At 72.7% G+C, this 55,216-nt stretch carries 50 protein-coding genes, 3 pseudogenes and 1 riboswitch (2 of these 54 cut by a window edge); of the genes and pseudogenes, 18 read left to right on the forward strand and 35 right to left on the reverse strand.

Annotated features, from left to right (window positions below; translation table 11 throughout):
- The 3 genes from ACWCPY_RS05355 to ACWCPY_RS05365 all read left to right on the forward strand — a co-directional run.
- A protein-coding gene (locus tag ACWCPY_RS05355; RefSeq protein WP_451262980.1) for an extracellular solute-binding protein crosses the window boundary here: on the forward strand, positions 1-22 show its 3' end. 1,235 nt of this gene lie to the left of the window's left edge; 22 of the gene's 1,257 nt are visible here — the last part of the coding sequence; the start codon falls outside the window, past its left edge; it ends in the stop codon at positions 20-22.
- Positions 23-218: 196 nt separating this feature from the next.
- Entirely contained in the window at positions 219-1,025 is an 807-nt protein-coding gene (locus ACWCPY_RS05360; protein WP_451262982.1) for a GNAT family N-acetyltransferase, read from the forward strand.
- A complete protein-coding gene (locus ACWCPY_RS05365) occupies positions 1,022-1,894 on the forward strand; it encodes a lysophospholipid acyltransferase family protein (protein ID WP_451262983.1) in 873 nt (290 codons plus the stop codon). Before ACWCPY_RS05360 ends, ACWCPY_RS05365 begins: the two co-directional genes overlap by 4 nt.
- Here the strand turns inward: ACWCPY_RS05365 and egtD are convergent.
- From egtD to egtA, 4 genes are read right to left on the reverse strand one after another with little or no spacing between them, the layout of a single operon-like run.
- Positions 1,837-2,799, reverse strand: a complete 963-nt coding sequence (gene egtD / locus ACWCPY_RS05370; protein WP_451262984.1) for an L-histidine N(alpha)-methyltransferase — start codon at positions 2,797-2,799, stop codon at positions 1,837-1,839. The two genes, ACWCPY_RS05365 and egtD, sit on opposite strands and share 58 nt — an antisense overlap.
- Complete coding sequence (gene egtC / locus ACWCPY_RS05375) at positions 2,796-3,551, reverse strand: ergothioneine biosynthesis protein EgtC (protein ID WP_451262985.1); 756 nt, start codon at positions 3,549-3,551, stop codon at positions 2,796-2,798. The genes egtD and egtC overlap by 4 nt, the downstream gene beginning before the upstream one ends.
- Positions 3,551-4,894 carry an ergothioneine biosynthesis protein EgtB gene (gene egtB / locus ACWCPY_RS05380; protein WP_451262986.1) on the reverse strand — a complete coding sequence of 448 codons (1,344 nt, stop codon included), beginning with the start codon at positions 4,892-4,894 and terminating at the stop codon, positions 3,551-3,553. Before egtB ends, egtC begins: the two co-directional genes overlap by 1 nt.
- 14 nt (positions 4,895-4,908) lie before the next feature.
- Complete coding sequence (egtA, locus tag ACWCPY_RS05385; RefSeq protein ID WP_451262987.1) at positions 4,909-6,210, reverse strand: ergothioneine biosynthesis glutamate--cysteine ligase EgtA; 1,302 nt, start codon at positions 6,208-6,210, stop codon at positions 4,909-4,911.
- Between the two features lie 148 nt (positions 6,211-6,358).
- On the opposite strand from egtA, the gene ACWCPY_RS05390 reads away from it, so the two are divergent.
- Both ACWCPY_RS05390 and ACWCPY_RS05395 read left to right on the forward strand, forming a co-directional pair.
- The gene (locus tag ACWCPY_RS05390) at positions 6,359-7,180 is read left to right on the forward strand and encodes a TIGR02452 family protein (protein WP_451262988.1); all 822 of its coding nucleotides are present in this window, start codon (positions 6,359-6,361) and stop codon (positions 7,178-7,180) included.
- A 44-nt stretch (positions 7,181-7,224) separates the two neighbouring features.
- Entirely contained in the window at positions 7,225-7,494 is a 270-nt protein-coding gene (locus tag ACWCPY_RS05395) for a hypothetical protein (RefSeq protein WP_451262989.1), read from the forward strand.
- On the opposite strand, the gene ACWCPY_RS05400 is transcribed toward ACWCPY_RS05395, so the two are convergent.
- The 3 genes from ACWCPY_RS05400 to ACWCPY_RS05410 all read right to left on the reverse strand — a co-directional run bounded on the left by ACWCPY_RS05400 (position 7,479) and on the right by ACWCPY_RS05410 (position 9,912).
- Positions 7,479-7,946: a type II toxin-antitoxin system PemK/MazF family toxin gene (locus ACWCPY_RS05400; protein ID WP_451262990.1), complete on the reverse strand. Its 468-nt coding sequence runs from the start codon at positions 7,944-7,946 to the stop codon at positions 7,479-7,481. The genes ACWCPY_RS05395 and ACWCPY_RS05400 overlap by 16 nt on opposite strands.
- A 93-nt stretch (positions 7,947-8,039) precedes the next feature.
- Entirely contained in the window at positions 8,040-9,554 is a 1,515-nt protein-coding gene (locus ACWCPY_RS05405) for a flotillin family protein (protein ID WP_451262991.1), read from the reverse strand.
- A gap of 139 nt (positions 9,555-9,693) precedes the next feature.
- Positions 9,694-9,912 carry a hypothetical protein gene (locus tag ACWCPY_RS05410; protein WP_451262992.1) on the reverse strand — a complete coding sequence of 73 codons (219 nt, stop codon included), beginning with the start codon at positions 9,910-9,912 and terminating at the stop codon, positions 9,694-9,696.
- Between the two features lie 49 nt (positions 9,913-9,961).
- Between ACWCPY_RS05410 and ACWCPY_RS05415 the strand changes: the two genes are divergently transcribed.
- Positions 9,962-10,984 (forward strand): LacI family DNA-binding transcriptional regulator, encoded by a 1,023-nt coding sequence (locus tag ACWCPY_RS05415; RefSeq protein ID WP_451262993.1) that lies wholly within the window; start codon positions 9,962-9,964, stop codon positions 10,982-10,984.
- Positions 10,985-11,073: 89 nt separating this feature from the next.
- Positions 11,074-11,415 (forward strand): hypothetical protein, encoded by a 342-nt coding sequence (locus ACWCPY_RS05420; protein WP_451262994.1) that lies wholly within the window; start codon positions 11,074-11,076, stop codon positions 11,413-11,415.
- Positions 11,416-11,493: 78 nt separating this feature from the next.
- On the opposite strand, the gene trxA is transcribed toward ACWCPY_RS05420, so the two are convergent.
- Positions 11,494-11,865, reverse strand: a complete 372-nt coding sequence (trxA, locus tag ACWCPY_RS05425) for a thioredoxin (RefSeq protein WP_451262995.1) — start codon at positions 11,863-11,865, stop codon at positions 11,494-11,496.
- A gap of 114 nt (positions 11,866-11,979) precedes the next feature.
- On the opposite strand from trxA, the gene ACWCPY_RS05430 reads away from it, so the two are divergent.
- Complete coding sequence (locus ACWCPY_RS05430) at positions 11,980-13,422, forward strand: dihydrolipoyl dehydrogenase family protein (RefSeq protein ID WP_451262996.1); 1,443 nt, start codon at positions 11,980-11,982, stop codon at positions 13,420-13,422.
- Here ACWCPY_RS05430 and ACWCPY_RS05435 read toward each other — a convergent pair.
- The 9 genes from ACWCPY_RS05435 to ACWCPY_RS05475 are packed head-to-tail and all read right to left on the reverse strand — an operon-like array spanning position 13,376 to position 23,812.
- The gene (locus ACWCPY_RS05435) at positions 13,376-14,992 is read right to left on the reverse strand and encodes a dipeptide ABC transporter ATP-binding protein (RefSeq protein WP_451262997.1); all 1,617 of its coding nucleotides are present in this window, start codon (positions 14,990-14,992) and stop codon (positions 13,376-13,378) included. The two genes, ACWCPY_RS05430 and ACWCPY_RS05435, sit on opposite strands and share 47 nt — an antisense overlap.
- Positions 14,989-15,843 carry an ABC transporter permease gene (locus ACWCPY_RS05440; protein ID WP_451262998.1) on the reverse strand — a complete coding sequence of 285 codons (855 nt, stop codon included), beginning with the start codon at positions 15,841-15,843 and terminating at the stop codon, positions 14,989-14,991. Before ACWCPY_RS05440 ends, ACWCPY_RS05435 begins: the two co-directional genes overlap by 4 nt.
- Positions 15,840-16,793 carry an ABC transporter permease gene (locus tag ACWCPY_RS05445; protein WP_451262999.1) on the reverse strand — a complete coding sequence of 318 codons (954 nt, stop codon included), beginning with the start codon at positions 16,791-16,793 and terminating at the stop codon, positions 15,840-15,842. The genes ACWCPY_RS05440 and ACWCPY_RS05445 overlap by 4 nt, the downstream gene beginning before the upstream one ends.
- Positions 16,793-18,445: an ABC transporter substrate-binding protein gene (locus tag ACWCPY_RS05450; protein ID WP_451263001.1), complete on the reverse strand. Its 1,653-nt coding sequence runs from the start codon at positions 18,443-18,445 to the stop codon at positions 16,793-16,795. Before ACWCPY_RS05450 ends, ACWCPY_RS05445 begins: the two co-directional genes overlap by 1 nt.
- 54 nt (positions 18,446-18,499) lie before the next feature.
- The gene (locus ACWCPY_RS05455; RefSeq protein WP_451263002.1) at positions 18,500-19,315 is read right to left on the reverse strand and encodes a class I SAM-dependent methyltransferase; all 816 of its coding nucleotides are present in this window, start codon (positions 19,313-19,315) and stop codon (positions 18,500-18,502) included.
- A gap of 15 nt (positions 19,316-19,330) precedes the next feature.
- Positions 19,331-20,794, reverse strand: a complete 1,464-nt coding sequence (locus ACWCPY_RS05460; RefSeq protein WP_451263004.1) for a 4-hydroxyphenylacetate 3-hydroxylase family protein — start codon at positions 20,792-20,794, stop codon at positions 19,331-19,333.
- Entirely contained in the window at positions 20,791-21,360 is a 570-nt protein-coding gene (locus ACWCPY_RS05465; protein ID WP_451263005.1) for a flavin reductase family protein, read from the reverse strand. Before ACWCPY_RS05465 ends, ACWCPY_RS05460 begins: the two co-directional genes overlap by 4 nt.
- Entirely contained in the window at positions 21,357-23,180 is a 1,824-nt protein-coding gene (asnB, locus tag ACWCPY_RS05470; RefSeq protein ID WP_451263006.1) for an asparagine synthase (glutamine-hydrolyzing), read from the reverse strand. Before asnB ends, ACWCPY_RS05465 begins: the two co-directional genes overlap by 4 nt.
- The gene (locus ACWCPY_RS05475) at positions 23,168-23,812 is read right to left on the reverse strand and encodes a hypothetical protein (protein ID WP_451263007.1); all 645 of its coding nucleotides are present in this window, start codon (positions 23,810-23,812) and stop codon (positions 23,168-23,170) included. Before ACWCPY_RS05475 ends, asnB begins: the two co-directional genes overlap by 13 nt.
- Before the next feature lie 190 nt (positions 23,813-24,002).
- Here ACWCPY_RS05475 and ACWCPY_RS05480 point away from each other — a divergent pair, with 190 nt between their 5' ends.
- On the forward strand, positions 24,003-24,887 hold the full coding sequence (locus ACWCPY_RS05480; RefSeq protein WP_451263008.1) for an alpha/beta fold hydrolase: 885 nt from the start codon (positions 24,003-24,005) through the stop codon (positions 24,885-24,887).
- Here ACWCPY_RS05480 and ACWCPY_RS05485 read toward each other — a convergent pair.
- The 8 genes and pseudogenes from ACWCPY_RS05485 to ACWCPY_RS05520 form a co-directional block, all read right to left on the reverse strand.
- Positions 24,842-25,819: a helix-turn-helix domain-containing protein gene (locus tag ACWCPY_RS05485; protein ID WP_451263009.1), complete on the reverse strand. Its 978-nt coding sequence runs from the start codon at positions 25,817-25,819 to the stop codon at positions 24,842-24,844. The two genes, ACWCPY_RS05480 and ACWCPY_RS05485, sit on opposite strands and share 46 nt — an antisense overlap.
- A gap of 263 nt (positions 25,820-26,082) precedes the next feature.
- Complete coding sequence (locus ACWCPY_RS05490; protein ID WP_451263010.1) at positions 26,083-26,850, reverse strand: alpha/beta hydrolase; 768 nt, start codon at positions 26,848-26,850, stop codon at positions 26,083-26,085.
- Positions 26,847-27,857, reverse strand: a complete 1,011-nt coding sequence (locus ACWCPY_RS05495) for an LLM class F420-dependent oxidoreductase (RefSeq protein WP_451263012.1) — start codon at positions 27,855-27,857, stop codon at positions 26,847-26,849. Before ACWCPY_RS05495 ends, ACWCPY_RS05490 begins: the two co-directional genes overlap by 4 nt.
- 30 nt (positions 27,858-27,887) lie before the next feature.
- A complete protein-coding gene (locus ACWCPY_RS05500; RefSeq protein WP_451263013.1) occupies positions 27,888-29,072 on the reverse strand; it encodes an acyltransferase family protein in 1,185 nt (394 codons plus the stop codon).
- Positions 29,059-30,366 carry an MFS transporter gene (locus tag ACWCPY_RS05505; RefSeq protein ID WP_451263014.1) on the reverse strand — a complete coding sequence of 436 codons (1,308 nt, stop codon included), beginning with the start codon at positions 30,364-30,366 and terminating at the stop codon, positions 29,059-29,061. Before ACWCPY_RS05505 ends, ACWCPY_RS05500 begins: the two co-directional genes overlap by 14 nt.
- Before the next feature lie 73 nt (positions 30,367-30,439).
- The gene (locus ACWCPY_RS05510) at positions 30,440-31,501 is read right to left on the reverse strand and encodes a GDSL-type esterase/lipase family protein (RefSeq protein ID WP_451263015.1); all 1,062 of its coding nucleotides are present in this window, start codon (positions 31,499-31,501) and stop codon (positions 30,440-30,442) included.
- A 138-nt stretch (positions 31,502-31,639) separates the two neighbouring features.
- Positions 31,640-32,515: pseudogene (locus ACWCPY_RS05515) on the reverse strand (glycoside hydrolase family 16 protein); the annotation flags it as partial.
- A 190-nt stretch (positions 32,516-32,705) separates the two neighbouring features.
- On the reverse strand, positions 32,706-33,308 hold the full coding sequence (locus tag ACWCPY_RS05520) for a histidine phosphatase family protein (RefSeq protein ID WP_451263016.1): 603 nt from the start codon (positions 33,306-33,308) through the stop codon (positions 32,706-32,708).
- A gap of 107 nt (positions 33,309-33,415) precedes the next feature.
- A riboswitch (adenosylcobalamin (AdoCbl) riboswitch) is annotated at positions 33,416-33,564 on the forward strand.
- 3 nt (positions 33,565-33,567) lie between these two features.
- Between ACWCPY_RS05520 and ACWCPY_RS05525 the strand changes: the two genes are divergently transcribed.
- Positions 33,568-33,786 carry a CbtB domain-containing protein gene (locus ACWCPY_RS05525; protein WP_072488467.1) on the forward strand — a complete coding sequence of 73 codons (219 nt, stop codon included), beginning with the start codon at positions 33,568-33,570 and terminating at the stop codon, positions 33,784-33,786.
- A 27-nt stretch (positions 33,787-33,813) separates the two neighbouring features.
- Positions 33,814-34,587 (forward strand): CbtA family protein, encoded by a 774-nt coding sequence (locus ACWCPY_RS05530; RefSeq protein ID WP_451263017.1) that lies wholly within the window; start codon positions 33,814-33,816, stop codon positions 34,585-34,587.
- 82 nt (positions 34,588-34,669) lie between these two features.
- Here the strand turns inward: ACWCPY_RS05530 and ACWCPY_RS05535 are convergent, their stop codons facing one another.
- Both ACWCPY_RS05535 and ACWCPY_RS05540 read right to left on the reverse strand, forming a co-directional pair.
- Positions 34,670-35,176, reverse strand: coding sequence for a GNAT family N-acetyltransferase (locus ACWCPY_RS05535; protein WP_451263019.1), 507 nt, complete (start codon positions 35,174-35,176; stop codon positions 34,670-34,672).
- Positions 35,177-35,359: 183 nt separating this feature from the next.
- Positions 35,360-35,707 (reverse strand): annotated as a pseudogene (locus tag ACWCPY_RS05540) (tetratricopeptide repeat protein); the annotation flags it as partial.
- Positions 35,708-35,885: 178 nt separating this feature from the next.
- Between ACWCPY_RS05540 and ACWCPY_RS05545 the strand changes: the two are divergent.
- Together ACWCPY_RS05545 and ACWCPY_RS05550 are read left to right on the forward strand one after the other, a co-directional pair.
- Positions 35,886-36,851 (forward strand): pirin family protein, encoded by a 966-nt coding sequence (locus tag ACWCPY_RS05545; protein ID WP_451263021.1) that lies wholly within the window; start codon positions 35,886-35,888, stop codon positions 36,849-36,851.
- 105 nt (positions 36,852-36,956) lie between these two features.
- On the forward strand, positions 36,957-37,469 hold the full coding sequence (locus ACWCPY_RS05550; protein WP_451263022.1) for an NUDIX hydrolase: 513 nt from the start codon (positions 36,957-36,959) through the stop codon (positions 37,467-37,469).
- A 22-nt stretch (positions 37,470-37,491) separates the two neighbouring features.
- On the opposite strand, the gene ACWCPY_RS05555 is transcribed toward ACWCPY_RS05550, so the two are convergent.
- From ACWCPY_RS05555 to ACWCPY_RS05565, 3 genes are all read right to left on the reverse strand, one after another.
- Entirely contained in the window at positions 37,492-38,769 is a 1,278-nt protein-coding gene (locus ACWCPY_RS05555; RefSeq protein ID WP_451263023.1) for an MFS transporter, read from the reverse strand.
- Positions 38,766-39,869 (reverse strand): PLP-dependent cysteine synthase family protein, encoded by a 1,104-nt coding sequence (locus ACWCPY_RS05560; RefSeq protein ID WP_451263024.1) that lies wholly within the window; start codon positions 39,867-39,869, stop codon positions 38,766-38,768. Before ACWCPY_RS05560 ends, ACWCPY_RS05555 begins: the two co-directional genes overlap by 4 nt.
- A 143-nt stretch (positions 39,870-40,012) precedes the next feature.
- Complete coding sequence (locus ACWCPY_RS05565; protein ID WP_451263025.1) at positions 40,013-40,435, reverse strand: hypothetical protein; 423 nt, start codon at positions 40,433-40,435, stop codon at positions 40,013-40,015.
- Positions 40,436-40,661: 226 nt separating this feature from the next.
- On the opposite strand from ACWCPY_RS05565, the gene ACWCPY_RS05570 reads away from it, so the two are divergent.
- Both ACWCPY_RS05570 and lysA read left to right on the forward strand, forming a co-directional pair.
- Positions 40,662-41,006: an SAV_915 family protein gene (locus ACWCPY_RS05570; RefSeq protein WP_451263026.1), complete on the forward strand. Its 345-nt coding sequence runs from the start codon at positions 40,662-40,664 to the stop codon at positions 41,004-41,006.
- A gap of 18 nt (positions 41,007-41,024) precedes the next feature.
- Positions 41,025-42,404, forward strand: a complete 1,380-nt coding sequence (lysA, locus tag ACWCPY_RS05575) for a diaminopimelate decarboxylase (RefSeq protein WP_451263027.1) — start codon at positions 41,025-41,027, stop codon at positions 42,402-42,404.
- A gap of 70 nt (positions 42,405-42,474) precedes the next feature.
- On the opposite strand, the gene ACWCPY_RS05580 is transcribed toward lysA, so the two are convergent.
- Together ACWCPY_RS05580 and ACWCPY_RS05585 are read right to left on the reverse strand one after the other, a co-directional pair.
- On the reverse strand, positions 42,475-43,227 hold the full coding sequence (locus ACWCPY_RS05580; protein WP_451263028.1) for a DUF4118 domain-containing protein: 753 nt from the start codon (positions 43,225-43,227) through the stop codon (positions 42,475-42,477).
- 138 nt (positions 43,228-43,365) lie between these two features.
- On the reverse strand, positions 43,366-47,595 hold the full coding sequence (locus ACWCPY_RS05585; RefSeq protein WP_451263029.1) for a S8 family serine peptidase: 4,230 nt from the start codon (positions 47,593-47,595) through the stop codon (positions 43,366-43,368).
- 91 nt (positions 47,596-47,686) lie between these two features.
- Between ACWCPY_RS05585 and ACWCPY_RS05590 the strand changes: the two genes are divergently transcribed.
- Both ACWCPY_RS05590 and ACWCPY_RS05595 read left to right on the forward strand, forming a co-directional pair.
- The gene (locus ACWCPY_RS05590) at positions 47,687-48,649 is read left to right on the forward strand and encodes a helix-turn-helix transcriptional regulator (protein ID WP_451263030.1); all 963 of its coding nucleotides are present in this window, start codon (positions 47,687-47,689) and stop codon (positions 48,647-48,649) included.
- A gap of 61 nt (positions 48,650-48,710) precedes the next feature.
- Positions 48,711-50,753 carry a prolyl oligopeptidase family serine peptidase gene (locus ACWCPY_RS05595; RefSeq protein ID WP_451263031.1) on the forward strand — a complete coding sequence of 681 codons (2,043 nt, stop codon included), beginning with the start codon at positions 48,711-48,713 and terminating at the stop codon, positions 50,751-50,753.
- 39 nt (positions 50,754-50,792) lie between these two features.
- Here the strand turns inward: ACWCPY_RS05595 and ACWCPY_RS05600 are convergent, their stop codons facing one another.
- Positions 50,793-51,782, reverse strand: a complete 990-nt coding sequence (locus ACWCPY_RS05600; RefSeq protein WP_451263032.1) for a CehA/McbA family metallohydrolase — start codon at positions 51,780-51,782, stop codon at positions 50,793-50,795.
- 195 nt (positions 51,783-51,977) lie between these two features.
- On the opposite strand from ACWCPY_RS05600, the gene ACWCPY_RS05605 reads away from it, so the two are divergent.
- Complete coding sequence (locus ACWCPY_RS05605) at positions 51,978-53,486, forward strand: MFS transporter (protein WP_451263033.1); 1,509 nt, start codon at positions 51,978-51,980, stop codon at positions 53,484-53,486.
- A 9-nt stretch (positions 53,487-53,495) separates the two neighbouring features.
- Here ACWCPY_RS05605 and ACWCPY_RS05610 read toward each other — a convergent pair whose 3' ends face one another.
- Together ACWCPY_RS05610 and ACWCPY_RS05615 are read right to left on the reverse strand one after the other, a co-directional pair.
- Entirely contained in the window at positions 53,496-54,218 is a 723-nt protein-coding gene (locus ACWCPY_RS05610; protein ID WP_451263034.1) for an aspartate/glutamate racemase family protein, read from the reverse strand.
- A gap of 23 nt (positions 54,219-54,241) precedes the next feature.
- A pseudogene (locus tag ACWCPY_RS05615) lies at positions 54,242-55,216 on the reverse strand (NCS1 family nucleobase:cation symporter-1); it runs 507 nt beyond the window's last position.

Consider the following 55,216-nt stretch of genomic DNA (forward strand, 5'->3'; position numbering starts at 1 on the left):
CTCCAAGCTGGCCGGGGGCTGACCCGCGCGATCCACCGGCAGGTGGCCGGGCGGGGGCCGTTGTCGGCCACCCTCGGGATTCAGCCTTCGCACATGTCGGGGCTCCCGAGCGGTCATGTCGAATAAAGCCGGTCACGGAAGAAGTTAAGGGGCCGGGCCTTCGCACCCAGTGCGGTGGCCCGGCGGCCGCCCTTGCCGATCCGTCCCCGGAGATTGTCATGAACGCGCTGCCCATCACCCCGCTCCCCGTCGCCCCCGCCGTTCCCGCGCAGCCCGTCGCCCCCGTCCCACCGCGCTACCGGGTGTCCCTCGCCGCCGACCAGGACGAGGTCCGCGCCGCCCAGCGGCTGCGTCATCTGGTCTTCGCCGGTGAGCTCGGTGCCCGGCTGGAAGGGCCCGAACCCGGCCTGGACAGCGACGAGTTCGATGCCTACTGCGACCACCTGCTGGTACGGGAGGAGTCCACCGGCGATGTCGTCGCCACCTACCGCGTGCTGCCGCCGGACCGGGCGCGGATCGCCGGGCGCCTCTACGCGGAGAGCGAGTTCGACCTCGGGCGGCTCGGCCCGATCCGTGACGACCTGGTCGAGGTCGGACGTTCCTGCGTCCACCCGGCCCACCGCGACGGCGCCGTCATAGCGCTGATCTGGGCCGGTCTCGCCCGTTACATGGAACGCACCGGGCACAACTGGCTGGCCGGCTGCTGCTCGATCCCCCTCGCCGACGGCGGCGCCGCGGCGGCCGGCGCGTGGGAGACCGTACGGACCAAGCACCTGGCTCCCGAGGACCACTGGGTCACCCCGCACCGCCTCTGGCAGCCCACCGGGGGAGGGGCTCCCGTACCCACCGGGCTCGCCACGCTCCCTCCGCTGCTCCGCGGCTATCTGCGCCTCGGCGCCTGGGTGTGCGGGGCGCCCGCCCACGACCCCGACTTCAACGTCGCCGACCTGTACGTACTGCTGTCGCTGCGCCGCACCGACCCCCGCTACCTGCGCCACTTCCTCGCCCTCGCCCCGCTGCGATGAACCCCTGGCTGCCCACCGCCCCCTGCACCCCGCGCGACTGCGCCGGGCACGAGGGGCGGGTGCGGGGCCGCCCGGCCGCCGTGGCCCTGCTGCTCGCCGGATGCGCCTGCATCCTGGCCGGCGCGCTGGGCGCCCCGTTCGCGGCGATGCTCGGCGCGCCCCGGCGGGAACGGCTGATCCGGCGCTGGGCGTACGGCGTCGTGCGCGCCTTCGGGGTGCGGGTGCGGATCGTCGGCACACCCGCGGTGCCCGACGGAACGACCGGGGCAGCGGGCGCGCTCGTGGTCGCGAACCACATCTCCTGGCTGGACATCCCGCTCGTCGCGGCCGTGTTCCCCGGCCGGATGCTGGCCAAGAGCGAGATCCGCGACTGGCCGCTGCTCGGCCCGCTCGCCGCACGGGGCGGCACGCTCTTCGTCGAACGCGACCGCCTGCGCGCGCTGCCGGCGACCGTGCGCACCATCGGGGCGGCGCTGCGCGGCGGTTCACACGTGGTCGTCTTCCCGGAAGGAACCACCTGGTGCGGGCGCGGCCCCGGTGGCCGGTTCGGGCCCGCGGTCTTCCAGGCGGCCATGGACGCGGACGCCACGGTCCTGCCGGTGCGCATCAGCTACCGCGTCGCACCGGCGGAAGACACCGCACCGGCGGAACACGAGGCCCCGGCCGGTGCGGCCGCGTTCGTCGGCGACGATCCGCTCATCGCCTCGCTGTGGCGGGTGGTGACGGCGGCCGGCCTGACCGCCGAGATCCGCGTCCTGCCGCCGATCCCGGCGCGCGGCCCGGCCGACCGCCGCGCCCTGGCCCGCCGCGCTCAGACCGCCGTCGCCAACGAGAGCGCGAACCGGCCGCCGGAATCCGTCCACCACTGATCCAGCCGCAGACCGGCCGAGTCGAGTTCCGCCCGGACCCCCTCCTGGCGGAACTTGGCCGACACCTCCGTACGCAACTCCTCACCGGCCTCGAAGGACACCACCAGGTCCAGGTCCGGGATCTTCACGGCGTGCGCCCGACGGGCCCGCAGCCGCATCTCGATCCATTCGTGCTCCGGGTCCCACACCGCCACATGGTCGAAACCGGCCGGGTCGAAGTCCGCGCCCAGCTCCCGGTTCACGACCCGCAGTACGTTCCTGTTGAACTCCGCGGTCACCCCGGCCGCGTCGTCGTACGCGGCGACCAGCACCTTCTCCTCCTTGACCAGATCGGTGCCGAGCAGCAGCGCGTCGCCCGGGGAGAGCAGCGACCGTACGGACTTCAGGAACATCGCCCGCTCGTCGGGCAGCAGATTGCCGATCGTGCCGCCCAGGAACGCGATCAGTCGGGGCCCCGGCGTTCCCGGCAGCGCGAGTCCGCCGGTGAAATCGGCGATCAGCGCGTGCACGGAAAGTTCGGGCCGCTGAGCGAGAAGGGCCTCGGCGGCACCGCGCAGCGCGCTCTCGCTCACGTCGACCGGTACATAACTGTGCAGTGCGGGCAGCGCGTCCAGCAGGTGCCGGGTCTTCTCGGACGATCCGGACCCCAGCTCGATCAGGGTCCGCGCCCCGGACACCCGGGCGATCTCGTCGGCGCGGTCGATCAGGATCTCGCGCTCGGCGCGGGTCGGATAGTACTCGGGCAGGCGGGTGATCTCCTCGAACAGCTCACTGCCGTGCGCGTCGTAGAACCACTTGGGCGGCAGTGTCTTCGGGTACCGGGTCAGACCGTGCAGGACATCGGCGCGCAGCGCCGCGTCCGTGGCGTCCTCCGGCAGGGTACGGGTCAGCAGAAAGGGACTCACTCGGCGGGCTCCTTGAGCGGGGTCAGCAGAACGTCGGTGCGGGTCGCCGTCACCAGGGTGCGGTCGGGGACCGCGCGCCAGCGCGGATCGTCGTCGTACGGTTCCGAGGCCACGACCGTGCGCAGGCCCGGCTCGGCGAGATACGACAGGGTGTCGCCCCAGGCCGTCGCGACGATCGTCGTACCGTCGGTCAGCAGCAGATTCAGCCGGGACTCCGGCGCCGCGGCCGCCACGTCGAGCACGGTGTCGGCGACGGCCTGCGGCAGTGCGTCGCCGTCGGCCAGGCGGTGCCGGACGAGGGCCCAGAGCAGGGCCGAGTCGCTGCGCGCGGTGAGGGCAAGCAGCTCGGCCGGCGGCAGCGCCGAGGCGAGCGGGGCCACGGAATGCGGCCAGCCCCTCACCGCACCGTTGTGGCTGAACAGCAGCGGCCCGGCGGCGAACGGCGCGGCCGCCGCCTCACCGTCGGCGCCCGCCTCGGTGGCGTCACGGACGGCGGCGAGCAGTGCCGTGCTGCGCACCACCCTGGCCAGGTCGGCGAAGGTCTCGTCGCCCCAGACCGGGCCCCGGCGCCGGTAACGTCCGGGCACCGGATCGCCGTCCGCGTACCAGCCGACGCCGAAGCCGTCCGCGTTGACCGTCCCGTACCGCTGGTGTCTGGGCGCCCAGGACTGGCGCACCAGCGAGTACGGCGGCCGCGTCAGCAGTTCGCCGAGCGGCACCGGCGGCCCCAGGTAGGCGAGGTGACGGCACATCAGGCATCCCTCGCGGTGCGGAAACCGGAGAAGATCTGGCGCCGTACCGGCAGGTCCCAGTTGCGGAACGTCCCCCGGCACGCCACCGGGTCCACGGCGAACGAACCACCGCGCAGCACCTTGTGGGCCGGCCCGAAGAACACCTCGGAGTACTCGCGGTACGGGAACGCCGAGAAGCCGGGATAGGGAAGGAAGTCGCTCGACGTCCACTCCCACACGTCACCGATCAACTGTCGTGCGCCGTAAGGGGACCGGCCCTGAGCATAGGCCCCCGCGGGCGCGGGCCGCAGATGACGCTGGCCCAGGTTGGCCAGCTCGGGCGCCGGGTCCTCGTCGCCCCAGGGATGGCGCCGGGAACGTCCCGACACCGGGTCGTGGCGCGCCGCCTTCTCCCACTCCGCCTCGGTGGGCAGCCGGCGCCCGGCCCAGCGGGCGAAAGCGTCCGCCTCGTACCAGCTGACGTGGAGCACCGGCTCGTCGGCGGGCACCACCTCGGTGACCCCGAAGCGACGGCGCAGCCACTGTCCGTCGTCCCGGTGCCAGAACAGCGGAGCGGTCAGTTCGTGCTCACGGACCATCGCCCATCCCGCCGGTGCCCACCAGCGCTGCTCGGTGTAGCCGCCGTCCTCGATGAACTCCTGGTACGCGCCGCAGGTGACCGGGGTCGTGTCGATGAGGAACGCCGGTACGTCACGCACATGCGCCGGGCGTTCGTTGTCCAGGGCCCACGGCTCGGTGGACGTCCCCATGGTGAACGGGCCGCCCGGGACCAGGACCTCCGCGGGCAGGTCCGCCGCGTCGGTGGCGGCGGGCGGCAGGGGCGCGGCCAGCACGGCCGGCCCCGACCGGAGCTGATGGGTGATCAGCATCGTTTCGTCGTGCTGCTGTTCGTGCTGGGCGATCATGCCGAAGGCGAATCCGGCCCGCACCAGCGGACGGCCGCCGTCGAGCGCGGTGCCGTCGAGCACGTCCAACGCCCGGCCGCGTACCTCCGAGGCGTACGCGCGTGCCTCGGCCGGTGCCAGCAGCGGCAGCGAGGGGCGGGTCGCCCGGGGATGCTCGAAGGCGTCGTACAGTCCGTCGATCTCCGGGCGCATCGCCTCCCGCCCGGCCACCCCGCGCAGCAGCCACAGCTCCTCCTGGTTGCCGATGTGCGCGAGGTCCCAGACCAGTGGGGACATCAACGGCGAGTGCTGGGCGGTCAGTTCGTGGTCGTCCACGCTGTCGGTGAGCAGTGCGGTGCGTTCGCGGGCGGTGAGCAGCGCGGCGAGGGCGCGCTGCCGGAGCGCCTCGGCGTCCGCGCCCTGGGGCGCGGATCCGCAGGGAGTGGGGGAGTGGGTCATGAGCGGTGCCCCTCTCAGTGGTGGCCCGGACCGCCGGGCACAACCGGTGCCAGCAGTTCGGGAAGATCGTCGGCCGGACATCGGCCCCGGGCCACGAAGCGGTCGTTGAAGCCGGCCACGGCATCCTGCACGGCCGTCGAGGCCCCCATCCGGGGCAGCGCCTCCAGCGCGGCCCGGAAGCAGGTGGCCGCGGCCGCCCGCAGCTCGGGGTCGGCCAGCCCGTCGCGGGCGGCGCCGACCCAGAGCGGATTGCGTGGCGCCGGCTGGGCCCCGGCCGTCTCGGCCAGGGGCTTCACGGTGCGGTACACGGTCTCGGCGGCCTCCGGGTCGTCGAACAGGGCGGTGGTGACGGCGAGCGGCACCAGCCACCCGTCCGCACCGTGCTGTGCGTCGATCATGCGCAGCTCCAGATGACCGCGCGGGCGCACGGGCGGGAACAGCGTGCTGATGTGGTAGTCGAGATCGGCCCGCACCGGTGGTCTGGGCGCGCCGGTGCGGATCCAGTCGCGGAACGTCAGTCCCCGCGGCACGGTCCATGGGCCCGTGTCGTCCCGGATGCACAGCACCGGGGTGTCCAGCACATGAGCGGTCCAGGCCTCGCGCGGCGGCAGAGCGCCGGACGGTGCCAGGGGCCGCCACGGGTCGAGGTCGGCCCAGAGCGACTGCCGGGTGGAGCGCCACGGTGTCGGACGGCCGAGCCGCAGGGGCGAGTTCGCGAACGCCGCCACCAGGACCGCGCCCAGCAGATGGCACAGCTGCCAGCGCCGCCCGTACCCGAGCGGACCGGGCTCCTCCTCTCCGGCGTCCAGACAGACCTGGACGGACGCGGTGGTGCACATCATGGCGCGGCCGGCCGGGCCCGACCGGTCGAACGAGGCCTCCATGGCGTCGTATCGGGGCTCGCGCAGCAGCCGGCGCGGCGCGTGCCACGGGTCGACTCCGATACCGACGGGCGCGAGCCCCACCCGGTGCAGGGCGTCACGTACCGCGGTGAGATCTGCGGCGGTGGTTTCGGCACACGCCATGAGGGAGTCGGCGGGGCGCGAGCTGAGCTCCAGCTGGCCGCCGGGTTCGAAGGTGAGCGCCGCGCTCAGGGGCAGGGCCCGCAGGATGCCGGCGGCCGCTTCGAGACGGTGGTGCGGGACGGGAACGCGGGGATGATCCCGGTCGTGGATGAGCCATTCGAGTTCGACGCCGACCTTGCGGGGCGGTCCCGTCTTGAAACAGATGCAGCGCAGTAAATCCTCGGCCTCGCCCTCGCCCAGGGGCGGGTACTGGCCGGGCGGACCGTGGCCGCCGGGTGTGTCGTACGACATGCCGGGCCTCCTTCTCCGGGTGCCTTCCCACCACCCAAACCCCTGCGGATGGATCGCACAAGGGCGCCCCTCCGCGACGGAAATCCGGTTGCGTCCATGCCGCCGGAGCGCCGAGCATCCCCCGTATGCACCACACGGGGGAGTACCGATGAGCGCACGACTGCGCGGCATCGCGCGTGAGACCGAGGCCGTCGTCGAGGCCGGCCGCTACCGTACGGATGACGGACGCGAGGTGAGCATCGAGCGTGCGCTGACCACCGCACTCTCGGGGACCAGGCTGTACGGCCCGGAGCCGGTGCCGGTCGCGGTGCTCGACTCCGACCGCACACCGGTGGTCGAGGTCACGGGCGAGAGCAGCCTGCAGGCGGCGCGCCGGATGACCGGCGAGGACCCCGGCAAGGTAGCCGTGCTGAACTACGCATCCGCCCGCAATCCCGGCGGCGGCTACCTCAACGGCGCACAGGCCCAGGAAGAGGCCCTGTGCCGGGGCTCCGCCCTCTACGCCACGCTGCTGCGCGCCCCCGGCTACTACGCCCATCACCGCGCGGAACGCAGCGCCTTCTACACCGACCGGGTGATTCACTCGCCGGGCGTACCGGTGTTCCGCGACGACCGGGGGCGGCTGCTCGACACCCCGTACACCGTGGGCTTCCTGACCTCCCCGGCGCCCAACGCCGGGGTCATCCGCGACCGCGCCCCCGAGGAGGCCCAGCGTATCCCCGCAGCGCTCGCCTCCCGGGCGGAGCGGGTGCTGGAGGTCGCCGCGGTGCGCGGCTACCGCAGGCTGGTGCTGGGCGCCTGGGGCTGCGGGGTGTTCCGCAACGATCCGGCGCAGGTGGCCGGTGCGTTCCGGGCGCTGCTCCTGGACGGCGGCAGGTTCGCCGGCCACTTCGAGCAGATCGTCTTCGGCATACTCGACCGCAGCCCCGAATCCGCCACCCGGTCCGCCTTCGACCGGACGTTCGGCTGAACGAGTTCGTCAGCGCGATGCGTGTGCGGCGCGAGCGGCCTGCGATGGGTACAGCTGCCGTTGTCGCCTCATCGGGCCGGTCCCGCGACGTCTGCCTCGACATGAGGGACGGCAAGGACGCCGCGACGGTGCGGCGCCAGGAGAAATCGCGGTTCGAGGGCGGGACCGTGCCGAGCCTCACGGACGACCGGGACGCCGACATCGTGGCCGCCGTGGGGTCGTCGTTCTGCGGCCGACCGCCGCCGACGCGGCCGTCGCAGCGGTCCCCGTGCAAGGCCGCCGCGCACGGCCCCGGCCTCTACTGCCAGCCGTAGCGCTCCCGCAGCCGGCCGGCGACCAGGTCGAACCGGTCCCGGTCCAGCGCACACGCCTCACGCCGCATCCCGTCCTCGTGCACCCGCAGGACCCGGTCCAGGTCGACCCACGACTGCCGGCCGGAGCTGTCCCAGGGGCCGGCCCCGAGCGCCACCCACTCGCGGTCCCGGTCGTGCTGCTTGCTGGAGAGCTGTACGGCGAGCAGCGTGCCCGCCGCCTCACGGGCCACCACCAGGACCGGACGGTCCTTGCCGCGCCCGTCGTTCTCCTCGAACGGCACGAACGTCCAGACGATCTCGCCGGGGTCGGGGTCGCCGTCCCGGTCGGGGGCGTACGAGGTGCGGACCGGTCCCACGTCACGCGGGTCGGCCTCGGTGGTGGCGGCCGGGCCGCTGCGGCCCGGGAAGTCCGTCGAGCTGTCGATGCTGTCGTCACGGTGCTGGATGGTCATCCCCACACCGTAGGACCTGGGCGGCCGACTTCATGGAGCGGGTCCGGTGCGCGCCGTGGACCGAGGAGCGCGCACCGGCCACCGCCGGACCGGTCAGGCGGCCGGGCCGTCCTCCTGATCACCCGTCACGGGAATCCGCTGCTTGCGCGGCGACGGCGGGGCGGCCGGGGCCATCCCGTTCACCTGCGGCGCCGGTTCCGCCCGGTCGCCCTGACTCATCGTGGCCAGCAACTGCCGGGCCAGCCCCAGGCCCGTGCCGCCCATGGTCAGCGCCTTCGCGAACATGTCCGACATGCCGTCGGCCCCGTTCAGCAGCACCATGTGATCGACGCTGCCGAAGGCGCCCGCGCCCGCCTGGACGATCTCGGGCCACTTCTCGGCCAACTGCTGTGCGACGACGGCCTCCTGATTCTCCGCCAGGGCAGCTGCCCGTGCCTTGATCGCCTCCGCCTCGGCAAGGCCCTTGGCACGGGCCGCCTCCGCCAGAGCCAGCCCCTTGGCCTGGGCGGCGGCGGCCTCCGCCTCACCCGTCGCCCTGGTCGCGGTCGCGGACGCGGCGCCACGCGCCTTCGTCGCCTCGGCCTCGGCGAGCGCCGCCGTCTTCACCCGGTTGGCCTCCGCGACCGCGGCGAGCTCCGTCTCCCGCGCCTTCGCCTCGGCGGCCGAGATCCGGGCGTCGCGCTCACCCTCGGCCAGGGTGCGCTTCTCGTACGCCTGGGCGTCCGCGGGCTTGCGCACATCGGCCTGGAGCTGCTGCTCACGCCGCTGTGCCTCCAGTTCGGCGACCCTGGTCTCCTGGACCACGACCTCCTGCCGGGCCGCCGCGTCGGCCAGCGGGCCCGCCTGCCGGGAGCTGGCCGCCGCCTTGTCGCGCTCGGCCTGATACCCGGCCTGCAGGATCTCGCTGTCCCGGGTCGCCTCCGACATCCGGGCCGCGGCCTGCTGCTCCGCCTCGGTGGCCAGGCGGTTGGCCTCCGCCTGCGCGATCCGGGCGTCCCGCTGCACGGCCGCCGCGTGCGGCATCGCCAGGTTCTTGATGTAGCCGGTCGGGTCCTCGATCTCATGGATCTGGAGCGAGTCGACGATGAGCCCGAGCTTCTCCATCTCCGTCCCGCACGCGGCCCGGGTCTGCCCGGTGAGCTTCTCCCGGTCCCGGATCATGTCCTCGACCGTCAACCCGCCCACGATGGAACGGAGATGACCGGCGAAGACGTTGTGCACCCGTTCCGACATCAGCTTCTGCTGATCGAGGAAGCGGCGGGCGGCGTTGGCGATCGACACGAAGTCGTCGCCCACCTTGAAGATGACGACGCCCCGCACCCGCAGGGGAATCCCCTGGTGCGTGACGCAGTCCACCGACAGCTCGGTCTCGTTGAGGTCCAGGGACATCTTCCGCACCGCCTGGACCCCGGGCAGGACGAGAGTGCCGTGACCGGTGACGATCCGGAACCCCATGCCCTGCCCCAGGCCCTCGGTCCTGTGCTTGGAACCCGAGATGACCAGTGCCTCGTTGGGTTCGGCGACCCGCCACATCATCTTGAACAGGCCGAACAACACCATGATGGCGGCGAGTACGAGACCCGCCGTGACGCCGATGACCATCGGCATGCGCCCCCTTATCGCGGTACCCCGTCGGCACCGCTGAACACGGGGGAGTCTTCTCCTGCTCGCGACCGGGCAGAAGACGCGTGCGGATCCTTGCCGAATTCTTGACGACGAAATCCGTCAAGAACCCCCCGCGCGTCCCTCAACTCCCGTAAGCGGAAGCCACATAGACCGTTCGCGGCGGCAGATGCTCGATCACCGTCACCACCGTGCCCACCTCGATGCGTTCCCCCGCCTGGGCCGGATGCGCGAGAAAGTGTTCGGCGCCGCCCCGGATCCGGACCATCACCTCGCCGACCAGTCCCGGCCCCACCGTCCCGGTCACCCGGCCGAGCAGTCCCACCATCGAGGATTCATCCATGCCCCGGAGCGTACCCACGCACCGCGGGTCTGGAAGACTGCCCGACGCCATGAGCCAGTTACCGAACCAGCCCACCGAACCCCCCGTCCCCACCAGCGCGGATGTCGCACGGCTCGCCGGGGTCTCCAGGGCCACCGTGTCGTACGTGCTGAACAACAACGTCTCCGTACGGATCAGCGAGACCACCCGCCGCCGGGTCAGGGAAGCCGCCACCGAACTGGGCTACGTACCGCACGCCGCGGCCCGCAGCCTGCGCGCCGGACACACCCGCATGGTGCTGCTGCCCACCGTGAACTTCCCGACCGGCCCGCTCCACCACCGTTTCTTCCACGAACTGGAATCGGGGCTGCGCCGGCTCGACTACACCGTCGTCCAGTACGGCAGCACCGGACTCGACCCCGACGACGCGCCCCGCGCCTGGGCCGAACTCCGCCCGGTCGCCGTGATCGCCCCCAGCACGATCGACCTCACCCCGCGCGGGATATCCGTACTCAGGCGCTCCGGGGCCAGGGCGGTGATCACCCTCGGCCCGCGGCCGGTGCCCGGCGCCCACGCGCTGGTCATGGACCAGCGGGAGGTCGGCGGCTGCGCGGTCGGACACCTGCTGGAGAGCGGCCGGCGCCGTATCGGCGTGGTCATGCCCGAGGAATGCGGACTCGGCCCGTTCGCCGAACCCCGGCTGACCGGGGCCCGGCAGGCCGCCCGGCTCCACGGCGCCCGGGTGGAACCGCTGCCGCTGCGGTACGACGAGGAGTCGGCCGCCCGGCTGGCCGCCCGCTGGCGCGCCCTGGACCTCGACGCGGTGTTCGCCTACAACGACGAATACGCGATGCTCCTGATGCGGGCCCTCCAGGACGCGGGCATCGACGTGCCGCGCGAGACCGCCGTGGTCGGTGCCGACGACCTGATGCTGGGCAGGCTGCTGCGGCCCCGGCTCACCACCGTACGGATGGAGCTGGCCACCGCGCAGCCGCTGGCGGACCTGGTGGACCGGCTGGTTCGGGACCCCGGCGGGGCACCCGAACACCACGACCTGCTGCGGGCCGGGGTGATCCGCCGCGAATCCGGCTGAGGCGGCGGGGGCGGGCGCACCGCCCGTACCGCACCGCGCGGCAGCGCGGCGAGGTGCGTACCGGGTGCCGCTTGCCTAGCGTCATGACCATGAGCCATCCGCAGAGTTACGAGATCCTGCTGGTCCCCCGGTTCGCCGAGGAGACCGCCGAAGCCGAGGACACCGCAGCGGCCGAGGGCACCGCCGGAACTGCCGATGCCGCCGAGTCCGATGCCGCCGAGCCCGGCGGCGCCGTCCGCTCCGCGGTCGTGTCGGCGACCGGGGAGACCGGGGCGTCCGGCTACCCCCGGTACTCCGGCGAAGGCGTCGTCGCGGACATCGACCCCGCGACGCACGCGGTCGAGGCCCTGCTGGTCGACGGCGCCGAACTGGCCTTCGGCCTCTCGGCCCGGGTCAAGGAGAGGGACGCCGGAAGCGACGCCGACCGCTGAGGCCGCACCGCCCGGCCCCGGACACGGGTGAGGGGTCCGGCCACGCCCGGGCCGGACCCCTCACCCACGGGACAGGCCCTACTGCTGCCCCTTCTTCTGCTCCTCGATGGACTTGCGGACCTCGTCCATGTCCAGCTTCCGCGCCTGTCCGATCACGTCCTCCAGCGCCGCCTCCGGCAGCGCCCCGGGCTCCGCGAACACCGCCACGTTCTCCCGGACGATCATCAGCGTGGGAATGGAGCGGATCTCGAAGGCCGCCGCCAGCTCCTGCTGCGCCTCCGTGTCGACCTTGGCGAAGACCAGGTCGTCGTGGCGCTCCGACGCCGCGTCGTAGACCGGGGCGAACTGTCGGCACGGGCCGCACCAGGAAGCCCAGAAGTCGATCAGGACGAAGTCGTTGTCGCTGACGACCTGATCGAAGTTTTCCTTGGTGAGCTCAACGGTGCTCATTCTCTGTTACCTCTTCCTGTGCCCGTTCGGACCTGTCCGCACAACGGTGCCTGCTTCTGCACTATTCCGCCTGCCCATGTGGCCGCCGCGCACACCCGCGACCAGACTGTCCCCATGACTGATGCTTCCCTGAACGCCGAGTACGACGTCGTGGTGGTCGGAGCGGGGCCGGTGGGCGAGAACGTCGCCGACCGGGTCCGTGCAGCCGGGCTCAGCGCCGCGGTCGTCGAGGCGGAACTCATCGGCGGCGAGTGCTCCTACTGGGCCTGCATGCCCAGCAAGGCCCTGCTGCGCCCGGTGGTCGCCCGCGCCGACGCCCGCCGCGTCCCTGGCCTCAGCGACGCCGTACAGGGGCCGCTGGACACCGCGGCGGTCCTCGCCCACCGTGACACCTACGCATCGCACTGGAAGGACGACGGACAGGCCGCCTGGGTGGAGGGCATCGGCGCGGACATCTACCGGGGCCAGGGCAGGCTCACCGGCGAGAAGACGGTGGCCGTGACAGCGCCCGACGGCACCGAGCACCGGCTCACCGCCCGCCGGGCCGTCGCCGTCTGCACCGGCAGCCGCGCCGTCGTCCCCGACCTGCCCGGCATCGACGGGGCCCGCCCCTGGACCAGCCGGGAGGCCACCAGCGCGCAGAAGGTGCCCGGCCGCCTCGTGATCGTCGGCGGCGGCGTGGTCGGCGTGGAGATGGCCACCGTCTGGCAGGCCCTCGGCGCCCGGGTGACGATGCTGGTCCGGGGCGAGGGCCTCCTGCCGAAGATGGAGCCCTTCGCCGGCGAACTGGTCGGCCGGGCCCTCACCGAGGCGGGCGCCGACATCCGCACCGGGACCTCGGTCGCCGCCGTGCGGCGCGCGGTCCCGGACGGTCCGGTCACCGTGGAACTCGCGGAAGGTGAGGAGATCGAGGCCGACGAGATCCTCTTCGCCACCGGCCGGGCCCCGCGCACCGACGACCTCGGACTGGAGACGGTGGGCCTGGAGCCCGGATCCTGGCTCACCGTCGACGACAGCTGCCTGGTGGAGGGCACCACCTGGCTCTACGCGGTCGGTGACGTCAACCACCGGGCGCTCCTCACCCACCAGGGCAAGTACCAGGCACGCATCGCGGGCGCCGCGATCACCGCCCGCGCCGCCGGCGTACCGCAGCTGAAGACCGGCCGCTGGGGCGCCCACGCCGCCACCGCCGACCACGCGGCCGTCCCCCAGGTCGTCTTCACCGACCCGGAGGCCGCCTCGGTCGGCCTCACCCTCGCCGGGGCGGAGCGGGCCGGCCACCGGGTACGCGCCGTCGACCAGGACTTCGCCGCGGTGGCCGGCTCCGGCCTGTACGCGGACGGCTACCGGGGCCGCGCCCGCATGGTCGTGGACCTGGACCGGGAGATCCTGCTCGGGGTCACCTTCGTCGGACCGGGCATCGGCGAGCTGCTGCACTCGGCGACGGTCGCGGTCGCCGGCGAGGTCCCGATCGACCGGCTGTGGCACGCCGTACCCGCGTACCCGACGATCAGCGAGGTCTGGCTGCGGCTGCTGGAGGCGTACCGGGACGCGTAGCCCCCGGGGGCGGGCCGGCCGTGAGGACGGCCGCGAGCAGCGACTTCGTGTACGGGTGCCGGGGCCGGTCGAAGACCTCCTCGGCCGTGCCCTCCTCCACCACCTCCGCGTCCTTCATCACCAGCACCCGGTCACTGATCCGCCGGATCACCGACAGGTCGTGCGAGACGAACAACAGGGCCGTCCCCAGGCGCTGCTGGATGTCGTCCAGCAGATCCAGGACCTGTGCCCGCACCGAGGCGTCGAGCGCCGACACCGGCTCGTCGCACACCAGGACGGCGGGGGACGGGGCCAGGGCACGGGCGATGGCGACGCGTTGGCGCTGGCCGCCGGAGAGCTGGTCGGGGCGGCGGTCCAGATGCTCGGGGCCGAGGCCCACCAGGCCCAGGAGTTCGCGTGTGCGGGCGGCCCGGTCCTCGTGGCGCGGAACGCCCTCGGCGATGATCCGGGAGACCGTGAAGCGTGGATCGAAGGCGCTGTACGGGTCCTGGTGGATGAGCTGGATCCGGGCGCGGCGCGGCCGCCGCAGGCGTTCGGGCAGGCCGGACCAGGGCTCGCTGTCCATCCGCACGGTGCCGGAGTGCGGCCGCAGCAGACCGGTCGCCAGCCGGGTCACGGTGCTCTTGCCGGAGCCCGACTCACCGACCAGTCCGACCGTCTCGCCCGCGCGCAAGGTGAAGGAGACATCGCGGACCGCCGCGCGCGCCCCGTACGACAGCGACACCGAATCCATCTCCAGCACGGTCCGCGAGCGCTTCGGGGCGCGCGGCGGGGAACGCAGCACGGAGGCCGCCACCAGGGCACGGGTGTACGGGTGCCGGGGCTCCGCGAGCAGCCCGGGCGTCGGGCCCGTCTCCACGACCGCGCCATGTCTGAGCACCGCCGCGCGGTCCGCGATCCGCGCCACGACACCGAGGTCGTGACTGATCAGCAGCAGTCCCGTGCCGTCCTCCTTCGCCGCGGCCAGCAGATCGAGGATCTGCGCCTGCACGGTCGCATCGAGCGCGGTGGTCGGCTCGTCCGCGATCAGCAGACGGGGGCCGGCGGCCAGCGCCGAGGCGATCAGCGCCCGCTGCCGCAGCCCTCCGGAGAGCTCATGCGGGTACTGCGCCGCCCGTGCCTCCGGGTCGGGGACACCCACCCGGCGCAGCAACTCGACGACCCGGACGCCGATCCCCGACCGGTCCGCCGTACGGTGCAGCCGCATCGGCTCCGCGACCTCGGCCCCGATCCGGCGCAGCGGGTCCAGCGACACCAGCGCGTCCTGGGCGACCAGCCCGACGGTCCGGCCCCGCACCGTACGCCAGTCGCGCGCCCCGAAACCGCTCGCGTCCCGCCCGTCCACCCGCAGCGTCCGCGCACTCGTCCGTGCCCCGGCCCCGGCGAGCCCGAGCAGGGCACGCGCCACCGTGCTCTTGCCCGAGCCCGACTCCCCGACCAGGGCCAGGCATTCGCCCGCGGCGACGGAGAGACTCACGTCCCGCACGGCATGCACCGAACCCGGCCCCTCACCCCCGCGCCCGGACCCGAAGCGCACATCGAGGCCCTCGACGGTCAGCAACGCACTCATGCCCCTGCCCCCTTCGGCGTACCGGACCGCAGCGACCGTCCCAGCACCGTCACCGAGAGCACCACCGCGACGATCGCCAGCCCGGGGAAGGTCGCCGTCCACCACGCGGTCGCCAGGAACTCCCGCCCGTCCGACAGCATCGAACCCCACTCCGCGGCCGGCGGCGGAGTGCCGAGCCCCAGGAAACTCAGCGCCGAACCGGAGATCACCGCGGTCCCGGTGCCGATGGTGGCCAGGACCAGCAGAGGCCCCGTCACATTGGGCAGCACATGCCGCAGCACGATCACCGGCCGCCGCACCCCCAGCACCTTCGCCGCCTCCGCGTAGTGCGACCTGGCGGCCAGCAGCGCCTGGCCCCGCACCAGCCGCGCATAGGTGGGAACGGCCGCGATGCCGATCGCCACCAGCACATTCGCCGTACCCGACCCGACGACCGTGACCACCAGCAGCGCCAGCAGCAGTTCGGGGAAGGCCAGCAGCACATCGAGACCACGCATCAGGACCCGGTCGGCCACCCGCGGCCCCGTCGCCGCCAGCAGCCCGACGAGGAGCCCGGCCAGCACACCGAGCGCGGTCGCGCCGAGCCCGATCGCCAGCGAGGGGCGCGCCCCGTACACCACCCGGGACAGCACATCGCGCCCCAGCTCGTCCGTGCCGAACGGGTGCGCACCGCCGGGCGGCCGGAACGCCGACACCACATCCGTGTCGTTCGGCGCGTGCGGGGCGAGCAGCCCGGGGAAGACCACCGCCACCGCCAGCAGAGCCAGCACCACCGCTGCCAGCGCCGGAGCCGCCCGCCGCCCCTCCGGGCGGCCGGCCCGCCCGCCCCATGTCCGCGCGACCGCGTTCATACGCCCGCCCCTTCCGTACGCAGCCGCGGATCGATCACCTGATAGGCGAGATCCACCAGCAGATTCACCACGACGAACGCCGCCGCGGACAACAGCACCAGCGAGGTCACCACGGGGATGTCCTTGGACGTCACCGCCGTCACCAGCACCCGGCCCAGACCCGGCCGGGCGAACACCGTCTCGGTGAGCACCGCCCCGCCCAGCAGGCTGCCGACCACCCACCCGGACAGCGTGGCCACGGGCAGCGCCGCATGACGCAGGGTGTGCCGCAGCAGCACCGTCCGCTCCGTGGCGCCCCTGGCCCGCGCCGTCAGTGCGAACGGCCTGGCCAGCGCCTCGTCCAGCTCCTGCCGGACGACCCGGGCCAGCACCCCGCCGATCGGCAGCGCGAGCGTGAGCGCCGGCAGCACCAGCGCCGCCGGACCCTGGTCGCCCGCCGCCGGCAGCAGCCGGAAGCGGTACGACAGGACCGTGAGCGCCAGAATGCCGAGCCAGTACGACGGCACGGACACCGCGAGCAGCTCCAGACCCGAAGCCACCGCGCGGGCGACCCGGCCCCGGCCCGCGGTCGCGACGGCCGCCACGAACGCGATCAGCAGCGCCAGCGCGGTCGCGGTCAGTGCCAGCTCCACCGTCGGCCCGATCTGGCCCGCCAGCACATCGCCGACCGGCAGACCCAGCTGGTACGAGCGGCCCAGATCCCCGGTCAGCAGACCGGCCAGCTGCCGCAGATACTGCACGGGCAGCGGATCGCCGAGCCCGTAGTCGGCCCGGATCCGCTCACGCAGTTCGGGGGTCGCCGCCGTCGAGGGCCCGAGCACCGTGTCCACCACATCACCCGGGACCAGATGCAGCACCAGGAACGACACGGTGGCCGCGCCCCACAGCACCAGCACCCCGGAGCCGAGCCGGCGCGCCACGGGCGCCGCCCACCGATGAATCGCGGACATCAGCTGCCGTCCACCCACGCGCCCTGGAACAGCGGCCACGCCGAGGCGTCGAACGTCACGTCGTGCGCCCGGCCCCGGACCCCCAGCTGGCGGGTGCCGACGAACGCGGGCAGCGCGTACCCCTGTGCCACGATCCGCTGCTGCACCTTCGCGTACAGCGCCTCGCGTTCCTTGCGCGCGGTGGCCGCCGTCGCCGCGTCCAGCCAGCCGTCGACGCGCGGGTCGTGCACCCGGGAGCCGTTCGCCCCGCCGTCGGCGAGCCGGCTCTCTGAGTGGAAGACCGTACGCAGCAGGTCCGGGTCCGAACCGCCCCAGGCGAAGGCGATGATGTCGTAGTCGCCGCGATTGCGCACCGGGGTGTAGCTGCCCGCGTCCAGCGGTTCGAGGACCAGTTCGATGCCCGCCTTCCTCAGGTCGTCCTGGACCGCGGTGTCGAAGGTGCGCCGCTCGGACTTGGTGTACGCAGGGACGTACAGCAGCGTCAGCCGGAACCGTCTGCCGTCCTTGGTCCGGTACCCGTCGGAGTCACGGCCCGTCCAGCCGAGCCCGTCGAGCAGCGCGGCCGCCTTGGCCGGGTCGTGCTTCCAGCTGTTCTCCAAGGACGCGTCGTAGCCGGGAGTGGACGGGCTGAGCGGGCCCCAGGCCCGCCGGTACTGGCCCGCGAAGACCGCCTTGGTGATGGCCTCCGTGTCGACGGCGTGCAGCACGGCGAGCCGGGCGTCCCGCTGGTCGAACGGGGCGCGTTCGGTGTTCAGGAAGTACGAGTAGACGATGCCCGGCGAGTCGTGGCTGCTGACGGTCAGGCCCGGCTGCGACTTCAGCGCGGCGATCCGGTTGGCCGGCAGGGCGTCGGCGACGTCCGCCTGACCGGAGGTCACCGCGCCGACCCGGGTCGCGTTCTCCGGCAGGAACGTGACGACCAGCCGCTCCAGGTGGGCGGGGCCGTTGTTCTTCGCGGAGGCGGGCGCCCACGCGTAGGACTTGTTGCGGGCGAAGACGAGCTGCTGGCCCTTGACGCGGGAGACGAAGGTGAACGCCCCCGTGCCGACCGAGGCCGCACCGCCCGCCGCCAGTTCGCCGGGCCGCTCGCGCAGCGCCGCGGGCGAGTGGAAGCCGAGATACGTCGTCGACACGGCGTGCAGGAACGAGGCGTACGGCCTCTTCAGCCGGACCGTCACCGTGTGCCGGTCCACGACGTCCGTGCGCTCGTACGGGCCGATGAGGGTGGCAGCGTACTGGGACTTGGTGGCCGGAGCCACGATGTGGTCGAAGTTCGCCTTCACCGCCGCCGCGTCGAACGGGGTGCCGTCGGTGAACTCCACATCGTCCCGGAGCCGGAAGGTGTACGCCTTCCCGTCGTCCGAAACCGTCCACTCCCTGGCCAGCCACGGTTCGAAACCGCCGTCCTGGCGCTGCGCCACCAGGGAGTCGAAGACATTGCGCAGCAGCACCCCCACGATGTCGGCCGGGGACACGTGCGGGTCGAAGTTGTCCGGCTCGACATCGGTGGCGAAGGTGAGTGTCCCGCCGTCGCGCGGCGCACCGCCCGCGCCCGAGGAGGAGTCGGCCGCGGTGCCGGAGGAGCAGGCGGTGAGGCCGGCCGCCGTCAGGGCACCGGCGGACAGCAGGAGGAAGGACCGGCGAGTGGGCACGGCTGGGCTCCGTTCAGAGTCGTGCGACGGGAAAGGGGGGAGGAGGGGCGGGGATCAGCGAGGGCGCGGCACCGCGCGCCAGGCCCGCACCGTGATGCGGTAGACCTCGCCGTGCTCGGCGGTCCGGGCGGCGGCGGCCCGGCCGACCGCGTCGAAGAACTCCGACTGCCGCTCGTCGGGGAGCAGCCGGCTGAAGTACGTGCCGAACGTGGAGGCGTGGAAGTCGCGGTACTGCCGGTCGCCCGCGGCCCGCACCGGCACCGTCCGCCCGTGCGTCTCCTCGATCGTGAAGTGCCGCTCCAGCAGGGCCCGTACGTCGTCCGCCGACCGGGCCCGTACCCCCATCGGCACGATCCCGGACAGGTCGGCCGGGACACCGAGCAGGCGCAGGGCGTCGACGGCGACGACATCCTCACCACCGAGACCCGCGCGGTCCGTCACCGGGTGGTGCGTCGTCAGGACGAAGGCGCCACCGGGCGCCAGATGGCGGGCGACCCACGCGAACGCCCGGTCCTCGTCCGGGTGCAGCCAGTGCAGCACGGACGTCATGAACGCCACGTCGAACCGGTCGTCCAGGGCGGGCAGCCGCAGCAGGTCACCGGTCAGCAGCTCGGCCCGCCCGGCCAGCCGCACCCCGGCCTCGCGGACCCGGTGGCCGGAACCGTCGATCCCCACCGCCCGCACCGCGTCCGGCCAGCGGTCCAGCGCCGCCTCCAGCAACGCCCCGGTCCCGCAGCCCAGATCGAGGAGGGTGCGCGGGCCGTCCGGCGCGAGCCCGAGGACCCAGTCGTGGTCCTGGGCCTGCCGGATCCGGCTGACGTCGTCGTACCCGGAGAGGGTGCGGGCGCGGTCGAGTATGTCGTCGGTCATGTCGGAACGGTCCCTTCACAGCGGAGCGTCGATGAGTGCCGCGATGCGCTCGCGCACCGCCGACAGGTCGTGGTTGCGGTACAGGTTGATGCGGTTGCGAGCGAGGTCGCCCCGGTGCACGTACTCGTACAGGTCCTGCCGCTGCCCGAAACTGTCGGCCGTCAGGTCCCAGGCGAGCCTGAACAGCCGGGACTTGTGCTCGGCGTCGATGCCCTTGCCGCGCATGTAGCGGTCCAGGAGCGGCCGCAGCTCGGCCGAACGCAGATCGTTCTCCGTGGGCTGCATGAGGATTCCCGACTGCCCGATGCCCCGTACGATCCCCACCGCACGCCCGGCCACCTGCGCCGCCCACACCGCCGCCGCCGGGGTCGGACCGGGGGCCAGCAGCCCGCTGTCGGTGCGGTACGCGGTGGCCTCCCCGGCGTCCAGGAAGTGGTCCAGGACCTGGGCGTAGCCCGCGAGTTCCCCCAGGTCCTCCTGGATGTTGCGGAAGCCGTCGACCCCGATCGACTCCGCGAGCAGTGAGCCGACCCCGAGCAGGGTGCGCAGCCGTTCGCGGTAGCGGACCTGGCCGATGTACTGGCTCCACGCGTTGATCCGGCCGAGACCCTCACGGGCCAGCGCCCCGTCGCCGAGCAGGAACACCCGGTCCCACGGCACGGTCACGTCGTCGAAGAACAGCATCGCGTCCTGTTCGTCGTACCGGCTCGCGAAGGGATGGGCGTGCCCGTGCGGCCGGCTGCCGAACGGCTCGCGGCACAGGATGCGCAGCCCCGGAGCGTTGAGCGGCAGTGCGAACCACAGCACGAACTCCTCGGCGCCTCGCCGGGCGAACGAGGCCGAGAGATAGACCAGCACCTCGTGAGCGAACGGCGCGAGCGTGGTGAGCTGTTTGGCCCCGCGGACCACGATCCCGGCACTGTCCTCGCGCAGCACCCGCAGTGCGTGGTCCGGGTGGTCGACCGGACTGGCCGAGCGGTCGATCTGCGGGTCGCCCAGCGCGTGTGTCAGCAGCAGGTCGCGCGAGGAGGCGAAGCGGTGGTAGGCCTGCGCGTTGGCGCCGAAGCCGGGCCGGTTGGTCTCCAGCCGGTGCTGGAAGTCCAGCAGGCCGACGGCGATGGACGCCATGAAGGCGGGGGAGCGGCCGTGCTGGCCCCAGGACTCCCGCATCCACACCTCGGCGCTGTCCCGGGCGGCCCTCAACTCCTCGGCGGTACGCGGCGGATGGTAGCCGCGGCCGATGCGCAGACCCGACTCCGGGTCCTCGACGGTGAGCAGGTCGCGGTGGGCAGGGTCGTGCTGGAGGTCGAGCAGCCGGGAGAGCTCGGCGACCGGCGCGGCGAACGCCGGATGCCCGGCCACGTCCTTGATCTCTTCGCCGTCCAGCCACACACTGCGCCCGTCGTCGAGACCGGCCCGGAAACGTGCGCCGTCGAGTACGCCCAGCGGTTCGACGGCCGAAGTGAGAGAGGAAGTCATGCTGAGGTCCCTTGCTGATGCGGGAGAGGGGTCTGACGCGGTGGTTGCGTCCTGTGGAGGGGCGCGGCAGGGCTGAGGCTGCGGTAGCGGCCGGCATGGTGCACCAGCGGCGGACCGCTGCCGCTGCGCACGCCGACGACCTGGCCGATGAGGAGCGCGTGGTCCCCGCCCGGCGTCACGGTGACGAGCCGGCAGTCGAACCAGCTCAGGCAGTCGTCGAGGACCGGCGCGCCGGTGCGCTCCCGCACCAGGCCCACCGGCGGCGGCTGCGCCCGGCCGCGCTCGGGCGCCGCGTAGTAGTCGGCGACCTCCTGCTGGTCGTGGCGCAGGACGTTCACCGACAGCACCCCGGAGGCGCGCGCCGCCCACACCAGCGGGCTGTGCCTGCCGATCGCCACGGCGATCAGCAGCGGATCGAGGGAGAGCGAGGCGAAGGCGGAGACGGTCTTGGCGGGGGTGCCGTCCCGGTAGCGGGTGGCCACCACGGTCACCCCGGTGGGGAACGTCCGGGCTGCGGCGAGGTACTCCGCGGCCGTCGGCTCGCCGTGGCCGGTCGTGAGGGTCATCGCACCCTCACCCCATGGGTGTCGAGCCAGCGGTCCACGGCCAGCAGATGGTCGAGCCCGCCGGTCGGGTGGGGCGCGGCACGCGGTCCGGGCAGCGGGGTGCCCGTCGCCAGGTGCCGCTTCACCGCGTCCCGGTCCACCAACTCGAAGACCGGGCCGTTCCGTTGCACCAGGTCCTCGGCGAGCGCCCGCAGCGTCTGCCCGTAGCCCGGTGCGGAGCTGGCCGGGTAGCCGCTCTTGGGCCGGTGCAGCACGCTCGCCGGCAGCAGATCGCCGACCGCCCGCCGCAGCAGCCCCTTGGGCACCCCGCCCGTGTTCTTCAGTGACCAGGGCACGTTCCACAGGTACTCGACGAGCCGGTGGTCCGCGAACGGCACCCGCACCTCCAGACTCGCCGCCATGCTCATCCGGTCCTTGCGGTCCAGCAGGGCGGGCAGCCAGCGGGTCAGCGCCAGATAGGAGATCTGCCGGGCCCGCCGCTCCCGGCCCGACTCACCTTCCAGGTGCGGGACTTCGGCGAGCGCTTCGGTGAAGCGCCGGGCGGCGTACTCCTCGGGCCGGACCCACGCCGCGACGTCCGGCCGCAGCAGGCTCGCCGGGGAAGGCCTGCCGCTCAGCCAGGGGAAGGTGTCGAGCGGACGGTCGTGGTGGAAGTACGGATAGCCGCCGAACACCTCGTCGGCCACCTCGCCGGAGAGCGCGACCGTGACATGCCGCCGCACTCCCTTGAACAGGAGGTACAGCGACACGTCCGGCTCGCCCCAGCCGGGCCGGTCGCGGGCCCGGAGCCCGATCGGGCGGTGGGCCAGCAGCTCGCTGCCCGGCACGGTCACCGCCGTGTGCGTGGTGGCGAGCCGGCCCGCCAGCTCCTGGATGTACGGCGCGTCGCTGTCCCGGTTCCAGTCGCCCAGCCGCTCGGGCTGTTCGTCCGGCGGGAAGTCCACCGAGAACGTCGCCACCTTCTCGCCTTCGGCATCGGCCGCCGCCAGCGCGGTCAGGGTGGAGGAGTCGAGCCCGCCGGAGAGCAGCAGTCCCAGTGGGACGTCGCTGACCAGCTGGCGCCGCACGGTGTCGGTGAGCAGCTCACGCACCCGGGCCGCGGTGGTGTCGGGATCGTCGGTGTGCGGCCGGGTCTCCAGCGTCCAGTACGCCCGCTCGCTCACCCCCGCCGGACCGAAGCGCACCGTGTGCCCGGGGCGTACCGTGCGCAGCCCCCGGAACACGGTGAGACCCGGTGTCGGCGCGGACGGCACCGCGAACAGCTCGGCCAGCCCCTGCGCGTCGGTCTCGGCGGTGAAGAGCGGATTGGCCAGGACGGCCTTCGGCTCCGAACCGAACAGCAGATGGCGCTCACCGGCCGTCCAGTACAGCGGTTTCACCCCGAGCCGGTCCCGGACCAGCAGCAGCTCCTGCCGGGGCACGTCCCAGACGGCGTACGCGAACATCCCGTTCAGCCGCGGCACCGCGGCCTCGCCCCACTGGAGGTGGGCCCGCAGCACCACCTCGGTGTCCGAGCCGGTACGGAACCGGTGCCCCAGCGCGGTGAGTTCGTCGCGCAGCTCGCGGAAGTTGTAGACCTCACCGCTGTACGTGATCACGGCCAGGACCCGGCCGTCGCCGTCCCGGGCCTCCATCGGCTGGGCGCCGCCCTCCACATCGATGACGGCGAGGCGGCGGTGGCCGAGAGCGGCGTGCTCGGAGAGCCAGATGTCCCCCGCGTCGGGACCACGCAGCACCATGGTGTCGGTCATGGCCCGCACGGTCCGGGCCTCGGTCCGCAGATCGCGGTCCCGGTCGACCCACCCGGCTATGCCGCACATTGCGCCTCCCAGATGCAACCGGGACCGTCGGGGCCCTCGGTGAGTTCATGGCGTGCGACGAAACCCTTGGCGGCGATGTTGGCGCCGGTGGCGTGCACGCAGTACTCGCAGGGCGACGCGAGCGTCAGCCGCACGCCACGGGCGCGGGCCTGTTCGCGGTAGTCCCAGATGGCACAGTGCGAGATCTCCAGCACGGCGCGCTCGGCGCCGTCCTCGACGACGCGGTAGCGCGATCCGTACAACTCGGCCTGGCGGGCCACCCGCAGGACCGGGTCCAGCGCGCCGCGGCCGTGACCGGCTTCGACATAGCGGTGGACCTCGGCGCCGGCCCGTGCCCAGGCGGCCAGTTCGCCGTGCCCGTACCGGGAGACCAGGAACCGTTCCATCAGGGCCTGGGCGCGGAAGAAGACGCGCTGCCAGTCGTCGGTGCCGGCATCGGTGTCCGCATCGGCGTCCCGGCCCGGCAGATCGGCGAAGATCTGCGAACGCACCGCGATCCAGTCGTCGATGTCCTGGCCGCCGCGGGCCTCGGTGAGATAGCGGGTCAGGCCGGCCTCGGCCTCGAAGAGGCGCTGCCGCCACAGTGCGGCGCGCTCCGACGGGCTCATGTCGGTGGAGTACTTCTGCTTCATGAGCAGCTCTTTCGACCGGAGAAGAAGGACTTCGGAAAGAATGAATTCGAAATTCCTGACGCAGAATAGGAATGTGGGTTCGATCCCGTCAATGGCAATTATTGAGGCGGTGCACCGGTCATCCTGTGACTGCGAATAACAGCATCCGCAATGAATTCCCGACTGCTTGGGACCCGATTACGCTGAACCGATGGTGCTGTTCGAGGGATTCGATTCACTGACCGTCGCCGGGGCCGACGGCGGACCCGTACGCGTCCGCAGGGCGGGCGAGGGGCCACCGCTGCTCCTGCTGCACGGATTTCCGCAGACACACGTGATGTGGCATGCCGTGGCCCCCCTCCTGGCCACGGAGTTCACCGTCGTGGCCACCGATCTGCGGGGATACGGGGAGAGCGTGCGGACCGCCCCGGCCGGCGACGGGCCGTCGCCGTACAACAAGCGCGCCATGGCCGGCGATCTGGTCCGGGTGATGGGCGAGCTGGGCTTCGACCGCTTCGACGTGGCCGGCCACGACCGGGGTGCCCGGTGTGCCTACCGGCTGGCCCTGGACCATCCGGAACGGGTCGGCCGGCTCGCGGTGCTCGACGTCGTTCCGACGGCGGACGCGCTGGACGCGGTCGACGCGACGGGGGCCGGACAACTGTGGCGCTGGTTCCTCATGGCCCAGCCGTATCCCGTCGCGGAGCGGATGATCGCGGGCGACCCGGAGACGTTCCTCTTCGGGGCGCACGCCGGACTGTTCGCGCCCGAGGCGCTCGCCGCCTACCGCGCCGCCGCCGCGGACCCGGCCGTCGTGCACGCGATGTGCGAGGACTACCGGGCGATGTTCGGCCCCGACCTGGAGCAGGACCGGGCGGATCTGCGGGCCGGGCGGCGCATCGAGGCGCCGGTGCTCGCCCTGTGGGGCAGACGCTCGCACACCGAACAGCGCCATGACGTACTCGCCGTGTGGCGGCGCTGGGCGCACGACGTGCGGGGGAGGGCGCTGGACTGCGGGCACTTCCTGCCCGAGGAAGCGCCCGCCGAGACCTACGCGGAGCTGCGCTCCTTCTTCGCCGAGGCCGCCACCGGATGACCGGCGGCCGCCCGGTCCCGCCCGATCCGGACGATCTCCGCGCCCGTGCCGCGGCTCTCCCGCACCAGCCGGGACACCAGCTCACGGTCGGCCGGACCGACCGGTGCCTGCACCACGATCAGCGCCTCCGGGTCGTCCACCGGGCGGAATGCGGAGAACAGCAGGTCGAGCCCGCCGTGACGGGGCAGCAGCACCGAGATCCGGCGGGCCGTCAGATCGCCGACCCCCTGGCACTCCCACCACTCGGCCAGCTCGGGGAAGTCCTCGCGCAGGGTCGCGTAGATCTCCTGGGTGCGACGGTCGGTGGCGGCGAGCCGCGCGGTCTGCCCCCGGAAGTGGGCCAGCACCGCGCGGGCCACCGGCTCCCAGCCCAGCAGCGTGGAACGGAACGCCGGGCTGCCGGCCACGCACCACATCAGATTGCGGCGCTCGGCGGGGATCTCGGCCGGATCGGACCACACGGCGGCGTACGCCTCGTTCCACGCGGTGATGTCGAAGCGCGAGTCCAGCAGTACCGCCGGGCTGTTCTCCCACGTGTCCAGCAGGCTCTGCACCCGGGCGGCCACCTCGTCGTGACCCGCGCCGTCCGGAGTGGGCGGCAGAAGCCCGGACAGGGCCAGGACATGGCGGTACGACACCGCGTTCAGCCCGAGTGTGCGTGCCACCGCCTCCAGCACCTTCCGGGACGGGATCACCCGGCCCTGCTCCAGCCAGGTGTACCAGGCGAGTCCGACGCCCGAGAGCGCGGCGACCTCCTCGCGGCGCAGACCGGGCGTGCGGCGCCGACCGGTGTCGGGCAGGCCGACCTCCCGCGGCGAGCGTCTTTCGCGGTGGGCGCGGAGAAACGCCCCCAGCTCCTTGGAATTGGCGAACTGACGGCTCTCGCCGATTTCCTCGCCGTGATGCGTGTCCGTCTGCGCGGCGGAGCCCACGGATCTGTTCGCAGACGTATTCAGGGATGTATTCGCGGATGCATTCATGGAAAACGGCCTTCCGGATGTTCGCGGAAATTGCGGGGTCAGTGGGTGCGCTGCTGTGCGCCCCTACATCGCCGGCGCCGTCCGCACGGCCCGGAATTCATGACTCCGTCGCCCGGCTGCATGCCGTCCCCCCGATTCTCCGCGATCCTGCGGTTTTCAAGGGCCAGCTTAACCGTGCCCGCTCCACCGCTGTCCGGTTTCTCGGGAGTTGTCCGTCAGGCGAGATGTTCCGTTAAGAATTCCGCAACAGATCCCACGGCCGCCACCGCCTCCGGCAGCCGGTCCACGGCCAGCTGCCAGCAGTGCGTCGTCCCGTCCCACATCTCCACCCGGCAGTCGCCGCCCGCGGCCGTCATCCGGGCGCCGAAGCGTTCCGCGTCGTCCGCCAGCACCTCCGCGCGGCTCGCCTGGAGCAGCACGGGCGGCAGGGCGGCCAGCGCCGCCGCGTCGGCGAACAGCGGTGAGGCGGCGGGGGTACGGGGGTCGGCGCCCGCGAGGTAGAGCGAGGCGGAATGCCGCAGCGAGGGGCGGTCGAGCACCGGATCGGTGGCCGCGCACCGCTCGAACGCCGGTGATTCCAGGGTGAGATCCAGCCACGGCGACAGCCCCACCGCGGCGGCCGGCATCGGCAGCCCGGCCTTCTGTGCCTCCAGGAGCACGGCGAGCGCCAGTCCTCCGCCGGCCGACTCGCCCAGGACGGCGATCCGGCCGGCGGGAACGCCGCCCCGCAGAAGATCCGCGTACGCGCCGAGTCCGTCCGCCACGGCTGCGGGGAACGGGTGCGCGGGCGCCAACCGATAGGCGGGCACCATCACTTCGGCACCGGTCAGACGGGAGAGACGGTCGGCGAGCGGGCGGCTCGGCTCGGGGGATCCCGCCCGGTAGCCGCCCCCGTGCAGCTGCAGCACCACGGTTCCCTCCCCCGCGACGGGCGGCCGGACGCACAACACCGGCAGCCCGCCGAGGGACCGGTTGACCGTCATGCCCGCAGGTCCGCGAGGAGTCCGGTCAGCGCCTCGGGCCGTGCGTACAGTTCGGGTGTCGGTGCGACGTAGAGGAGCAGGGTCGTCACCCCGGGGTGGAGGAAACCGCTGATCCGTTCGCGCAGCGCGGCCGGCTCGCCGTGCAGCCACAGCGCGTCGACGAGGCGGTCGGGCAGCGCGGCGGCGGCCCCGTGACGGTCACCGGCCAGATGGGCCTCGTACGACTCCTTGAGCAACTCCCCGCGCCCGAGCCACTCGTGGAACGCGTGATAGGGCTTCTGGTTGAGGATCCAGCCGAGGAATCCGCGGCCCGCGCTCCTGGCGTACGCCACGTCGCGCGTCGGGCAGACGAAGAGCTTCACCACGGTCTCCTTGTCCGGCGGCGGGGCGCCGTCCGAGCTGTCCACGCCTCCTTCCGCCCGTCCGGCCGCGATCACCCGCGGTACGTCCTCGGCGGTGAGGAGATTGACGACCGCCCCGTCCCCGTCCCCGTACGCCACCCCGAGCATCCGCGGCCGCAGGGCCCCTACCAGCACCTTCGGTGGTCTGGACGGGGTGAAGCCGAGACTGAAACCGGGGGCCGACAGCGTCTCGTACGCATCGCCCACCGGCAGCCCGTGCAGCGCCCGCTTCAGGAACCGGACCGTGTCCCTGACCCTGGCCAGCGGCCGGTCGTGCGCCCCGCCGTTGAGCGCCGTCGTATGGGCCGGTACGGAGGCCCCGACACCCAACAGCACTTCGCCCTGGGCCAGTTGGGAGAGGGTTGCGGCGGTCTGGGCGAGGATGCCGGGGCCGCGTGTGGAGACCGGCACCACTCCCGTACCCAGACGGAGCTCCGGCTGCCAGGCCGCTGCCGCGGCGAGCGGGGTGAAGGCGTCGATGCCTCCGCCCTCCCCGGTCCACACGTCGGTGAACCCGAGATCGGGGAGCGCCTCGACGGTGCGACGGTGATCGGCCAGGGCGCGGGAGGGCAGAGGCAGGTTGATGCCCCAGCGGACGGCGTTCATGGGCGTACGTACTCCTGTGGGTCGCGGATCTCAGGTTGCGGCGGGCCGGGGCAGCGGGCGCCCGCGTGACACGGGTGTCCGGCCGCGCAGCCGGCGAAGCGGGCGTTCGACCAGGTAGTGGCTGAGCGCGGCGCATCCGACGGACAGCACCACGGTGACCGGGAACAGCACCAGGAAGTCCGCCGAACCTGCCCGTTCGCCGGTCGTACGGAGCCAGGCCTCGACCACGACCATGTGCCAGAGGAACAGCCCGTACGAGATCTGCCCGAGCCAGGCGGGCACCGGGCGGGACAGCAGACTGGCGGGCGTCGCCCGCTCCGGCCGGGCCGGACCCAGGGCCAGCGGCGCCACCAACCCCACCGCGACGACGAGATAGAGCGCGTGCTCCAGCAGCGCCTCGCCCACCGTCGGGTAGCGCAGCGTCGACCCGGTCAGCGGCGTCGACACCAGGACGTACGCGAGCAGCGCCACTCCCCAGCACAGCCACGGCCTGCGGGCGAATGCGGGCGGCTCGGCGGTCCGGGAGGCGACGACCGCCAGCGTCATGCCCGCCGCGAAGTACCCGGCGTACTCGGGAAGCCACAGCTGGGCCGGGGGATAGGCCCCGGCCGACGGCACATGGGTGAGCACCACCGACAGCAGCGTCACCGCCTCGACGGCACCCAGCACACCGAGCACGACCACCGTCCTGCCCCGTCGCAGCAAGGGGTGGAGCGCGACGGCCAGCAGGGGGAGCATGGCGTAGAACGACACCTCGGTCGCCAGGCTCCAGGTCTGCGGGATGCCGGCCGGTATCGGGTCGGAGCCGTAGATGTGCAGCAGCAGGAACGTCCGCAGCGCGGGCCGGAGCGCACCGAGGGTGTCCCGCCCGAACCACCCGAGCGACACCAGCGCGACCAGCCAGTAGGCGGGCAGGATGCGCACCGCCCGGTGGCGGAGATAGCGGACGGTGGAGGGACGCGGACCGCCCTTCCGGGCCGCGTCGGCGAAGGGGCGGTACAGCAGCAGCCCGGACAGTACGAAGAAGATCGGCACCCCCACCGTGAAGCGGGAGATGACCGGCCCGAGCGGCCCGGCCTCGCCGATGCCGAGCCAACTGGAGGCGACCTGGCCGGTGTAGATGCCCACATGCAGGGCGATCACCAGCAGGGCTGCCACGGCGCGGAGCCCGTCGAGCGGGAGGGCGCGGTTGCGCCCGGTGTCAGGAACGCCCATCGGCCGCCGCCTCCTTCGTGCCGGTACCGGCCGGCGCGGAATCCGCCCGCGCGACCCCCTCTGCCGGCACCGGGCGCAGCCGGCCCACCAGCGGCAGCGCGGTCAGCCCGGCCAGCACCGCGAGACCGCCGCCGACGACCGCGGCGCCGGTGTCCGCGTGCGCGAAGGTACCCGCCACCGCGACACCGACCGCCGTACCCGCGTACAGCGTCGCGCTGTTCCAGGAACTGGACGTCGCCCCCAGCTCCGGTCGCGAGGACACCAGCAGTGTCTGGACGAGCGTTCCGAAGGCACCGCTCGCGAAGAACCACACCAGCACCGCCGCGTACGCCAGCAGCGAGTTCGCCCCGAGCGCGGCCAGCACCGCCGCACCGCCCAGCACCAGGCACCACACCGGAATCCACAAGGCGTCACCTGAGCCGCGCTCGCGCGCCCGGTCCCCGATCCGGCCCGCGGCCAGCGAACCGAGCGCACTGCCCGCCCCGACCAGAATGCCCAGCAGCCCCAGCTCGTTGACGGAGAGCCCGAACCGGTCGTGGAGCGCCGAGCCGAGGAAGGTGTACGCCCCGAGGTTCGCGGCCTGCAGCAGGAAGACGACGATCAGGGTGTGCCGCAGCACGCCGTCGCGCCAGACCGAGAACACCGCGGCGAACCGAAGCGGCGCCGCCTCGGCCTCCTTGCCCGGCCGGTCCTTGATCTGGGCGAGCAGCAGGGGCGCCGACGCCGCGGTCAGCGCGGTCAACGCCCAGAACGAGGCCCGCCAGCCGCCCCAGCCGGCCAGGAAGCTGCCCGCGGGAACGCCCAGCACCTGACCGGCGGAGAAGAGCGCCATCCCGAGCCCGACGGCCCGGCCCCGGACCGGCGCCGGTGCCGTCTCCGCGATATGGGCCCAGATCGAGGGCCCGGCCAGCGCCGCGCCCAGGGCCCCCAGCACCCGGGCCACGACGAGCACGGTGAGATTCCCGGCCACCGCCGCGAGGGCATTGCCCAGCAGGAACAGCAGCGTTCCCGCGAGAACGGTCGGACGCCGGCCGAACCGGTCGGACACCGCGCCGAGGAACGGCGCGGTCAGGGCGTACACCAGCGTGTACGCGGTGACAGTGCTCGCCGCGGCGGCCACGGAGACCCCGACCGAACCGGCGATGGTCGGCAGCAGCGGCGAGACCAGGAACGTCTCGGTGCCGATCAGGAACAACAGCAGATACACACCCGTGTACGTCACCCACGGCACCCGGGCGGGCGGCGACTGGGCGGGCGGTGTCCCGTCGGCGACGGGTGGGGTGGACTCGGGCACGGCATTCCTCTCGCCGGACGGCGTCTGACGAGGCGATCGTTCCGCTGCGGGCAGCCGGCAGCCAGATCCCGATTCATGCTGGTACTGGCACACACAGGCTGCGGCGCAGTGCCGCCAGGAACCGTTCGGCGAAGACGGGATGCCCGGCGGGCCCCGGATGCAGCCGGTCCAGCCCCTCGGGCTCCAGGAGCAGTCCGGCCTCGCGCGGGCCGAAGACATCGAGCCCGTCGATGTAGTGGAGATCGATGTCGCCGTGCCTGCGCAGCAGTCCGACGGCCTCGCGGGTGCGGGTGCGGCAGTCCCGGACGGTCAGACCGGAGGGCCCGGGGACCGTCTCGCGGTCCGGCGCGATGATCGTCGACATCAGGGCGAACGGTGTCGTCGGATGCCGCTCGCGGACCGTTGCCACGAAACCGACCAGTGCGGAGCTGAAGGCGGCCGGGCTGTGGCTGCCGAGCGCCTGGATGTTGATGCCGACGCAGGCCGTGAGCAGGTCGGCGGGCAGGTCCCGCATGAGCCGGGCCGTCATCGGCTGGAGACAGCACGCCGCGCCGAGCGCGATGGACGTCAGATCGAGACCGGCGCGCCCGGCCACCAGCGCGGGCCAGGCCCCGGCGGGTGAACGGGCGCCCCTGCCCTGCGATATGGAGCTCCCGTAGTGGACCCAGCGCGGGCGTTCGCGGTCGTCGTACGCGACGTTCGCCTCCCCGTCGACGACGAGGGCACACAGCCGGAACTGGTGGTACGTGGGGAGCCAGAGCTCGACGGTGGTCATCCGCCCCGGCAGTCCGGACACCAGGAACTCGGCGTCCTTCCCGTCGCACCGCAGTTCCACGGTGTCGGTGATCCTGCCCTCCCGCACCACGTCCAGACGGGGTTGCTCCTGCGGCCCGTTGAGCCGTGGTGCGGGATCGGCCCGGTAGCGGCAGCCGAGCTCGCGGCTGTCGGTCCGCAGTGTGATCCGGACCCCGGCGGGCATCGCGGCCCGGCCGATGCCACCCTCCGGCAGATGCAGCTCCGCCTCCCGGTGGGGCACCCGCCAGGGCGCGACCCAGCCCGGCCCGTGCTGCAACGACACCGCTCCGCGGAACCGCAGCATCGGATCGTCCCCGGCCACCACACGTTCGGCTGTCATTCCCGCCACCTCCCCGAGTCGGTCGCCATCCTCGGCGGGCGGGGCGGCCGCAACCAGTCGTTGCGGATGCTGTGACCGGGACTCACCGGCAGGGCAGGCGGCCCGGGGTGCGGGGTACGGTCAGGCCGGCGGCCGGAGATCGCTGGTGGTGACCCGCACGTGGTCGACGACGAGCTGCTGCGGGAAGGCGGTGCTGCCGTCGGGGTCACCGGGCCAGTAGCCGCCGACCGCGAGGTTGAGGATCAGGAAGAAGGGCTTGTCGAACACCCAGGCGTTGCCGCCCAGATCGGCGGGCGTACGGCGCTGGTAGACGTTGCCGTCCACCGACCAGGTCACCGAGCCGGGTGCCCAGTCGACGGCGAAGGTGTGGAAGTCGTCGGCGAACGCCTGGCCGCCGGGCAGGGTGTACGCGGCGCCGATGCCGCCGGAGCCGGAGTAGCCCGGGCCGTGCAACGTGCCGTGGACCGTGGACGGTTCGAAACCCACGTTCTCCATGACGTCGATCTCGCCCGAGTTCGGCCAGCCGACCTGGCCGATGTCGTCGCCCAGCATCCAGAACGCCGGCCACATGCCCTGGCCGCGCGGCACCTTCATCCTCGCCTCGACGTGCCCGTACGTCTGGGTGAACCGGCCGGAGGTGTTCAGCCGTGCCGAGGTGTACTCGCACGTCCCGTACCAGCACTGGTAGTTGTTCGGGTTCTCGCGGCGCGCGGTGATGACCAGATGGCCCTGGCCGTCGAGTGCCGCGTTGCGGTTCCCGGCCGTGTAGTACTGCCGTTCGTGGTTGTTGACGTTGTCACCGGTCTCGATCTGCCACTTGGCGCCGTCCACGGCGGAGCCCGCGGGGCCGTCGAAGTCGTCGGTGAAGGTCGCGGCCGCCGTCGTCGTGGCGGTACGCGGCCCGGGTGCGGGCACCCCGGCCGCGAGGCCGGAGGAGGCCGGGACGAGGGCGAGCGCGGAGAGTGTGCAGAGCGCGGCCGTGAGCAGGCGCCGGGGGAGATGGGGGGAGGTCATGGGGGTCCTTCCCGTGCGGAACGGAGCGGCCGGTAATTGTCATGAAACTGACAAGCGGCCGCTGTGGGGGGAGCAGGGAGAGGTCTTGGTTCTGTATGCGATTTAAGAAGTGAAGCAACACCGTGTCAAGACCTTGGTACGGACCACAGTTCTTGGATCCAACGGCGGGTCCGTACACGATCGGACGGGATCATTCGGCCGGCGCCGGGGACAGCGGTTGTCCGCACCGCAGGTTCCACCGGCCGGACCGCCCGCTGAGTCCGGTCAGCGTCAGCGGGGCGACATCCAGCCGCCAGAACGCCTCCGGCGGCAGGTCGAGCGCCCCCACGATCACGGCCCGCACCACCGCCGGCTCCACGACGCCCAGCACGCGGCGACCCTCCGCGCCCGCCACCTCCTCGGTGGACGCCAGTGTCTCCAGCCAGCGCCCGGCCCGGGCGCAGAGCTCCAGCAGCGACTCGCCGCCGTGGGGAGCCGCCGAAGGATCGGTCAGCCAGGCCGACACACCCTCCGGCTCGGCCGCGCTCACCGCGGCAAGCCGTCGACCGCTCCACCGGCCCATGTCCCAGCCACGGACAGCCGGTTCGGCCTCGGCGCACAGCCCCAGCGCCTCGGCGGTCGCGGCGCACCGCCCGGACGGTCCGCGCAGCAGCCGGTCGGCCCCGGGCACCGCCGCCGCGGCGGCCCGGGCCCGGCGGACCCCGGCCGCGTCGAGCGGTGCGTCGCCGTCGAAGCGCGCCTCGCGCAGCGCGGCGTTGAGCGCCGGTGAGATCAACATCACCTGTACTGCCATGACCCAGTCAACTCCCTGAACTCCGGCCCCTCCGTGCCCACCATGGCATCAGGGCCGGCCGGCCCGGTTGCCGGCACCATGGCGGCACCTGTCCCCAAGCGGTATGGTCACGGCCAACATGACGTGGGTGTGACGGAAGTCCGGTGAGAATCCGGCACGGTCGCGCCACTGTGAACCCGTACCTGTGCGGGAAGTCAGACCCAGCACCCACGTCTCAGGCACCACGATCGGGACGCGTGTTCCCTCAGGAGGTTCTGCCATGGCACAGACCGCTGCCCCCGCCACCACCGCCGTACCGGCGATCACCCCCATCTCCCTGAAGGCCATTGCCCCCTGGGCGGTCTTCTTCGGCATCCTCATGCTCGTACTGCTGTACTTCGTCGGCGCCGAGCAGGGCGCCACCGCGGTCATCTCCGGCGAAGGTGTCCACGAGTGGGTCCACGACGGCCGCCACCTCCTCGGTTTCCCCTGCCACTGACGTACCGTCCGATCCAGGGGAAGCCCCATGAACTCCATATCTGTCAGAGCCCTGCTCGTGCGCGGCATGCTGGCCGGCCTCGTCGCGGGTGTGCTCGCCCTGCTCGTCGCCTTCTTCCTCGGTGAGTCGCGTGTGGACGCGGCCATCGCCCTGGAGGAGTCGCACAGTCATCACCACGACGGCGGCGAGGAGCTGGTCAGCCGCACCATGCAGTCCACCGCCGGCCTCGCCACCGGTGTGCTGGTCTTCGGTGTGGCGATCGGCGGCATCGCCGCCCTTGTCTTCTGCTACGCCCTCGGCCGGATCGGCAGGTTCGGCCCACGGGCCACGGCCGCACTGATCGCGGGCGCGGCGCTGCTGACGGTGTACGTCGTGCCGTTCCTGAAGTACCCGGCCAACCCGCCGGCCGTCGGCAACCCCGACACCATCGGCCGGCGTACCGCTCTGTTCTTCCTGATGGTGGCCCTGAGCGTGCTGCTGGCCGTCGCCGCGGTCATGCTCGGCAGACGGCTGGCTCCCCGTCTGGGCAACTGGAACGCGACGATCGCGGCGTCCGCCGGATACGTCCTGGTGATCGGCCTCGCCTACGCGTTCCTGCCCTCGTTCAACGAGGTCGGCAAGGACTTCCCGGCCACCCTGCTGTGGGAGTTCCGGCTGAGCACCCTCGCCGTGCAGGCCACCCTCTGGGTGACCTTCGGCCTGGTCTTCGGTCATCTGACGGAATGGCTTCTCGCACCGGGAGCCGGCACCGTCACGGCCGGGAACAGCGGCGCGGAACGGGCGGCCACGGCGGCCGGCTGACCGGCGCGCCGCATGCGGGCCGTCCGACGACCTGGACCCCGCCGGGAGCCGGCACCCGGCGGGGTCCAGCCGTTGGGCCGGTTCACTCCTCGGCCTGCCGGCCCCAGTCGATCCGGTAGTACTTCAACTTCTCGTCCTCCCCCACCAGGTGCATGCCGACGGCCTCCATGACCCGCTGGGACGCGATGTTGTCCAGATCGGTGTCACCGTGCACGCAGCCCACGCCCTGATCGCGGGCGAACCGCAGCAGGGCGCGCAGGGCCTCGGAGGCGTAACCCAGCCCCTGGGCCGAGGGGACGAGGCCGTAGCCGATCGTGACGTGCCCGTTCTCGTCCGGCGCGCCGTGGAATCCCATCCCTCCGATCACCTGTCCGTCCTCGCGGCGCCGTATCTCGTACGAGCCGAAGGGGCTGGGATCACCGTTCCTCGCACAGGTGTCGAGGAAGCGCTCGGCCGCGGCCCTCTCGCCCGGGGACGGGTAGCCGGGCGCCCAGTGCGCGCCGTCTCCCGGCGTGCCGGTCATCACCCGCAGGGCATCGGTGGCATTCATCAGGTGGAGCAGGAGGCGAGGAGTTCCGAGGTCGGTCATGAGTGAGTGAAGTATCACGGGGGGCGGGTGGCCGGCATCCGAATTGAACGGCCCGGCCGGGTCCGAGAGGGACCCGGCCGGACGCGCTGCCGGTCGGCCCGGGGCTCACCCGGCCGAAGGCTCCCGGGAGACCGCCCGGCCGGAACGCGGGCCGGAGCCCTGGTCGGAGCCGGAGCCGGAGCCGGAGCCGGAGCCGAAGTCGCCGGAGAACGCCGCCGCCATCCGCAGATGACCGGCCGCCTCCGCGCTCCGGCCCTGGCGCTCAAGGGTGCGCCCGAGCATCAGCCGCGCGTAGTGCTCCACCGGGTCGCGCTCCAGCACCGCCCGCAGCTCCGCCTCGGCCTTCGCGAGCCGGGCCGAGTGGTAGTAGGTCCGGGCCAGCAGCAGACGCGGCGACACCTGCTCCGGGACCTCCTCGACCAGCCCCTCCAGGATCCGGGCCGCCGACATGTACTCCTTCGCCTCGAAGAACATCTGCGCACGGTCCCAGCGGTCGGCAGCCGTGCCGAACTCGTAGTAGGTGTCGCTCACTTGACCTCCTCCTTCATGGACCGTCCCCGGATCGCGTCCGACTCCGTCCAGCCATCGACCCAGCTGCCGCTCGGTCGTCGTGCAATGGCCGCAACACGGCCTGGTGGTTGAATATTCCACTAAATTGTCGGCGTGGGTACCGGCACCCCCGGGCCCGCACGGGAATAGGTTGAGCGCCATGAGCAATCTCGATCGCCAGGCCGAACCCTCCGTCTGCGGGGGGCGGGGCTTCGTCGTCGCCGAGCCCGTACGCGAACTCCTCACCCCTCGCCGTGTCCGGCTGGGCGAGTCCACCGAGGTCCGCAGGCTGCTGCCCAATCTGGGCCGCCGGATGGTCGGCGCCTGGGCCTTCGTCGATCATTACGGCCCCGACGACATCGCGGGCGAACCGGGGATGCAGGTGCCGCCCCACCCGCACATGGGCCTGCAGACGGTCAGCTGGCTGCACGACGGCGAGGTCCTGCACCGGGACAGCCTCGGCAGTCTCCGTACGATCCGTCCGCGCGAACTGGGACTGATGACCTCCGGCCGGGCCATCAGCCACTCCGAGGAGAGCCCGAAGTCCCACGCGAGGTTTCTGCACGGCGCCCAGCTCTGGGTCGCACTGCCCGACGCCCACCGCCACGTCGAGCCCCACTTCCAGCATCACACCGACCTGCCGGCCGTCACGGCGCCGGGCCTCACCGCCACCCTGATCCTCGGCGAACTCGACGGCACCACCTCGCCCGGCACCACGTACACCCCGATCGTCGGCGCCGACATCGCCCTGACCGCCGGAGCCGGGGCCCGACTGCCGCTCGACCCGGACTTCGAGTACGCGGTGCTCTCCATGTCCGGTCAGGCCGAGGTCGACGGAGTGCCCGTGCTCCCCGGTTCCATGCTCTACCTCGGCTGCGGCCGTACCGAGCTGCCACTGCGCGCGGACACCGACGCAGGCCTCATGCTCCTGGGCGGCGAGCCGTTCGAGGAGGAGCTCGTCATGTGGTGGAACTTCATCGGGCGGTCGCACGAGGAGATCGAAGAGGCCAGGCAGGGCTGGATGGAGACCTCCCGCTTCGGTGAGGTGAAGGGCTATGACGGCGACCGGCTGCCCGCTCCCGAACTGCCGCCCGTCGCCCTGAAGCCGCGGGGACGGGTGCGCTGACCCGCGGTGACGATCCCGTCGGCAGGGCCTCGTCAGGTCTGCCGTTCGGCACGGGGGACAGGGGCGGCCGCGCTGTGGTCCAGTGGCCGGCCTACGCTCTCGGACATGCCGGAGGACAACCGTTCATTCACCGTGGACGATGACGTCGAGGTGCCCGTTCCCGCGCCAGGGACACGCTGGACCGTCGGAGCGGTCGTGCTCGACGAGGACGGTGCGGCCTTCGCCCAGAAGCGAAGCCCGCACCGCCGTCTCTTTCCCGATGCGTGGGACATCGAGGGTGGCCATGTCGAGCCCGGGGAGACCCTCTTGGACGCGCTCGCCCGCGAGATCGAGGAGGAGACCGGCTGGCGCCTGCGCCGTGTGAGGCGGTTCCTCGGCACCAGCACCTGGACCGGGGACGACGGCGCCGGCCTCCGCCACGAGGCGGACTATCTCGTCGAGGTCGACGGCGACCTGGGCAACCCCGACCTGGAATGGTCCAAGCACTCCGCCTTCGGCTGGTTCGGCCCCGGCGACCTGGAGCGGCTGAAGGAGAACCGCGCGCCGGGAGAGTTCCTGATCCACGACCTGATCGCACGGGCCGTGCGGGACGACCCGGACCGGACACGCGGGACGTGAGAGGCCGGCCGGCTCCGCGCGCTCACGCCGCGGCCGGTGCCGTGGCGGGAACGAGGCGCAGGTGCCCGGTGCGGCGCAGGCCGGTCAGGGCGGCCGCGCAGGCGAGACCGAGCGCGGCCAGCGCGGTCCACGGCAGCCAGGGGACACCGGCGCGGGCCGCCAGATCGAACAGGGCGCCCACGCCGGGATTCCCGACCGCGACGGCCAGGCCGGCCACGGTGCTGTAGGCGCCGTAGTACGTGGCCGTCAGCCGCTGTCCCGAGAGGCGGACCAGCGTGTCCATCTCGAACGGGTACAGCAGCGCGGAGCCCGCCGCCAGCAGTGCCGCGCACACCACCAGGCTCCCGAGGCCGAGTACGGCGGTCAGCCCGTGGACGCGGTGGTGCGGGCCGGGCATCAGCGGCAGGAACGCGGCGCCCATCACGGCCAGGCCGAGCGCGATCGCCTTCGGCGGGTCCAGACGCTTCCTGGCCCAGTCGGTGAGCCGGAGCTGGCCGGCGACCGCGACCAGCGCGGAGACGGCGAACACCACTCCCATCGCGGCGCCGTTGCCGTCGCCGAGGAGGCTGCGGGCCTGGAGGGGCAGGGCGAGGTACGTCTGGAAGGCCAGCAGGTAGGAGCCGGCCATCGCGGCGGAGAACAGCACGAAGGGCCGGTTGCGGAGAATCGTCCGCCAGTCCGTGGCGATGCCCCGCCATCCACTCGTACGCTCCGGGTCCGCCGCCGGACGCCGCGCCGGGAGGGCACGGGCCTGGACGACGGCCAGCACCCCGAACACCGCCGCGGAGGCGCCGCACACCACCGGGAAGTCGAGGGTGAGCAGGGCGAGCCCGGCGAGCGGGCCGAGCAGGATGCCCGCCTGGTAGAAGACGTTGAAGGCGGCGAACGCCTCCACCCGGCGCTCTCCGGCGCCCTGCGCGATGTAGGCGCGGACAGCGGGATTGAACAGGGCCCCGGCGAACCCGGTCGCGGCGGAGGCGGCGATCAGGGCGGGCAGGTCGTCGGCGAAGGCCAGCAGCGCGAACGCACCGGTCCGCAGGGCACAGCCGGCCAGGATCACGGGCTTGTGGCCGATCCGGTCGGCCAGGGTCCCGCCGAGCCAGAACATGCCCTGCTGGGAGAGGTTGCGTACGCCCAGGACGAGGCCGACCGCCCACGCCGCCAGGCCCAGTCCGTGGGCGAGATGGTCCGCGAGGTAGGGCATGAGCATGTAGAAGCCGAGGTTGATGCCGAACTGATTGACCATCAGCAGCTGGACGCCGGGCTCGAAGGAGCGCACCTGGGCGCGCAGCCGCCTCACCGGGCACCCGCCAGCACGGCAGGGACGGCGGCCGGGCCGCTGACCGTTCGGCACCGCGTCCAGGACGTCACGGTGCGCTCGCCCGGGTCGGTGATCTCGTCGGGTTCGTCCGGCGACGTGGCCGGGGTGTCCAGGAGCTTGTGGCCGTGGCACCAGCCGTCGTTGTAGATGGTGTCGAGATAGCGATGGGGCCCGTCGGGGAAGATGGCTGCGATTCTCGTCCCGGCGGGACGGGTGCGGGCCGCCCATCCGGCGACCAGCGCGACCGCCCCGACGCTCCAGCCGCCCGAGGCGTAGTGGTGACGGGCCAGTGAACGGCAGGCGCGAACGGCTTCGGCGGGGGCCACCCAGTGGACCTCGGTGAAGGCCGGGTAGGCGACATTGCCCGGGTGGATGCTGGAGCCCAGTCCGCGCATCAGGCGTGGTCCGGCCGGTTGCCCGAAGATCGTCGAACCGGTCGAGTCCACGCCGATCAGCGCCAGGTCGGGGAAGGTCCTGCGCAGCGCGGTGGAGATTCCCGCGGAGTGACCGCCGGTTCCGACCGAGGCGACCAGGACGTCGATGCGGCCCAGCTGGGCGACGAGTTCGGCGGCCAGCGGGGCGTAGGCCGCCACATTGTCGGGGTTGTTGTACTGGTCGGGGCACCACGCCCCGGGGGTCCCGGCGAGCAGTTCGGCCACCCGCTCCCGCCGGGCCTGCTGCCAGCCGCCCGTCGGGTGCGCGGTGGTGACGGTCTCGACGCGGGAGCCGTAGGCGGTCAGCGCCCGGCGGATTGCGGGTTCGAGCCCGGGGTCGGTGACCACGGTGACCGGGTGCCCGAAGGTGATCCCGGCGAGGGACAGGCCCAGCCCCAGGGTGCCGCTGGAGGACTCGACGATCGGGGCGCCGTCGGCCAGGTCGCCGCGCTGCCGGGCGCGGGCCACCATGTGCAGGCCGGGGCGGTCCTTGATGCCGCCCGGGTTGGTGCCTTCGAGCTTGGCCCAGAAACCGCGCCCGACCCCGGCGAAGGGTTCACCGATCCACAGCACCGGCGTGTGGCCCACCAGCTCGGAGGGCCCCCGGGCGGACATCGGGGCAGGGGCGTACGAGGGAATGTTCATGAAGGTGTCACGGCTCCTCGCCCCGGGCCGGCAGCGGCCGTCGGGGCATCGGGGGATCAGGGCGTGGACACACAGCGGCCCGGACCGGGTCCGGCGCGTGCCGGGGGCGGCACGGGGCCGGTGGGCGGCTGTGCGGGGCCCGGTCAGGTCCGTGCCACGCACAGAGCCGTGAGAATGCACCGCCCGCCGAGCGGACCGCGGCCGGGCGCCCGCGCCGTTCTGCCGCCCGGGAGGGCGGCGGACAGCGCCCGGAGGTCGGCCTCCGCCGGGAGCGCCCCGCCGGGGGCGGGAGGCGGCGGGGTGTCCACGCGGATCCAGTCCGCCGCGTGGTCCGGCTCGGGACAGCACGGGGAGGGATCGGGGGACGACGCCGAGGTGGGACCGGGCACCGCCGCGGGGGCGGCGGACGCGGCGATCGCCGTCATCGGGTCGTGGTGGGCGCCGAAGGCCGGGCCGTGGCTGTGTGCGCAGCCCAGGAGGTGGAAGGCCACCCAGAGCAGTACGAGCAGTGCGCCGCTGTCCCGCGTGCGGCGATCTGCCGGGGAGAACGACGCCGCACCGAGCATTGACTCAAAGTACCGAAGCGGGCACCCAAAGTCACACTCGTTCGTCGGTGGGGCGGAACGGGCCGGATGAGTGCGCCGCCGTCAACCGTCCGTCAAGGATCACGGGCCCGGGGTCAAGGGGCCGCCAACAGGGGCGCCGGGCCCGGCAGGGGCGGGCATACCGTCGTGGCATGCCGCGGAATGCCGGCGAGTCCGGGGCGGCGTACCCGTCTCCACAAGGAGTGCCATGAACGACAACCAGCGTGCCGAGGGCCCCGACCCCCTTCAACCGGACCGGGCCGGAACCCTGTTCGTTCCGGTCCGGCCGGGGCCCGCGGGCTGTTGCGCCCGCCTCTTCCGTACGCCCCTCGGCGCACGTACCGCCGTCGCCTTCACCCACGAGCGGCGACTGGTCCGCACCCTCGGGCAGCGGCAGACCTGGATCCGGCTCTCCGAGCCGGCGATACGCGCCCTCGTCGCGCCCCTGGGAGTCACCGGCCTCGTCGTCGACCCGCAGCTCGCCGTCCTCCCCGTGGCCGGCGCACCCCGCGCAGCCGGCACACCACAGCTGTCCCTTGCACGAACCGCTTGATCGGCCGAGGGGAACACCATGACCACCACACTCCCGGAACCGTCCGCCCCGACACCGCAACAGACCGTGCCCTCCACGGCTCCCGTGCCGCCCGGCAGCTCGCCGGACCTGTCCGTCTGGCCCGCTTCCGCACGGCTCGCCCCCCGCGGTGACGTCGTGGTGGGCGGCGTCTCCCTCGTCGAGGCGGCCGAGCGGTTCGGCACACCGCTCTACCTCCTCGACGAGCGCGAGGTACGGGAACGCTGCCGCACCTATCTGCGGTCCTTCCCGGACACCGATGTCGTCTACGCGGCCAAGGCCTTCCTCTGCCGCGCCCTTCTGCACTGGGTGCGGGAGGAGGGCCTCGGCCTGGACGTCTGCTCCGCGGGGGAGCTGGAATCCGCTGTGACCAGCGGTTTCCCGCCCGAGCGCATCGTGCTGCACGGCAACGCCAAGAGCCCGGACGACCTGGAAGCCGCGCTGCGCCTGGGCGTCGGACGGATCGTCATCGACAGCGCGTGGGAGATCGCCCGGCTCTCCGCGCTCCTCCCGCCCGGCGCCCGCCAGAAGGTGCTGGTACGCGTCGTTCCGGGGGTGAGCGCGGGCAGCCACGCCGCGGTCCGCACCGGCACCGACGACCAGAAGTTCGGGCTGTCGATCGCCGACGGAAGCGCTCGGCACGCCGTCGCCCGGATCCTGGGCCAGCCACGGCTGGAACTCGTCGGGCTGCACTGCCACATCGGTTCCCAGATCACCACGGCCAAGCCCTATCTGACCGCGCTGCGGCGGGTCGTCGGGCTGCTCGCCCGGATCCGCGACCGGCACGGAGTCGTCCTGCCGGAACTGGACCTCGGCGGCGGGCACGCGGTCGCCCACCGGCCGGGCGAGACCGCGCTCGACATTCCGTCCCTGGGCGCCCGCATCCGCCGGGAACTGGCTGTGAACTGCGCCGCGGCCGGCATCCCCGTGCCCCGGCTCACCGTCGAACCCGGCCGTGCGCTGGTCGGGCCCGCGGGCGTGGCGCTCTACCGGGTACTCGCGGTGAAGCGGACCGGCGACCGGGTCTTCGTGGCGGTGGACGGCGGAATGAGCGACAATCCGCGGCCCGCGCTGTACGGCGTGCGCTACGCACCCCGGCTCGTCGGCCGGCGCTCGACGGCCGAGCCCCGCACGGCGACCGTCGTCGGACGGCACTGCGAGGCGGGCGACGTGCTCGCCGCCGATGTGGCCATGCCCGGCGACATCCGCCCCGGAGACCTGATCGCCGTCCCGGTCGCGGGCGCCTACCACCTCTCCATGGCATCCAGCTACAACGCCGTCGGCCGCCCCCCGGTGGTCGCCCTCCTCGACGGCCGCGCACGGCTGCTGGTCCGCCGCGAGTCCCTCGCCGACATCAACAGCCGGGACATCGGTCTCTGAGCCGGCCGCACCATTGCCCGGGACGCCCCTTCCGTACCGGCTCGCACCGCCCGGCACCAAGGAGCCCCCTTCAGCCGTGCTCCTTGGTGCCGACCGTCGCCATGGCGGCCCCGGCCTGGTCGGCCAGGGTCGCCGCCACCAGCCGCGCCTGCAACGAGGCGGGTTCCGCGCCGGGCGCCGGCGCCAGCATGAACCGGCCGTAGTAGTGGCCGTTTCCGGTGGCGCGCAGCTCGATCTCCTCCGGTGGCCAGCCCTTGCGCTCCACGTCCCACGTCCGCCGCCCGACCACCACGTCGCCGTCCTGCTCCAGCCGCGGCGGGTGCCCCAGCAGGGTTCCGTACTCGAACCGGCAGCCCTTCAGCCCGAGCAGCCGGGTCAGCTCGCCCCGGACATGGTCGACCACCGCGTCGGGGGAGGTCGTCGTCCGCGCCAGCTGCGCGGTGTCGTGGATGGCGGACAGATGGCTCGCGTCGGTGATGGCGACCACCTGGAGCCGTCGTGCGCGCGCCGCCAGCTGCGAGACGATCAGGCTGACCACCAGGAGCAGCACGGCCGTCCGGATGTCGTCGCGCTTGTCGATGGTGAACCGCTGGTAGGGCGCGGTGAGGAAGAAGTCGAACCAGACGGCGGCCGAGAGTGCGGCGAGCGCGCCGGCCACCCGGTTGCCGATCGCGGCGACCGCCACGACGACCACGACGAGGATCAGCGCCGCATCCGTGCTCGTGAGGTCCGTACGGAAGGGCACGAGGAGCGCCGCGACGGCGGGCGGGCAGACCAGGGCAGCGGCCACAGCCACTCTGTCCCGCAGGGGGAAACCGGACATGCGAGCCTCCTGAGGTCCGTCTTCCACGATGCTCCTCCGCCGCCGGGAGCGGTAGCCGGGACCCGGCCCGGTGCCCCGGGAGACGCACGGGCGTGGCGCCCGGACAGACGTTCCGTCCGGGCGCCACGCCCGTGGTGATCAGTGGCGCAGGTCGAGACGGTGCACACCGCCGTCGACGGTTCCGACGTAGAGCGTGCCGCCGTCGGGGTCGGCGGCCAGTCGGGTGGTGTCGGTGTTCTGGAGGCCGGTGGAGATGTTCTGCCAGCTCAGGCCCCGGTCGGTGCTGCGCAGTACGCCGCGGCCGCCCTGGAGGAGGCCGCTGGCGCCGGAGCTCGTGGTGGCCGCGTAGTACGTGTCCCCGACCCGGAGCAGATCGGAGACATGGATCGCCGGAGCGCCGGTGTCCGAGGTGCGGAAGGTCCGGCCGCCGTCGGTGCTGACGCGGATGTTCTCGCCGCCGACGACGAGACGCCGGCCGTCGAGGTCGATCGCGGTCACCGGGCCGTCGGCGACCTTGGTGACGGTCACCCCGCCGTCGTCCGACCGGTAGAGACCGGCGGTGCTGCCGAGCCACAGGCGTCGCGGATCGGCGGGGTCGCCCACGATGGTGCCGAAGGAGCGGTCGTGGTAGAGGTTCTTCCATGTCGCGCCGCCGTCATCGGTGGCGAACAGCCCCTCGCCGAGCAGGCTCCGGAAGCCGACCATCACCCGGTCCGGGTCGGCGGGATGGACCAGCAGAGCCGTCGGCACCTCCGCCGAACTGCCCCGCTTCTCCCAGCTCTTGCCGCCGTCGCCGCTGCGCTCGACGGTGAACGCGCCGAACCCGGTGCGCCGGACCTTCCAGACCACCTTCGGATCCTTCGCCGACACGGCGAGTTGGGGGACGCCGACGCCCCGCCCGCCCTCGCCGCCCGATTGGCCCCATTCCGGGCCGGCGACGGGCAGAGCGGTGCGGTAGACGGCGCTGTCGGTGGCGGCGAGCAGCCGGCCGTCGCTGACAGCGAGGTCGTTGACGGTCAGCCCCTGGACGCCGATCCGCCGGTACCCGGTGCCGTCCGCGGCACCCCGGTAGAGGCCGTCCTGCTCACTGGAGACGGTCACGGAACCGTCGGCCCAGCGGTCGTAGTCCACCGGCAGTGCCGCCCGGGACGGTGCGGGCACCTCGGTCCAGGTCCTTCCGTGGTCGCGGCTGAGGCGGCCGTAGCCGGAGAGTGTGCTCAGATACAGGTCGTCGCCCGAGACAGCCAGGCGGAGGCCGCCCTCGGCCAAGGGCAGCAGGGTGGTCCAGGTCTTCCCGCCGTCATGGGAGCCGACCACTCCCCGGCCCGGGACCTGCACCGCCACGACCGAGGCGTCGGCGGCCATCGAACCGATGGTCCCGTCGGCCGGATCGAAGAGCAGGCGCGCCTCGCCCAGGTCGCCGGAGCCGATGCCTGAGCGGGCCCACACACCGTGATACGTCGTCAGGTAGAGGGTGTCACCGGTGACCGCTGCGGCGGTGACGGCACCCGTGACACCGGTCGGATACGTCGTCCAGTGGTCGCCCGCGTCCGTGCTGACGAGCAGTGCGTCCGAGGTGACCGCGACCAGGGTGCGCGTCCGCTCATCGGCGACGAGCGCCGCGACGCGGGTGTCCGGGACGTCGAGCGTGCGCCAGGTGCGCCCGTTGTCGTCGGTGCGCAGGACGGCGCCCCGGCGGCTGCCGTCGTGGACGCTGTTCACGGCGTACCACCAGCGGTCGGGATTCTCCGCGTCCACCACGAGCGGACCCGTGCCGTCCGCGACGGGCAGTCGGCCCAGCTGGCGCCAGGAGGCGCCGCTGTCGGTGGTCAGCCAGGGAGCCGCCTTCTGGAACTGGGTGAGGACGGCCTGCTGCGGCCGGCCCGGCGAGAGGGCGACGGAACCGGCCTCGCTGTTGGGGCCGACCGGCTCCCAGCGGTCCCCGCGGCTGTCGACCGGGGTGACCTCGAAGGCACTGGCACCGGTGAGCAGCTGCCCGGTGGCGGCGGTGCCGCGTACCGAGACCCGGTAGGCCCCGGCCACGCTGCCGGTCACCCGGGCCCGGTAGTAGCCGGTGGCGGGATCGAGGGTGGAGGCGAACTCGACGGGTTCGCCGCGCGGCGGGGTGACGGTGACGACCGGCGGTGCCGCCAGCCGGGTCGGCGGGGCGATGTGCACGGTCGAGTGGCCGTCGCTCGGGTCGGGTGCGGCCTGGACGGCCAGATGCCGGACGGCGAGCAGATAGGGCACTTGGATCGCCGGTCCCCGGTCGGGGGTCGCCGTGAGACGGCCGCCGGTCTCGGTGTCGGCGGCGGGCCGGGCGACGCGCAGCGACACCGTGACGGTCGCGGTCCTCCCGGCCGGAACGGTGACCCGCCTCGGCCAGACCTTGGCCGGACCGTCGGTCCGCAGCGTGGCGGTGACCGGCCGTTTGCCGGGGTTGTGCAGCGTCACCTTCGCGGTGCCGCCGACCTGACGCCCGGACAGGTCGGCGAGGCCGAACGACATCGAGGCCGGTGAGGCGTCGAGCGTGGCCGAGGCGGCCGCGGCCACATCGAGCCGGCCCGCGCCCCGCGTCGTGGGCCCGGTGCCGCTCAGCGGTTTCGCGGTACCGATCAGCTCCGCCTTGATCTCGGCGGGCGTCCGGCCGGGGTGCAGCTGGCGCAGCAGGGCCGCGGCACCGGCGACGTGCGGGGCCGCCATCGACGTACCCGACATGCGGTACTGACCGGGCCCGTAGAGGGACTTGGGCACGGTGGAGCGTATCTCCACGCCCGGCGCGACCAGATCGGGCTTCAGGCCGAAGCCCTGTGTGGGGCCGCGCGAGGAGAACGAGGCGATCCGGTCGGTGGTGTCGGTGCCCCGCAGTGTCACCGAGACCTTCCCGGCGGCGAGCCGGCTGCTCAGCTCCTGGTACTGGGTCGAGTCGATGCCCATGACCACCAGGCGGTCCATACGCAGCGAGTCACCGGAGGCGTCGATCCGTGCGGGCGAGGACGGCACCTCGGTCACTCCCGGCTCGGGGTTCACCTCCGGCGGCCGGACCCCGTCCGGCGCACCGGCGGCGAGGACCGGACCGTCGTTGGAGGGCAGTCCGCCCAGCACGGCGATCGCACCGCGCTTCTCCGCCTCCCGCGCCCATTCCACGGCGCTCGCCGTCAGGTACTGCGCGTCGGAGGCGACCAGCAGCCGCCCCCGTACGATCTTTCCGCGTACGTCGCCGGCCCGCTCCCAGTCCTCCGGGGTGCCCTCGCCGACATCGACGAGCGGCGCCGTGACCGGGGCCTTCGGCGGGTTCGCGGACAGGACGCCACGGTAACTCTGGATCAACTCGGGTTTCCGGCCCGCCAGATAGGCGCTGGGCAGCCGCAGATTGCTCGTCGACGCGCCGACCGAGAGCACGCCGTCGGCCGTGCCGGGGCTGCTGACCGTACCCGCGCCCGGCCCGTCGTTTCCTGCCGCCGCCACCACGACGACCCCGGCCCGTACGGCCGCCGTCGCGGCCCGGCCCAGCGGGTCGGTGCCGTCGCCGGGGCCGCCGAGGCTCATGTTGATGACATCGGCGCGGTGCGGGTTGGCCGGGTCGGAGGCCGCCTCCATTCCGGCGATGATGTCCGAGGTGTAGCCGGAACCGTCGGCGTCCATCACCTTGTACGCCAGCAGATTCGCGCCGGGCGCCACACCGGTGACGCCACCCTTCTCCGCGGCCCTGCCCGCGACGATGCCGGCCACGTGGGTGCCGTGGCCGTTGTCGTCCATCGGGTCCTCGTCGCCGTTGACGAAGTCGTGGCCGCCGACGACCTTGTGGCCCTTGCCGAGTCCGCCACCCAGGTCGGGGTGGGTGTAGTCCACTCCGCTGTCCAGGATCGCGACGGTGGTGCCCCTGCCGTCGACACGTCTTCCGGCGGGGTCCCTGCGCTGCCAGACGCCGGGCGCGCCGACGAGCGGCACGCTCGCGTCGGTCTTCGTCAGTACCCGGGTGTCGGGGCGGACGGCGGTGACGCCCGGCAGTGCGGACAGCCGCCCCACCTCGGAGGCGGGCACCGTCATCGCCACGGCGTCGACGAGCAGCCCCAGCCTGCGGGTCGCCGACGGGTGCAGCCCGGCGCGCCTCGCCGAGCCGAGGAAGGTCTCCTGCCGCGCGTCGATCGCCCGGCGGGCGGCACCGACGTCGCGGGCGGCCCCGGAGGACAGCAGCGAACCACCGGGCGCGGCGGTGACCGCGGGGTTCCGGGACAGTTCGACGAGCACTCGTTGCGACGGGTCGTGGGTGGACGCGTCGGCGGCACCCGGTGTCGCCGCCAGCATGCCGGCGAGCACGACGGCGGCGAGGGCGGCATGACGTGGTCTTCGTGACTTCATTGCCATGCGTAAAGGTCCTAGTGGTGAAGGCACTTGCCGCACAACTGATCTTCGTGGCCCATTGCTGCCGCTGGCACAACTGGGCCACCATCCGTCCATGACTCCCGAAACGCCGGAACTCACGGCGGCAGGCATCGACCCGTTCGACGAGAGCGTCTACCGCGCCGTCCTGACCCGGCACACGGCGGCCCCCGCCGAACTCACCGCGGACCTCGGCTGTTCGGCCGAACGCATCGCCCGCGCATTGGACCGGCTCCGCGACCACGGGCTGGTCGGCCGACTCGCCGGCACCCGCCGCCGGTACGCCGCGATCGAGCCGGGGGCCGCCGTCGAGGCACTGGTGCGGGCCAGGAGCAACGAACTGGAGCGGGTGCGTTCGGCGGCCGGTGAACTGTCCCGCCTGTTCGCCGCCGCGCGCACCGGCGCGACCGACGAGGACGAGGTGGAGATCACCACCGGCAGCGAGGCGCTCGGCCGCTGGTTCGTCCGCCTCCAGCAGGAGGCCCACGAGGACGTGATGACCCTGGACCGGCCGCCGTACGCCCTGACCACCTCCAACCCGGTGGAGGCGACGGCGCTCGGCCGCGGCGTGCGCTACCGCGCGGTCTACGCCCCCGAGGCCCTGGAGTGGCCGGGTGTCCTCGGCGACATCCGCGAACTGGTCCGGCACGGCGAACAGGCCCGCGTCCTGCCCGGACTCGGCATCAAACTCGCCATCGCCGACCGCAGGCTGGCCCTGATGCCGCTCTCCCTCGACCTCGACGACGTCCGCGCCGCGGTGATCCGGCCGTCCACCCTGCTCGACGCCCTCACCGACTACTGGGAACTGTGCTGGAAGCAGGCCCTGCCCCTCGACGCCCCCGCCGAGGACCCCCTGAGCGAGGAGGACCGGCTCGTACTCACCCTCCTGGTCAGCGGCCTCAAGGACGAGGCGATAGCCCGCCAGCTCGGCTGGTCCGTCCGCACCATGCGCCGCCGCATCAGCCGTCTGCACGAGCTCCTCGGCGCCGCCAACCGGTTCCAGGCCGGGGTGATCGCGGCCCGCCGCGGCTGGCTGTGATTCCTCGCGCCGGGCGTGGCACGAGGGGATGTGGTTCCGGCGCGCGCCGCGTGCCTGCACAATGCGGTCTGTGATTGATGAAGATCCGTACCTGTGGCTGGAAGACGTCGAGGGCGAGGCCGCGCTCGCATGGGTGGCCGAGCGGAACGCCGAGACGGAGGCGGCACTGGCCGCCGACGCCGGCTTCGTGCCCCTGAAGGAGCGCCTGCGGGAGGTGCTGGACGCCTCGGACCGCATCCCCTACGCCGTCCGGCGCGGAGCGTTCCTCTACAACTTCTGGAAGGACGCCGAGCACGTACGCGGGGTGTGGCGGCGCACGACGCCGGAGCAGTACCGCAAGGACGCCCCCGAGTGGGAGATCCTTCTCGACGTCGACGCGCTCGCCGCGGCGGAGGGCGAGAAGTGGGTGTGGGCGGGCGCCGCTCTGCGCCGTCCGGACCACGAGCGGGCGCTGGTGTCGCTGTCCCGCGACGGCGGTGACGCCGTCGTGGTCCGTGAGTACGACCTTGCCGCCCGGGCCTTCGTCGAAGGCGGATTCCAGGTGGGGGAGGCGAAGACACAGATCGAGTGGGCCGACGCCGACACCGTGTTCATCGGCACGGACTTGGGGCCCGGCTCACTGACCGACGCCGGCTATCCGCGTACGATCCGCAAGTGGCGACGCGGCACACCGCTGGAGGAGGCCGCCCAGGTCTTCGAGGCCGGGACGGGAGACGTGGCGGTCTGGAGCCGGCACGACAGCACACCCGGATTCGAACGGGACTTCGTCGCCCGGTGGCTGGACTTCTTCCGCAGCGAGATGTTCCTGCTGACGCCGGACGCGGGACTCGTCAGGATCGACGTCCCCGACGACGCCGATGCCCACGCCCATCGCCGGCATCTGATCGTCAATCCCAAGTCCGACTGGCTCGGACAGCCCGCGGGCTCCCTGCTGGCGTTCGACTTCGACGCCTTCCTGGCGGGCGACCGCACGGCGCAGGTGCTGTTCACCCCGGACGAGCGGACGGCTCTGTCCCGGTACTCCTGGACCCGGCACCACCTGGTCCTGGAGACGATGCGGGACGTCAGCACCCGCATCGAGGTCCTCACCCCCGGCCCCGGGGGCGGGTGGGCACGCAGTCCGCTCGCGGACGTCCCGGCGCTGTCCGCGGTCACGGTCGTGAACACGGACCCGGACGTCTCCGACGAGTACTTCCTGGACGTGTCGGGGTTCCTGCAGCCGCCCACCCTCCATCACGGGCGGATCGGCGCCGACTCGGAGATCCTCAAGCAGACTCCGGCCCGCTTCGCCACGGCCGGTCTGACGGTCGAGCAGTTCTTCGCGACCTCCCCCGACGGCACGCGCGTGCCGTACTTCGTGATCGGCCCCGCTCGATCCCCCGACGGCCCCGGCCCCGTCCTGCTCTACGGCTACGGCGGCTTCGAGGTCTCCCTCACCCCCTCCTACGACGCGGTGACGGGCCGGGCGTGGCTGGAGCGCGGTGGCACGTACGTGGTCGCCAACATCCGGGGCGGCGGCGAGTACGGACCGGACTGGCACCAGGCCGCGCTGGGCGCGGACCGGCCGCGGGCCTACGAGGACTTCGCGGCCGTCGCCACGGACCTCGTCGCGCGCGGCATCACCACCCCGGCCATGCTGGGCGCCACGGGGGCGAGCAACGGCGGGCTGCTCATGGGCGCGATGCTCACCCGCTACCCGCACCTGTTCGGTGCGATCGTCGTACAGGTGCCGCTGCTGGACATGCTCCGCTTCCACAAGCTCCTCGCGGGCGCGTCCTGGACCGCCGAATTCGGCAACCCGGACACCGAGGCCGACCGTCCCCATCTCCGCGAGATCTCCCCGTACCACCGGCTCGCCGTGGACCGGGACTACCCGCCCGTTCTGCTGACGACCTCCACCCGTGACGACCGGGTCCACCCCGGCCATGCCCGCAAGGCGGCCGCACGGCTGCGCGAGCTCGGTCACCCGGTCCTGTTCCACGAGAACACCGGTGGCGGCCACGCGGGCGCCAGCAACAACGAGGAGTCCGCCCACAACGAGGCCCTGGTGCACACCTTCCTGTGGCGACACCTCACCCGGGCGGAGCGACCGGTCAGTCCCTGACCCGGCACGGTCCGCCCCCGGCCGGACCGTGCGACTCGTTCAGGTCAGGACGACCGGATTGCCGAGGGCGGCCATGCGCCCGTCGGGACGGCGTACCTCGACCCGGACGAACGCGGACTGCGCCGCGTCGGTGCACCACTCCACGGTGCCGGAACCCGATGCGGGCAGCGACGCGTGGTGTGCCCTCCCCTGCTCGGTGTGGAAGCCGACCGTTCCCGAGGGCACACCGCGTACCTCCGCCCTCACCTCGACCGGTGCGTCCCCCGCTCCCAGCCGCTCACCGATCCTGGCGCTCCGGCCACCGGCCGAGACCGTGAACGACAGCTCGACGGCCGCCGATTCGGCGATCCAGCTCCGGCCGGCGCGGATTCCGTCGAGGATCGCAGCGACGCTCAGCTCCTCGGCCAGCACGACGGTGTGCGGGATGCCGATCTGGTCCTCCAGATGGGTGTCGCTGTTGCCCATCGCCGGCCGCCACCGACCCCGGTGGACGCCGGCCGCCAGGCCGCGCCCCCACTCGGCCAGGGCCGCCTCGTTGTCGGCATTCCACGGCGCGTCCGAACTCCACAGCCCGTTCCACACCTCGACCGCGTCGAACCCCTGGTACGGGTACATGAATGTGCCCGAGGGGTACGGTGCGTGCGGATGGGCCGCCACGCACAGCCCGCCGGCCCGATGGACCTCGTCCAGGCACCGGCCGACCCGCTCGTCCCGCAGGCCGTAGCGCCAGTCGACCACCTGTCCGGGGCGGATGCCCAACGCCAGCCAGTGCCCGGTCCGGGTGGTGACCTCTTCGCCGAGGATCACCAGCAGATCGTCGCCCGCGTGCGGGTTCCAGACGCCGTGCGCCCCGGAGGTGTTGTGTTCGGTGGTGGCCAGGAAGTCCAGCCCCGCCGCACGGGCACCGGACACGAGCTGTTCCGGTGTCAGCCTGCCGTCCGAGTGCACCGAGTGCACATGGCAATCGCCCCGGTACCAACCGCGCCCCCGGCCCGCCACGCGTGCAGGCGGAAATACCGACCCTGACATCCGTTCCCCCCGTCGGTCCGACGTGTACTCGCTCGCCTCTTCCAGCCTGCCATGACACCCGGATCCGGCAGCAAGGCGGCCACCAGGGAATTTCGTATCCCATATCTGGTGGCGAAGAGAGCTCAGCCGTGCGCACTGAGGCTATAGCACGGAGATTTGTTGGTAGAGCGGACCTATTTGGTATACAAAAAAGTCATGCTTGGTCCCACATCACCCCACGGCCCTCCGCAACCGCTCCCGATTCCGCACCCCAGGCGCTGGTGGGCCCTGTGTGTTCTGGGGCTGGCCCAGCTGATGATTCTGCTGGACAGCACGATCGTGAACGTGGCCCTGCCGTCCCTCCAGACCGAACTGGACATGAGCGACGGCGACCGCCCCTGGGTGGTCACCGCGTACACCGTCGCCTTCGGGGGGCTGCTGCTGCTCGCGGGCCGGCTCGCCGATCACCTGGGGCGCAAGCGGGTGTTCACCGCCGGGCTGCTCGGTTTCGCGGCCGCCTCCGCCGCGGCCGGTGCGGCCGCCACCGCTCAGGCCCTCTTCGCGGCCCGCGCCGTCCAGGGTGCCTTCGCCGCACTGCTGGCCGCCTCCGCGCTCGCCCTTGTCGCCACCACGTTCACCGACCCCGGTGAGCGACGCCGCGCCATCGCCGTCTTCGGCGCACTCGGCGGTGCCGGAGCATCCCTGGGCGTCGTCCTGGGCGGAGTGCTCACCCAATGGCTCGGCTGGCGCTGGTGCCTGCTGGTCAACGTGCCCATCGCGCTCGCCGCGCTCCTCGGCACCGCCTGGATGCCGCCCGACCACGCGCAGCGCCTGACCGGCCACATCGACATCGGCGGCGCCGTACTGGGCTGCGGCGGACTGACCGCCATGGTGTACGGCTGCAGCCGGGCCGAGGCGAACGGCTGGCAGGCCCCCTCCGTACTGGGCACCCTCATCGGCGGCGCCGTGCTGCTCACGGCCTTCGCGTACTGGCAGACCCGCGCCGCGGCACCCCTGCTGCCGCCCCGGCTGATGCGGGACCGTCGCAGGGTGGCCTCGCTGGTGGCCGGAGGAGCCCTGATGACGGGGCAGCTCTCCGTCTCCCTGTTCCTCACCTACTACCTGCAGACCGTCCTGGACTGGTCCGCACTGGCCAGCGGTCTCGGCTTTCTGCCGATCAGCCTCGTCACCACCGCCACCGCCACCCAGCTCGGCACGCGTCTGCTGCCCCGGCTGGGCCCCCGCGTGATGATGACCGCGGGTCTGTGCATCTCGGCCGCCGGACTCCTCCAACTCGCCCTCCTGACACCGGACTCCAGCTACGCGGCGAACGTCGTCCCCGCACTGGTCACCTTCAGCGTCGGCATGGGCGGCAGCTTCCTCGCCATCATGACCGGGGCGACCTCCGACGTACCCGCGCAGGACGCCGGAATCGCTTCCGCCTCGGTCAACTCCGCCCAGCAGGTGGGCGGTTCCATCGGCTCTGCCGTCTTCAACACCGTCGCGGCGAGCGCGGCGGCCGCGTTCCACGGCAGCGCACGGGCAGCCACACTGCACGGCTTCACCACCGCCGTCCGGTGCCCCCTGATCGTCCTGCTGCTCGCCGCCGTCGCCACCGCCACCCTCGCCCGCACGCCCGGGCGAACCGTTCTGTCTCTGTCTGCCGGAAAGGTGTCGCGGCCCACCGGGGAGAGTTCCCCAGCGGGCCGTTTCACACCTCGGTGACCTGTGGCATCACACCCGCGGCGGCCAGTTGAGGATCTTCTTGGGGCGAGGCGTCGCGTAGGTGCGCACCTTGGAGGTGCTCAGACCGAGGCGTACGAGGGACTCCGCGATCGTCACGGCGGCGCTCACCCCGTCGACGACGGGAACCCCCGTGCGTGCGATGACCCGCTCGGTGAGACCGGACATGCCCCCGCACCCCAGGCAGATCACCTCCGCCCGGTCCTCCTCCACCGCACGGGCCGCCTGCTCGACGATGGCGTCCACAGCTGCCTTCTCGTCCCGTTCCAGGTCGAGTACGGCGAGTCCGCTGGCCCGTACGGAGGCGCACCGGGCGCTCAGGCCGGCGGCGTGGAGACGCTCCTCGATGAGCGGGACGGTACGGTCCAGGCTCGTGACGACGGAGTAGCTGCGGCCGAGGAACCGGGCGGTGCTCGCGGCCGCCTCGGTGATGTCGACGACCGGGACGTCGAGCAGTTCCTGCAGGCCCTCCCGGCCGTGTTCGCCGTAGCCGGCCTGGATCACGGCGTCGAAGGGCTCCGGGTGGGCGCGGACGGCCTCCATCACGGCGATGGCCGCGAGGTAGCTCTCGTAGTTGCCCTCGACGGACTCCGCCCCGAAGGAGGGAGTCAGCGGAACGATCTCGGTACCGGGTGACGCCGCACCGGCAGCCTGCTCGCCGATCGAGTCGGTGATGGACTGCGTGGTGTTGACGTTCACGACGAGGATGCGCATGGTTCGGCTCTCTGCTGGATGGTTCATTCGGCGGCGACGGCGATCGACTCGCCGTCCACGTCGCGGATCTGTCGGGAGCGGTCGGCGATGACCGCGTACACCAGCGCGGCGAGGACGGCGCCGATGAACCAGGAGAATCCGGCCACGGAGTGGAAGGCGGGCACCAGCGCGACGACGACGGCGACCGCGGCGCTGGGGACGAAGGCCCAGACGGCCCGGGGGTTGAAACCGTGGCGGTAGTGGTACTCGCCCCGGACGTCCTCGTTGTAGAGGTCGGGCACGTTCACACGGGACTTCCGCAGCAGCCAGTAGTCCGCCATGATCACGCCGAAGAGCGGTCCGAGCAGGGCACCGAGCCCGCCGAGGAAGTAGTTCACCACGATCGGGCTGTTGTAGAGGTTCCAGGGCAGGATCACCAGACCCACGACGGCGCTCACCATGCCGGCCCTGCGGAAGTCCAGCCGCTGCGGGAAGAGGTTGACCAGGGCGTAGATGGGGGCCACGAAGTTGGCCATCAGGTTCACCGCGACGGTCAGCGCGATCAGCGCGAGCGAGGCGATCGCCAGCAGGAACATGTTGGGGATCGTCCGCACGATGTCGGTGGGGCTGGTGATGACCTGCCCGTCCAGTTTGAACTGCGCACCGCTGAGCACCGCCACGATCACGGCGAAGAACAGCATGTTCACCGGGATCCCGATCACGTTTCCGCGGACGATGGAGCCGCGGCTTCTGGCGGACCGGGTGAAGTCGCAGAAGTTCAGTACGAACGTCCCGTAGATCACCACTCAGAGCGCGGCACCCTGCAGAATCTGCAGCCACATCGCCCCGCCGGTGAGCGGCTCGTCGATGGACAGGGAGATCGAGCCGCCGGCGCGTACGAACATCCAGACCGCGAGGGCGCACATGGTGATCAGGGTGGTGGGCGCGGCGAAGGCCATGTAGCGCCGGATCATCTGCATCCCGTAACTCACGATGAGGACCTGGAGGGCCCACAACGC

Source organism: Streptomyces sp. NPDC002403 (assembly GCF_053593015.1).

Bases quoted from the DNA above. Each gene is read 5' to 3' on its own strand.
- ACWCPY_RS05395 (WP_451262989.1), top strand. From the start codon at position 7,225: ATGGGTACAGCTGCCGTTGTCGCCTCATCGGGCCGGTCCCGCGACGTC.
- ACWCPY_RS05460 (WP_451263004.1), bottom strand. From the start codon at position 20,794: ATGACTTCCTCTCTCACTTCGGCCGTCGAACCGCTGGGCGTACTCGAC.
- ACWCPY_RS05405 (WP_451262991.1), bottom strand. From the start codon at position 9,554: ATGCCGATGGTCATCGGCGTCACGGCGGGTCTCGTACTCGCCGCCATC.
- trxA (WP_451262995.1), bottom strand. From the start codon at position 11,865: ATGAGCACCGTTGAGCTCACCAAGGAAAACTTCGATCAGGTCGTCAGC.
- ACWCPY_RS05495 (WP_451263012.1), bottom strand. From the start codon at position 27,857: ATGAACGCCGTCCGCTGGGGCATCAACCTGCCTCTGCCCTCCCGCGCC.
- ACWCPY_RS05480 (WP_451263008.1), top strand. From the start codon at position 24,003: ATGGTGCTGTTCGAGGGATTCGATTCACTGACCGTCGCCGGGGCCGAC.
- ACWCPY_RS05595 (WP_451263031.1), top strand. From the start codon at position 48,711: ATGCGGTCTGTGATTGATGAAGATCCGTACCTGTGGCTGGAAGACGTC.
- ACWCPY_RS05600 (WP_451263032.1), bottom strand. From the start codon at position 51,782: ATGTCAGGGTCGGTATTTCCGCCTGCACGCGTGGCGGGCCGGGGGCGC.
- egtC (WP_451262985.1), bottom strand. From the start codon at position 3,551: ATGTGCCGTCACCTCGCCTACCTGGGGCCGCCGGTGCCGCTCGGCGAA.
- ACWCPY_RS05535 (WP_451263019.1), bottom strand. From the start codon at position 35,176: ATGACCGACCTCGGAACTCCTCGCCTCCTGCTCCACCTGATGAATGCC.
- ACWCPY_RS05585 (WP_451263029.1), bottom strand. From the start codon at position 47,595: ATGGCAATGAAGTCACGAAGACCACGTCATGCCGCCCTCGCCGCCGTC.
- asnB (WP_451263006.1), bottom strand. From the start codon at position 23,180: ATGTGCGGCATAGCCGGGTGGGTCGACCGGGACCGCGATCTGCGGACC.
- ACWCPY_RS05565 (WP_451263025.1), bottom strand. From the start codon at position 40,435: ATGCTCGGTGCGGCGTCGTTCTCCCCGGCAGATCGCCGCACGCGGGAC.
- ACWCPY_RS05545 (WP_451263021.1), top strand. From the start codon at position 35,886: ATGAGCAATCTCGATCGCCAGGCCGAACCCTCCGTCTGCGGGGGGCGG.
- ACWCPY_RS05465 (WP_451263005.1), bottom strand. From the start codon at position 21,360: ATGACCCTCACGACCGGCCACGGCGAGCCGACGGCCGCGGAGTACCTC.
- ACWCPY_RS05400 (WP_451262990.1), bottom strand. From the start codon at position 7,946: ATGACCATCCAGCACCGTGACGACAGCATCGACAGCTCGACGGACTTC.
- ACWCPY_RS05410 (WP_451262992.1), bottom strand. From the start codon at position 9,912: ATGGATGAATCCTCGATGGTGGGACTGCTCGGCCGGGTGACCGGGACG.
- ACWCPY_RS05605 (WP_451263033.1), top strand. From the start codon at position 51,978: ATGCTTGGTCCCACATCACCCCACGGCCCTCCGCAACCGCTCCCGATT.
- ACWCPY_RS05560 (WP_451263024.1), bottom strand. From the start codon at position 39,869: ATGAACATTCCCTCGTACGCCCCTGCCCCGATGTCCGCCCGGGGGCCC.
- ACWCPY_RS05430 (WP_451262996.1), top strand. From the start codon at position 11,980: ATGACTGATGCTTCCCTGAACGCCGAGTACGACGTCGTGGTGGTCGGA.
- ACWCPY_RS05420 (WP_451262994.1), top strand. From the start codon at position 11,074: ATGAGCCATCCGCAGAGTTACGAGATCCTGCTGGTCCCCCGGTTCGCC.
- ACWCPY_RS05360 (WP_451262982.1), top strand. From the start codon at position 219: ATGAACGCGCTGCCCATCACCCCGCTCCCCGTCGCCCCCGCCGTTCCC.
- lysA (WP_451263027.1), top strand. From the start codon at position 41,025: ATGACCACCACACTCCCGGAACCGTCCGCCCCGACACCGCAACAGACC.
- ACWCPY_RS05435 (WP_451262997.1), bottom strand. From the start codon at position 14,992: ATGAGTGCGTTGCTGACCGTCGAGGGCCTCGATGTGCGCTTCGGGTCC.
- ACWCPY_RS05365 (WP_451262983.1), top strand. From the start codon at position 1,022: ATGAACCCCTGGCTGCCCACCGCCCCCTGCACCCCGCGCGACTGCGCC.
- ACWCPY_RS05510 (WP_451263015.1), bottom strand. From the start codon at position 31,501: ATGACAGCCGAACGTGTGGTGGCCGGGGACGATCCGATGCTGCGGTTC.
- ACWCPY_RS05500 (WP_451263013.1), bottom strand. From the start codon at position 29,072: ATGGGCGTTCCTGACACCGGGCGCAACCGCGCCCTCCCGCTCGACGGG.
- ACWCPY_RS05475 (WP_451263007.1), bottom strand. From the start codon at position 23,812: ATGAAGCAGAAGTACTCCACCGACATGAGCCCGTCGGAGCGCGCCGCA.
- ACWCPY_RS05590 (WP_451263030.1), top strand. From the start codon at position 47,687: ATGACTCCCGAAACGCCGGAACTCACGGCGGCAGGCATCGACCCGTTC.
- ACWCPY_RS05445 (WP_451262999.1), bottom strand. From the start codon at position 16,793: ATGTCCGCGATTCATCGGTGGGCGGCGCCCGTGGCGCGCCGGCTCGGC.
- ACWCPY_RS05455 (WP_451263002.1), bottom strand. From the start codon at position 19,315: ATGACCGACGACATACTCGACCGCGCCCGCACCCTCTCCGGGTACGAC.
- ACWCPY_RS05550 (WP_451263022.1), top strand. From the start codon at position 36,957: ATGCCGGAGGACAACCGTTCATTCACCGTGGACGATGACGTCGAGGTG.
- ACWCPY_RS05415 (WP_451262993.1), top strand. From the start codon at position 9,962: ATGAGCCAGTTACCGAACCAGCCCACCGAACCCCCCGTCCCCACCAGC.
- ACWCPY_RS05440 (WP_451262998.1), bottom strand. From the start codon at position 15,843: ATGAACGCGGTCGCGCGGACATGGGGCGGGCGGGCCGGCCGCCCGGAG.
- ACWCPY_RS05525 (WP_072488467.1), top strand. From the start codon at position 33,568: ATGGCACAGACCGCTGCCCCCGCCACCACCGCCGTACCGGCGATCACC.
- egtA (WP_451262987.1), bottom strand. From the start codon at position 6,210: ATGTCGTACGACACACCCGGCGGCCACGGTCCGCCCGGCCAGTACCCG.
- ACWCPY_RS05390 (WP_451262988.1), top strand. From the start codon at position 6,359: ATGAGCGCACGACTGCGCGGCATCGCGCGTGAGACCGAGGCCGTCGTC.
- egtB (WP_451262986.1), bottom strand. From the start codon at position 4,894: ATGACCCACTCCCCCACTCCCTGCGGATCCGCGCCCCAGGGCGCGGAC.
- ACWCPY_RS05570 (WP_451263026.1), top strand. From the start codon at position 40,662: ATGAACGACAACCAGCGTGCCGAGGGCCCCGACCCCCTTCAACCGGAC.
- ACWCPY_RS05530 (WP_451263017.1), top strand. From the start codon at position 33,814: ATGAACTCCATATCTGTCAGAGCCCTGCTCGTGCGCGGCATGCTGGCC.
- ACWCPY_RS05610 (WP_451263034.1), bottom strand. From the start codon at position 54,218: ATGCGCATCCTCGTCGTGAACGTCAACACCACGCAGTCCATCACCGAC.
- ACWCPY_RS05580 (WP_451263028.1), bottom strand. From the start codon at position 43,227: ATGTCCGGTTTCCCCCTGCGGGACAGAGTGGCTGTGGCCGCTGCCCTG.
- ACWCPY_RS05490 (WP_451263010.1), bottom strand. From the start codon at position 26,850: ATGACGGTCAACCGGTCCCTCGGCGGGCTGCCGGTGTTGTGCGTCCGG.
- ACWCPY_RS05520 (WP_451263016.1), bottom strand. From the start codon at position 33,308: ATGGCAGTACAGGTGATGTTGATCTCACCGGCGCTCAACGCCGCGCTG.